Annotated in this window: 58 protein-coding genes and 1 riboswitch (2 of these 59 only partly in view); of the genes, 32 read left to right on the top strand and 26 right to left on the bottom strand. The window is 70.5% G+C overall.

All coding sequences use genetic code 11. The features are described from left to right. The 4 genes from AFR_RS07230 to AFR_RS07215 form a co-directional block, all read left to right on the top strand. Positions 1-136, top strand: partial view of a class I SAM-dependent methyltransferase gene (locus AFR_RS07230; RefSeq protein WP_023359249.1) — the final stretch only. Its footprint begins 494 nt before the window's first position; 136 of the gene's 630 nt are visible here — the last part of the coding sequence; the start codon falls outside the window, past its left edge; the stop codon is at positions 134-136. Between the two features lie 68 nt (positions 137-204). Continuing rightward, positions 205-690: a MarR family winged helix-turn-helix transcriptional regulator gene (locus AFR_RS07225; protein ID WP_023359248.1), complete on the top strand. Its 486-nt coding sequence runs from the start codon at positions 205-207 to the stop codon at positions 688-690. Continuing rightward, positions 687-2,423 carry an MDR family MFS transporter gene (locus tag AFR_RS07220; RefSeq protein WP_023359247.1) on the top strand — a complete coding sequence of 579 codons (1,737 nt, stop codon included), beginning with the start codon at positions 687-689 and terminating at the stop codon, positions 2,421-2,423. Before AFR_RS07225 ends, AFR_RS07220 begins: the two co-directional genes overlap by 4 nt. A gap of 56 nt (positions 2,424-2,479) precedes the next feature. Beyond that, positions 2,480-2,782, top strand: a complete 303-nt coding sequence (locus tag AFR_RS07215; RefSeq protein WP_023359246.1) for an antibiotic biosynthesis monooxygenase family protein — start codon at positions 2,480-2,482, stop codon at positions 2,780-2,782. Positions 2,783-2,785: 3 nt separating this feature from the next. Here AFR_RS07215 and AFR_RS47665 read toward each other — a convergent pair whose 3' ends face one another. Together AFR_RS47665 and AFR_RS07205 are read right to left on the bottom strand one after the other, a co-directional pair. Continuing rightward, positions 2,786-3,823 carry a GAF and ANTAR domain-containing protein gene (locus AFR_RS47665; protein WP_084298340.1) on the bottom strand — a complete coding sequence of 346 codons (1,038 nt, stop codon included), beginning with the start codon at positions 3,821-3,823 and terminating at the stop codon, positions 2,786-2,788. A 47-nt stretch (positions 3,824-3,870) separates the two neighbouring features. After that, positions 3,871-4,074 carry a hypothetical protein gene (locus tag AFR_RS07205; protein ID WP_023359244.1) on the bottom strand — a complete coding sequence of 68 codons (204 nt, stop codon included), beginning with the start codon at positions 4,072-4,074 and terminating at the stop codon, positions 3,871-3,873. 277 nt (positions 4,075-4,351) lie between these two features. Here AFR_RS07205 and AFR_RS07200 point away from each other — a divergent pair, with 277 nt between their 5' ends. Further along, complete coding sequence (locus AFR_RS07200; protein ID WP_023359243.1) at positions 4,352-4,552, top strand: hypothetical protein; 201 nt, start codon at positions 4,352-4,354, stop codon at positions 4,550-4,552. A 26-nt stretch (positions 4,553-4,578) separates the two neighbouring features. Further along, positions 4,579-4,764 carry a hypothetical protein gene (locus AFR_RS07195; RefSeq protein WP_023359242.1) on the top strand — a complete coding sequence of 62 codons (186 nt, stop codon included), beginning with the start codon at positions 4,579-4,581 and terminating at the stop codon, positions 4,762-4,764. 49 nt (positions 4,765-4,813) lie between these two features. On the opposite strand, the gene AFR_RS07190 is transcribed toward AFR_RS07195, so the two are convergent. Next, complete coding sequence (locus AFR_RS07190) at positions 4,814-5,374, bottom strand: DUF1360 domain-containing protein (RefSeq protein WP_023359241.1); 561 nt, start codon at positions 5,372-5,374, stop codon at positions 4,814-4,816. A 20-nt stretch (positions 5,375-5,394) separates the two neighbouring features. After that, positions 5,395-5,652 carry a DUF6158 family protein gene (locus tag AFR_RS07185; RefSeq protein WP_023359240.1) on the bottom strand — a complete coding sequence of 86 codons (258 nt, stop codon included), beginning with the start codon at positions 5,650-5,652 and terminating at the stop codon, positions 5,395-5,397. Between the two features lie 90 nt (positions 5,653-5,742). Here AFR_RS07185 and AFR_RS07180 point away from each other — a divergent pair, with 90 nt between their 5' ends. The 3 genes from AFR_RS07180 (at position 5,743) to AFR_RS07170 (ending at position 7,822) form a co-directional block, all read left to right on the top strand. Then, positions 5,743-6,162 (top strand): hypothetical protein, encoded by a 420-nt coding sequence (locus AFR_RS07180; RefSeq protein WP_023359239.1) that lies wholly within the window; start codon positions 5,743-5,745, stop codon positions 6,160-6,162. A gap of 17 nt (positions 6,163-6,179) precedes the next feature. Next, positions 6,180-6,506 (top strand): DUF3817 domain-containing protein, encoded by a 327-nt coding sequence (locus AFR_RS07175; protein WP_023359238.1) that lies wholly within the window; start codon positions 6,180-6,182, stop codon positions 6,504-6,506. 208 nt (positions 6,507-6,714) lie between these two features. Continuing rightward, a riboswitch (cyclic di-AMP (ydaO/yuaA leader) is annotated at positions 6,715-6,853 on the top strand. A 33-nt stretch (positions 6,854-6,886) separates the two neighbouring features. Then, positions 6,887-7,822, top strand: coding sequence for a C40 family peptidase (locus tag AFR_RS07170; protein ID WP_041840673.1), 936 nt, complete (start codon positions 6,887-6,889; stop codon positions 7,820-7,822). A 73-nt stretch (positions 7,823-7,895) separates the two neighbouring features. Here the strand turns inward: AFR_RS07170 and AFR_RS07165 are convergent, their stop codons facing one another. Continuing rightward, on the bottom strand, positions 7,896-8,897 hold the full coding sequence (locus AFR_RS07165; RefSeq protein ID WP_041840672.1) for a sigma-70 family RNA polymerase sigma factor: 1,002 nt from the start codon (positions 8,895-8,897) through the stop codon (positions 7,896-7,898). Positions 8,898-9,450: 553 nt separating this feature from the next. Between AFR_RS07165 and AFR_RS07160 the strand changes: the two genes are divergently transcribed. Beyond that, positions 9,451-10,134, top strand: coding sequence for an SDR family NAD(P)-dependent oxidoreductase (locus AFR_RS07160; protein WP_041840671.1), 684 nt, complete (start codon positions 9,451-9,453; stop codon positions 10,132-10,134). On the opposite strand, the gene AFR_RS07155 is transcribed toward AFR_RS07160, so the two are convergent. Further along, positions 10,131-10,925 carry a dTMP kinase gene (locus tag AFR_RS07155; RefSeq protein WP_023359234.1) on the bottom strand — a complete coding sequence of 265 codons (795 nt, stop codon included), beginning with the start codon at positions 10,923-10,925 and terminating at the stop codon, positions 10,131-10,133. The genes AFR_RS07160 and AFR_RS07155 overlap by 4 nt on opposite strands. A 165-nt stretch (positions 10,926-11,090) precedes the next feature. On the opposite strand from AFR_RS07155, the gene AFR_RS07150 reads away from it, so the two are divergent. The 7 genes from AFR_RS07150 (at position 11,091) to AFR_RS07125 (ending at position 16,492) form a co-directional block, all read left to right on the top strand. Next, on the top strand, positions 11,091-11,675 hold the full coding sequence (locus AFR_RS07150; protein ID WP_023359233.1) for a nucleotidyltransferase: 585 nt from the start codon (positions 11,091-11,093) through the stop codon (positions 11,673-11,675). Position 11,676: 1 nt separating this feature from the next. Beyond that, positions 11,677-11,931, top strand: a complete 255-nt coding sequence (locus AFR_RS07145) for a hypothetical protein (RefSeq protein ID WP_023359232.1) — start codon at positions 11,677-11,679, stop codon at positions 11,929-11,931. Next, a complete protein-coding gene (locus AFR_RS07140; RefSeq protein ID WP_023359231.1) occupies positions 11,928-12,671 on the top strand; it encodes a metallophosphoesterase family protein in 744 nt (247 codons plus the stop codon). Before AFR_RS07145 ends, AFR_RS07140 begins: the two co-directional genes overlap by 4 nt. A gap of 132 nt (positions 12,672-12,803) precedes the next feature. Then, positions 12,804-12,950, top strand: a complete 147-nt coding sequence (locus AFR_RS47075) for a GPGG-motif small membrane protein (protein WP_023359230.1) — start codon at positions 12,804-12,806, stop codon at positions 12,948-12,950. A 204-nt stretch (positions 12,951-13,154) separates the two neighbouring features. Beyond that, a complete protein-coding gene (locus tag AFR_RS07135) occupies positions 13,155-14,078 on the top strand; it encodes an MHYT domain-containing protein (protein ID WP_023359229.1) in 924 nt (307 codons plus the stop codon). Between the two features lie 43 nt (positions 14,079-14,121). Continuing rightward, positions 14,122-14,841: an HD domain-containing protein gene (locus AFR_RS07130; RefSeq protein WP_041840670.1), complete on the top strand. Its 720-nt coding sequence runs from the start codon at positions 14,122-14,124 to the stop codon at positions 14,839-14,841. Between the two features lie 19 nt (positions 14,842-14,860). Then, a complete protein-coding gene (locus AFR_RS07125; protein ID WP_023359227.1) occupies positions 14,861-16,492 on the top strand; it encodes a glycoside hydrolase family 13 protein in 1,632 nt (543 codons plus the stop codon). Here AFR_RS07125 and AFR_RS07120 read toward each other — a convergent pair. Genes AFR_RS07120 through xylA form a run of 3 tightly spaced genes read right to left on the bottom strand, consistent with a single transcriptional unit; the run spans position 16,470 to position 20,515 of the window. Then, positions 16,470-17,879 (bottom strand): MFS transporter, encoded by a 1,410-nt coding sequence (locus AFR_RS07120; protein ID WP_041840669.1) that lies wholly within the window; start codon positions 17,877-17,879, stop codon positions 16,470-16,472. The two genes, AFR_RS07125 and AFR_RS07120, sit on opposite strands and share 23 nt — an antisense overlap. A 10-nt stretch (positions 17,880-17,889) precedes the next feature. After that, complete coding sequence (gene xylB / locus AFR_RS07115) at positions 17,890-19,305, bottom strand: xylulokinase (protein WP_023359225.1); 1,416 nt, start codon at positions 19,303-19,305, stop codon at positions 17,890-17,892. A 22-nt stretch (positions 19,306-19,327) separates the two neighbouring features. Next, positions 19,328-20,515, bottom strand: a complete 1,188-nt coding sequence (gene xylA / locus AFR_RS07110) for a xylose isomerase (protein WP_023359224.1) — start codon at positions 20,513-20,515, stop codon at positions 19,328-19,330. A gap of 88 nt (positions 20,516-20,603) precedes the next feature. On the opposite strand from xylA, the gene AFR_RS07105 reads away from it, so the two are divergent. Continuing rightward, positions 20,604-21,773, top strand: coding sequence for an ROK family transcriptional regulator (locus tag AFR_RS07105; protein WP_193786372.1), 1,170 nt, complete (start codon positions 20,604-20,606; stop codon positions 21,771-21,773). A 4-nt stretch (positions 21,774-21,777) separates the two neighbouring features. Here AFR_RS07105 and AFR_RS07100 read toward each other — a convergent pair whose 3' ends face one another. Further along, complete coding sequence (locus AFR_RS07100; protein WP_023359222.1) at positions 21,778-22,260, bottom strand: MarR family winged helix-turn-helix transcriptional regulator; 483 nt, start codon at positions 22,258-22,260, stop codon at positions 21,778-21,780. Between the two features lie 51 nt (positions 22,261-22,311). On the opposite strand from AFR_RS07100, the gene AFR_RS07095 reads away from it, so the two are divergent. Beyond that, a complete protein-coding gene (locus AFR_RS07095; protein WP_023359221.1) occupies positions 22,312-23,445 on the top strand; it encodes a PP2C family protein-serine/threonine phosphatase in 1,134 nt (377 codons plus the stop codon). Positions 23,446-23,499: 54 nt separating this feature from the next. Here the strand turns inward: AFR_RS07095 and AFR_RS07090 are convergent, their stop codons facing one another. The 3 genes from AFR_RS07090 to AFR_RS07080 all read right to left on the bottom strand — a co-directional run bounded on the left by AFR_RS07090 (position 23,500) and on the right by AFR_RS07080 (position 27,384). After that, positions 23,500-25,200 carry a VWA domain-containing protein gene (locus AFR_RS07090; protein ID WP_023359220.1) on the bottom strand — a complete coding sequence of 567 codons (1,701 nt, stop codon included), beginning with the start codon at positions 25,198-25,200 and terminating at the stop codon, positions 23,500-23,502. Positions 25,201-25,447: 247 nt separating this feature from the next. Then, positions 25,448-26,506 carry a lactonase family protein gene (locus AFR_RS07085; RefSeq protein ID WP_023359219.1) on the bottom strand — a complete coding sequence of 353 codons (1,059 nt, stop codon included), beginning with the start codon at positions 26,504-26,506 and terminating at the stop codon, positions 25,448-25,450. A gap of 80 nt (positions 26,507-26,586) precedes the next feature. Next, positions 26,587-27,384 (bottom strand): hypothetical protein, encoded by a 798-nt coding sequence (locus AFR_RS07080; protein WP_023359218.1) that lies wholly within the window; start codon positions 27,382-27,384, stop codon positions 26,587-26,589. 88 nt (positions 27,385-27,472) lie between these two features. Between AFR_RS07080 and AFR_RS07075 the strand changes: the two genes are divergently transcribed. Further along, positions 27,473-29,242, top strand: coding sequence for an AfsR/SARP family transcriptional regulator (locus AFR_RS07075; protein WP_084297929.1), 1,770 nt, complete (start codon positions 27,473-27,475; stop codon positions 29,240-29,242). A gap of 3 nt (positions 29,243-29,245) precedes the next feature. Here the strand turns inward: AFR_RS07075 and AFR_RS07070 are convergent, their stop codons facing one another. From AFR_RS07070 to AFR_RS43425, 4 genes are read right to left on the bottom strand one after another with little or no spacing between them, the layout of a single operon-like run. Next, positions 29,246-29,845, bottom strand: coding sequence for a GTP-binding protein (locus AFR_RS07070; protein ID WP_023359216.1), 600 nt, complete (start codon positions 29,843-29,845; stop codon positions 29,246-29,248). Then, positions 29,826-30,212 carry a DUF742 domain-containing protein gene (locus AFR_RS07065; protein ID WP_023359215.1) on the bottom strand — a complete coding sequence of 129 codons (387 nt, stop codon included), beginning with the start codon at positions 30,210-30,212 and terminating at the stop codon, positions 29,826-29,828. Before AFR_RS07065 ends, AFR_RS07070 begins: the two co-directional genes overlap by 20 nt. Beyond that, complete coding sequence (locus AFR_RS07060) at positions 30,202-30,618, bottom strand: roadblock/LC7 domain-containing protein (protein ID WP_023359214.1); 417 nt, start codon at positions 30,616-30,618, stop codon at positions 30,202-30,204. The genes AFR_RS07065 and AFR_RS07060 overlap by 11 nt, the downstream gene beginning before the upstream one ends. Continuing rightward, complete coding sequence (locus AFR_RS43425) at positions 30,619-33,582, bottom strand: sensor histidine kinase (protein WP_023359213.1); 2,964 nt, start codon at positions 33,580-33,582, stop codon at positions 30,619-30,621. It lies immediately after the preceding gene. A 329-nt stretch (positions 33,583-33,911) separates the two neighbouring features. Here AFR_RS43425 and AFR_RS07050 point away from each other — a divergent pair, with 329 nt between their 5' ends. The 4 genes from AFR_RS07050 to AFR_RS07035 all read left to right on the top strand — a co-directional run bounded on the left by AFR_RS07050 (position 33,912) and on the right by AFR_RS07035 (position 37,035). Further along, on the top strand, positions 33,912-34,556 hold the full coding sequence (locus AFR_RS07050) for a hypothetical protein (RefSeq protein WP_023359212.1): 645 nt from the start codon (positions 33,912-33,914) through the stop codon (positions 34,554-34,556). Between the two features lie 11 nt (positions 34,557-34,567). Beyond that, the gene (locus AFR_RS07045; RefSeq protein ID WP_023359211.1) at positions 34,568-35,560 is read left to right on the top strand and encodes a hypothetical protein; all 993 of its coding nucleotides are present in this window, start codon (positions 34,568-34,570) and stop codon (positions 35,558-35,560) included. A gap of 61 nt (positions 35,561-35,621) precedes the next feature. Beyond that, positions 35,622-36,611, top strand: a complete 990-nt coding sequence (locus AFR_RS07040) for a helix-turn-helix transcriptional regulator (RefSeq protein WP_023359210.1) — start codon at positions 35,622-35,624, stop codon at positions 36,609-36,611. Positions 36,612-36,615: 4 nt separating this feature from the next. Continuing rightward, complete coding sequence (locus AFR_RS07035; RefSeq protein ID WP_023359209.1) at positions 36,616-37,035, top strand: nitroreductase family deazaflavin-dependent oxidoreductase; 420 nt, start codon at positions 36,616-36,618, stop codon at positions 37,033-37,035. 6 nt (positions 37,036-37,041) lie between these two features. Here AFR_RS07035 and AFR_RS07030 read toward each other — a convergent pair whose 3' ends face one another. Both AFR_RS07030 and AFR_RS43420 read right to left on the bottom strand, forming a co-directional pair. Continuing rightward, positions 37,042-37,536 carry a hypothetical protein gene (locus tag AFR_RS07030; RefSeq protein ID WP_023359208.1) on the bottom strand — a complete coding sequence of 165 codons (495 nt, stop codon included), beginning with the start codon at positions 37,534-37,536 and terminating at the stop codon, positions 37,042-37,044. A gap of 199 nt (positions 37,537-37,735) precedes the next feature. Beyond that, positions 37,736-40,012: a M48 family metallopeptidase gene (locus tag AFR_RS43420; protein ID WP_084297928.1), complete on the bottom strand. Its 2,277-nt coding sequence runs from the start codon at positions 40,010-40,012 to the stop codon at positions 37,736-37,738. Positions 40,013-40,053: 41 nt separating this feature from the next. Here AFR_RS43420 and AFR_RS47660 point away from each other — a divergent pair, with 41 nt between their 5' ends. Then, positions 40,054-40,266, top strand: a complete 213-nt coding sequence (locus AFR_RS47660; RefSeq protein WP_023359206.1) for a hypothetical protein — start codon at positions 40,054-40,056, stop codon at positions 40,264-40,266. Between the two features lie 128 nt (positions 40,267-40,394). Here the strand turns inward: AFR_RS47660 and AFR_RS07015 are convergent, their stop codons facing one another. Next, a complete protein-coding gene (locus tag AFR_RS07015) occupies positions 40,395-41,891 on the bottom strand; it encodes a beta-N-acetylhexosaminidase (protein ID WP_023359205.1) in 1,497 nt (498 codons plus the stop codon). 111 nt (positions 41,892-42,002) lie between these two features. Here AFR_RS07015 and AFR_RS07010 point away from each other — a divergent pair, with 111 nt between their 5' ends. Then, positions 42,003-42,542 (top strand): GNAT family N-acetyltransferase, encoded by a 540-nt coding sequence (locus AFR_RS07010; protein ID WP_023359204.1) that lies wholly within the window; start codon positions 42,003-42,005, stop codon positions 42,540-42,542. Between the two features lie 168 nt (positions 42,543-42,710). Here the strand turns inward: AFR_RS07010 and AFR_RS07005 are convergent, their stop codons facing one another. From AFR_RS07005 to AFR_RS06995, 3 genes are read right to left on the bottom strand one after another with little or no spacing between them, the layout of a single operon-like run. Then, a complete protein-coding gene (locus AFR_RS07005; protein WP_023359203.1) occupies positions 42,711-43,199 on the bottom strand; it encodes an NUDIX hydrolase in 489 nt (162 codons plus the stop codon). A gap of 53 nt (positions 43,200-43,252) precedes the next feature. After that, positions 43,253-44,095, bottom strand: coding sequence for an LLM class flavin-dependent oxidoreductase (locus tag AFR_RS07000; protein WP_023359202.1), 843 nt, complete (start codon positions 44,093-44,095; stop codon positions 43,253-43,255). Next, positions 44,092-44,835 (bottom strand): ArsR/SmtB family transcription factor, encoded by a 744-nt coding sequence (locus tag AFR_RS06995; RefSeq protein WP_023359201.1) that lies wholly within the window; start codon positions 44,833-44,835, stop codon positions 44,092-44,094. The genes AFR_RS07000 and AFR_RS06995 overlap by 4 nt, the downstream gene beginning before the upstream one ends. 148 nt (positions 44,836-44,983) lie before the next feature. On the opposite strand from AFR_RS06995, the gene AFR_RS06990 reads away from it, so the two are divergent. Next, entirely contained in the window at positions 44,984-45,799 is an 816-nt protein-coding gene (locus AFR_RS06990) for an ATP-binding protein (protein ID WP_023359200.1), read from the top strand. 623 nt (positions 45,800-46,422) lie between these two features. Here AFR_RS06990 and ybiA read toward each other — a convergent pair. From ybiA to AFR_RS06975, 3 genes are all read right to left on the bottom strand, one after another. After that, complete coding sequence (ybiA, locus tag AFR_RS06985; RefSeq protein WP_041841870.1) at positions 46,423-46,968, bottom strand: riboflavin biosynthesis intermediates N-glycosidase; 546 nt, start codon at positions 46,966-46,968, stop codon at positions 46,423-46,425. A gap of 50 nt (positions 46,969-47,018) precedes the next feature. Continuing rightward, complete coding sequence (locus AFR_RS06980; RefSeq protein ID WP_023359198.1) at positions 47,019-48,062, bottom strand: amidohydrolase family protein; 1,044 nt, start codon at positions 48,060-48,062, stop codon at positions 47,019-47,021. Between the two features lie 195 nt (positions 48,063-48,257). After that, positions 48,258-49,214 (bottom strand): helix-turn-helix transcriptional regulator, encoded by a 957-nt coding sequence (locus AFR_RS06975; protein ID WP_023359197.1) that lies wholly within the window; start codon positions 49,212-49,214, stop codon positions 48,258-48,260. Between the two features lie 62 nt (positions 49,215-49,276). On the opposite strand from AFR_RS06975, the gene AFR_RS06970 reads away from it, so the two are divergent. The 5 genes from AFR_RS06970 to AFR_RS06950 all read left to right on the top strand — a co-directional run. Further along, the gene (locus AFR_RS06970; protein WP_023359196.1) at positions 49,277-50,248 is read left to right on the top strand and encodes an ATP-binding cassette domain-containing protein; all 972 of its coding nucleotides are present in this window, start codon (positions 49,277-49,279) and stop codon (positions 50,246-50,248) included. 3 nt (positions 50,249-50,251) lie between these two features. Next, positions 50,252-50,989 carry an ABC transporter permease gene (locus AFR_RS06965; protein ID WP_023359195.1) on the top strand — a complete coding sequence of 246 codons (738 nt, stop codon included), beginning with the start codon at positions 50,252-50,254 and terminating at the stop codon, positions 50,987-50,989. Positions 50,990-51,127: 138 nt separating this feature from the next. Further along, positions 51,128-52,234, top strand: a complete 1,107-nt coding sequence (locus tag AFR_RS06960; RefSeq protein ID WP_041840663.1) for a magnesium and cobalt transport protein CorA — start codon at positions 51,128-51,130, stop codon at positions 52,232-52,234. Then, positions 52,231-52,737 carry a GrpB family protein gene (locus AFR_RS06955; protein ID WP_023359193.1) on the top strand — a complete coding sequence of 169 codons (507 nt, stop codon included), beginning with the start codon at positions 52,231-52,233 and terminating at the stop codon, positions 52,735-52,737. The genes AFR_RS06960 and AFR_RS06955 overlap by 4 nt, the downstream gene beginning before the upstream one ends. Positions 52,738-52,866: 129 nt before the next feature. Then, positions 52,867-55,365, top strand: partial view of a lipopolysaccharide biosynthesis protein gene (locus AFR_RS06950; protein WP_023359192.1) — the 5' portion only. Its footprint extends 87 nt past the window's final position; 2,499 of the gene's 2,586 nt are visible here — the first part of the coding sequence; its start codon is at positions 52,867-52,869; the stop codon falls past the right edge of the window.

Genomic DNA, 55,365 nt, shown 5'->3' with positions numbered 1-55,365 from the left:
CGGCCGCGGCTTCTTCCCCACCAAGCTCTTCACGCAGGTCGCCGAGTACGTCGTACCGGTGCCGCCCGCGCTGGAGGAGACCGGCTCGCTGGTGACCGGCGTCTGGGAGATGCGCACCACAATCACCGCCCGTTAACCCTCAGGAAATGCTTTCACCAAGCAACAAGTTGTACGCTGCACGCATCTTGATGGGAGGTGCAGCGAGTGATCAAACCGGAACCCGGGGATGCCGCCGGACGTCTCGCCGAGGAGATTGTGCGATTCACCCGGCTCGGCGCACGGGCCAAGGGCATGCTCAACGCGGGAGACCTCGGCGCTGAGTTCTCCGCGCTGATGCTGCTCTTCCCGCTGCGGCACCTGGGGCCGATGCGGGTCACCGACCTCGCCGAGCTCAAGGGCACCGACCCGTCCACCATCAGCCGGCAGGCGGCACAGCTGGTCAAGGCCGGCCTCGCCCGCCGGGAGGCCGATCCGGCCGACGGCCGCGCGTCGCGGCTCGCAGTCACCGACGCAGGCCTCGCGGCCTGCGGACAACTGCACGAGGCACGGCACGCGCTGCTCAGCGAGGCGTTGAGTGGCTGGCCGGCGGAGCGCGTGACCGCGTTCGCCGACCTGTTCGAAGAATTCAACAGCTCCGTCGAGGCGCGTCTGCGCAGCGACCCAGCCGTATCAGCACGGGAGAACGCGTGAGCAACCCCAGCACCACCGCACCCGCCGAGGCGGGACCGGCAGGCGGCCCGCCCGCCGGCCGGCCCTCGGTGGAATTCACCCACCGGCAGATCCTGACCATCCTCGCCGGCCTGATGATGGGCATGTTCCTGGCCGCCCTGGACCAGACGATCATGGCCACGGCGACCCGGACGATCGCCGACGACCTCAACGGCTTCGACCTCCAGGCCTGGGCCACCACGGCGTTCCTGATCACCTCGACGATCTCCACGCCGCTCTACGGCAAGTTGTCCGACATCTACGGCCGGCGCGGCTTCTTCCTCTTCGCGATCGTCGCCTTCGTCGTCGGCTCGATCCTCTGCGGCATGTCGCAGAGCATGTACGAGCTGGCCGCGTTCCGGGCGATCCAGGGCATCGGCGCCGGTGGCCTGATGTCGATGGCACTCGCGATCATCGGCGACATCGTGCCGCCCCGTGAGCGCGCGAAGTACCAGGGCTTCTTCCTCGCGGTGTTCGGCACCGCCAGCGTCATCGGCCCGCTGCTCGGTGGCTTCTTCGCCGGTCAGGACTCGATCCTCGGCATCACCGGCTGGCGCTGGATCTTCTACCTCAACGTCCCGATCGGCATCGCCGCGATGATCGTGGTGGCCCGCGTGCTGCACCTGCCGCACACGCGTACCAACCACCGCATCGACTGGCCGGGTGCGGTCGCGCTGATCGTCGGCCTGGTGCCGCTGCTGACCGTGGCCGAGCAGGGCCGTACCTGGGGCTGGGATTCACCGCGGGCCCTGGCCTGTTACGCGATCGGCCTGATCGGCATCGTCGCCTTCATCCTGGCCGAACGCGCCTACAAGGACGAGGCACTGCTGCCGCTGCGGCTCTTCAAGAACCGGACCGTCGCGGTCGGCTCGATCTCCAGCACGATCATCGGTATGGCCATGTTCGGTGGCCTGCTGACCGTGCCGCTGTACCTCCAGATCGTCAAGGGCTCGTCGGCGACCGAGGCCGGCCTGCAGATGATCCCGTTCGTGGTGGGCATCATGGCCGGCTCGATCACGGCCGGTCAGCTGATCGCCCGTACCGGCCGCTACCGGATCTTCCCGATCATCGGCAGCTCGCTGATGCTGATCGCGCTGGGCCTCTTCGCCACGATCGGTGCGGACACCCCGCTCTGGAAGACGATGCTGATCATGGTCGTGATGGGTCTCGGCCTGGGTGGCAACATGCAGCCGATGATCACGGCCGTGCAGAACGCCGTCTCGCCGCGGGAGATCGGCGTGGCCACCAGCTCGGTGACCTTCTTCCGGTCGATGGGTGGCACGCTCGGCACCGCGATCTTCCTGTCGGTGCTGTTCAACGTTGTCGGCGGCAAGATCAATTCGGCCTACGAGAAGGCACAGGGCACCCCGGCGTTCCAGAGCGCCGTCGCGGCCGACCCGAGTCAGCTGCAGACGCTGCAGCGGGCCCAGGGCGGCGACGCGCTGAGCGACACGTCGTTCCTCGGCCGCCTCTCCGACGTGGTCTCGCACCCGTTCAAGGTCGGCTTCTCGGACGGCATCCAGCTGATCTTCCTGCTGGCCGCGGCCGTGATGGTCATCGGCCTGATCGTTGTCCTCTTCCTGCCGGAGGTGCCGCTCCAGCAGCGGTCCGCCCAGCAGCAGCGGGCCGACGACGCTGCGGCCGCCGCCGCGAGCGACGGCGTGCCCGGTGAGGTCGGGGCCGGCCCGGAGGTCGAGACCAAGAGCTCCCGCTAGCGCTTTCGAGCACAGCAGAGGGTACGGGCGCAGCACGCGCTCGTACCCTTTGTCGTATGGCAGTCGTGAAGATCAACGCTATCGAGGTCCCCGAGGGCGCCGGCCCCCAGCTGGAGCAGCGCTTCGCCGCCCGCCAGGGTGCGGTGGAGAACGCGAAGGGGTTCCTGTCCTTCGAGCTGCTCCGCCCGGTCGGCGGCGAGACGCGCTACTTCGTCTACACCCGCTGGGAGACGGAGGAGGACTTCCAGGCCTGGTCGGCCGGTCAGGGCCGGGCAGCTCACGCCGGTGAGCGCAGCCGCCCGGTCGCCTCCGGAGCCAGCCTGCTGGAGTTCGAGGTCGTCCAGCACGTCGAGAAGTAGGGGTCAGCTCTCCGCGTTACGGGCGGCCGCCGCGATAAGCCGTTCGGCGACCGCCCGGCGATCGATGCCGAGGCGCTGCGACGTCTCCCGCAGCACGTCGTAGGCCTCCTGCACACCGCAGCCCCGCTGCGCGATGATCACGCCGGCGGCCCGGTCGACGGTGGCGCCCTCGGCGAGACTTTCCCGCCGGCGAAGCTCACCGAGGAGCACCTCGGCCTGGTTGACCAGCGCCATCGTGGTCAGCAACAGCTCGGGATCGACGCCACCCGGCTCGGCGACGAAGAGGCTCAGGGCGCCCACCGAGGTGCGCTGCACGTCGAGCGGGATCGAGACGATGCCGTGGACGCCCTCCACGCGGGCACACACGGCGAGCTCGGGCCAGCGCGGGTCGTTCTGCAGCTCCTGCGCGGTGACCAGCACACGGTTGCGGGCCGCTTCGAGAGCGGGACCCTGACCGGTGGCGTACTGGAGGTCGTCCAGGGCCTGCGCCCGCGGCCCGGAGGCGGCCACCACCGGCGGACCACCCTCACCGATCAGCGTGACCGAGCAGCGCAGAGCACCGGGCACGGCACTGGCGGCAAAGGCAGCGAGCCGGTCCAGTGCCTGCGGCATGTCGTCGGCACCGAGCAGGCGTACGGACAGCTCGTGGAGCAGGCCGGCCAGCTCCACGGGATGTGGACCGGCGGGCAGCACGGTCGAGGCCGGCACACCACGAACCCGGCCGCCGGTGTCGGTGACCGGGCCGCTGCGACGGACGGGACGGGCAGCACGGTCGTTACCGGTGGCCTTGGCCCGCTCGGCGCCACGCCGGCTCTTCCGGCTCCCGGCCGTCCTGCGGGCCTCGGGAGTGGCCGCCAGGATGGCCAGCTCGCCGGAAGTGATCTCGGCGGACGGCAGGGTCGGCGCGGCCAGCGGACCCCGGCTCCGCCCGAGGCCGGAGACGCGGGCCGGGCCGGCGGTCAACGGGTTGCCCGGGAGGCCGGTGGACGGCGGGAGACGTCGGGAGACGAGCCGCCCGGAGCTCCGCTGCGGGGCTGACATCTGCCCGATATTGCCATGCGCATCGGTGAACACGAAAGTCATGTCCACTACCGGGTGCCTTCGCCGGGCGTGACCGTCTGCCCCGACGTCCGGTGCTCGAGGAACGAGTCCGGCGCCGCTTCCAGGTCTTCCTCCCGCTCGTCGGAGTCCGCGAGGATGGCTGCGGCCTGGGCCCCGGGGTCCGAACTGCCCGGGTTGCGCTCCTCCGGCAGCAGGTCGGCAGCGCGCTGATCGATCCGATCGTCACTCATGGGAGATCGAGTACCCAGCATCTGGAACGGCAAAAGCGCCGCCCCCGGGAATCCCGGTGACGGCGCCAATGCGGATGTCGGTGCGCAGGTCGCCTCTCGGCGAAAGGCTCAACGCGGCTCCAGCCGAACGGTATTCCGCGAAGGCAAAGGGTGAGGCCCGGGGACACTGATCGCACCGACATCCGTTCCAACCGTCGGCCGGGCCCGGGGATTCCGGTAGAGCTTGTGACCCAGACCACACTGTTTGCCACCACCGGGGCCGGGTAGACCGACCCTCGTGAGCGATGACCTGCAGCTACTCGACGCCTATCTCGACGACGCCTTCCTGAGCACGGAACGGCTCAGCAGCGGCGACCTGCAACGCGGTGCCATCGCGGCGGACCTCCCGGCGACCGCAATGACCCGTATCGACGCACTCCCCGAGGGTGAGTACTCCCAGGACGAGGCCTCGGAAGCCCTGCGGGTCCTGGGAGCCTGAGCCTCGGAAACCGATCAAGGAGCGACATGACGCAGCAGAACGAACGCCTGCCCGCCTTCGGTGACGAGGAAGCGGTCCCGGACGGCGACAGCGACTTCGCGAGCGAGCACTCCGACACGGTCGTGGACCCGGAGATCACCGAGGGCAAGGACGACGGTGAGACCGAGAGCCCTCGCGGCTGGACAGGCCTGGACCGCGAAGGCCCGCCCTGACCCGTCCATGACAAAGCCCCCGGCGTTCGCCGGGGGCTTTTCTGTCGTCTCAGGCCTGCGCGAGGGCCGGCTGCTCGTCCTCCTGCGGTTCACCCTCGGCGGCCTCCTTGGCCAGCGAGTAGGCCATCTGGAGGAAGTCCGAGGCGGCCGTGGCGGTGAAGACGGTCGCGGCGAGCCGGGTCAGCCGGGGCGCAAAAACCAGCCCGCTGGTCAGCCCGGTCGCCACCCACACCGCGAGGCAGAACGGGCAGCTGACCAGCTCACCGATCGAGTGCCGCAGTGTGCTGCCCTCGTCGCGGACCTCCTCGTTGACCTCGGCGCTGCCGCCCGGCTCGGCGTACCGGGTGAAGGGCGCGCGCAGCGGGCTGGTGATCGAGTCCTTGGCGATCAGCCGGCTCAGCTTGTGCGTGGCGATCGAGATCAGCACGACGTCGGCCGCGGCGGGACGCTCCGGCACCGGGCGCCCGGACAGCTTCGCCGCGGTGGCCAGCGTCCCGGCCAACACACCGAACGCGCCCATGGTCACCAGATATCCGTCCAGCGGCCGGTGCTCGTGCGGCGCGTACGCCCGCCGCAGCCGGTTCAGCCGACCGCGTACCGAGGGAAACATGCGGGGGGTTCCTCTCCCTGTCAGAAGTCCTGCGTGAGCCGCGACGCGTCGACCTCACGGCCGGGGTGCCGGGCCAGGTACTCGGTCTCCAGCTCCGCCGTGCGCCGCAGGTGGTTGGAGAGTGCCGCATCGGGGCCGTGCCGCAACGTGTCCAGCCGGGTCCGGTGCAAACTGGCCAGCTCGCGCAGCAGGTCGTCGTCGGCCAGCCCCGCAGGATCGATACCGGTCTCGGAGACGACGAGCTCGTCGTCACCCGAGTCGAGCCGGGCGTCGGTCATGGCGGTTCTCCCCCTCGTCGTCGGACGTGTACCTGTGCATGCGTTGCCCGAGCCGTCTGCCGCCAAACCCACGCCGGTACGCTGAGGACCATGAAAGGGCTGTGGACCCCCGCGTGGATCGCGCGCCACGTCCTCGCTCTGGTGCTCGTCGCCGCGTTCCTGGGGCTGGGCTGGTGGCAGTTCAGCCGCGCCACCGACGGCAACACCCTCAGCTGGGGTTACACCTTCGAGTGGCCGGTGTTCGCGGCGTTTGTCGTCTTCATCTGGTTCCGCGAGGTCCAGCAGGAGCGCCGCGCCTCCCGGGCGGTGCCGGAGGAAGAGCCGGGCGAGCCGGAGCAGGCAACGGTGCAGAAAGACGGACCGGTGACCGTACGCCGCCCGGTCCGCGTGCCCGTGGCCGCCGCGGCGCCCGCCGACGACGACCCCGAGCTGGTGGCGTACAACGACTACCTGAGCTGGCTGGCCGCCCATCCCGGCGCCCGGCCCGGCGATTACCCCAGGACCAGTTGAGACAGAGGACGTGGATCGTGCAGGGAGCCCTCACCCGTTACCGGATCATCGCCTGGATCGTCGGCGTGGTCCTCATCGTGCTCGTCGTGATCGGCATGCCCCTGAAATACGTGGGTGACAACGACACGGTCGTGGCCGCGGTGGGTCCCTTCCACGGCTTCCTCTACATGGTCTACCTCGTGGCGACCTTCGACCTGAGCCGGCGCCTGAAGTGGCCGCTCGGGCGGATGCTGCTGGTGATGCTCGCCGGCACCATCCCCTTCTTCTCTTTCTGGGCAGAACGGGTTGTTACTCGCAAATGGGCCGGCACCGAGGTGCAGACGCCGCCCGCCATGGCAGAGTAGGCAAAAGTAACGCTCTGAAAGGGCTTTGTCGCCGCCCGTTATCGGGATCATTCACATATATGTGATCATTGGCGCAAGTCACTCTCCCGGCTCTTGTGTTAATGCCGAGCGCCGATAAGTTAATGCGGTTGGTCCGGTCCGCAGCCACACCCTCGGTGGCACCGGCCAGCGCCGCTGAATCCTCGCCGGCGGAAAAGACGGCCCCGATCCCCCAGGGCCGCCACTTCCGCCATGACGAACCGGGGAACCACCGAAGCAGCACCGGGGTGAATCCGCGTCCGCGCGGTAGGGCATTCTTCCGAGCCCGAATCCGACAGCTAACCCGGTAAGCGGCCACAAGCGGAAGAAAGGCCCGCACGTTGCCACACGCCCGCACGACGATGCGCGCTCTCGTGGTCGCCGCCCTGGCGATCGCGATCAGCGGCACCACCGTGACGGCTGCCCAGGCGGCACCGTCGACGAGTGAACTCACCAAGAAGATCGACAAGGCGTCCGACCAGCTCGAGGACGTCGTCGAGTCGTTCAACAAGATGAAGCTCAGCCTGAAGAAGACCAAGGCCGAGGAGAAGAAGCTCGCCGAGTCGGTCGGTCCGGCCAAGGCAGCCCTCGTGGCCGCCGGTGGACAGATGAAAACACTCGCGTCCTCGGCCTACATGACCGGGAACGTCGGCACCATGAACGTCGTGCTCGAAGGCGCCGACAACCTCATGGACCGGATGAGCATCCTCGAGCAGATCTCGCGCAGCCGCAGCCGTGACATCGCGGAATACACCGCGACGACGCAGAACTACACCGAGCGTCAGGCCGCACTCAAGGCGACGCAGGACAAGCAGGCCGCCGAGGTCAAGGAACTGTCCGATCGCAAGAAGAAGATCGAGGCGGACCTCAAGAAGCTGTACTCGATGCGCACCGCCGCGTACGGCTCACCGACGGAAACCGGCAGCAAGTACACAGGCAGCATCCCGAAGATCGCGGGCTCGGCGGGCAAGGCGGTGACGTTCGCGTACAACGCCATCGGCGTGATGTACGACTACGGCGCCGACGGTCCCAACGGCTACGACTGCTCGGGCCTGACCTCCGCCGCCTGGCGGGCCGCCGGCAAGTCACTGCCGCACAACGCCGCCGCGCAGTACAGCGCGACAACACGGATCAGCCGTTCGCAGCTCCAGGCGGGCGACCTGGTCTTCTACCGCAGCAACGGCCACGTCGCCATCTATGTCGGCGGCGGCCAGATCATCGACGCCTCCCGCGCGGGTCAGCCCGTCAAGAAGCGCACGATCGACATCATGACGCCGAACGGCTACGGCCGGGTCTAGGCGCCACAGCAACGGCAAAAGGCCGGTGTCCCCGCTCGGGGCACCGGCCTTCTGGTGTCGGTAGGTGGTGGAGTTACGCGGCCTGGAGGCCTTCGGCGCGGGCGAGCTCACGCAGCCGGCCCAGCGCCTGGATCTCGAGCTGGCGGATCCGCTCCCGGGAGAGCGAGAAGCGCGACGCCACCTCGGTCAGCGAGTGCTCGCGACCGTCCTCGAGGCCGTACCGGGCGCGCATGATGCCCGCCGACCGGTCGTCGAGGTGGTTCAGCAGGCCCTCGATGCGCTGACGCTCCAGCGCGGTCAGGACGATCTCTTCCGGCGACGGCGCGTCGCTGTCGGCGACCAGGTCGCCGAGGTTCGTGTCGCCGTCGTCGCCCACCGGGGTGTCCAGGGAAACGGTGTCCTGGGCCCAGCGGGTCAGTTCGGTGACGCGCTCGACCGTCACACCCAGGGCAGCGGCGACCTGCGCCGGCTCGGGGTCGGCGCCGAGCTCACGGACGAGCTGGCGGGTGACGTTGCGCATCCGGTTGACGTCCTCGACCAGGTGCACGGGGAGGCGCACGGTGCGCTCCTGCTGGGCGATCGCCCGGCTGATCGCCTGGCGGACCCACCACGTGGCGTAGGTCGAGAACTTGTAGCCACGCTCGTAGTCGAACTTCTCGACGGCGCGCACGAGGCCCGTGTTGCCCTCTTGGATGAGATCGAGCATCGGCATGCCCGACCGCACGTAGCGGCGGGCGATCGAGACGACCAGCCGGAGGTTCGCACGGATGAAGAGATCCTTCGCCCGCTTGCCCTCGGTGACGAGTCGCTCCAACTCCTCCCGGCTGACGCCGCGACGGACCTCGCCGGTGTCGAGCAGGTGCTCGGCGTAGAGCCCGGCCTCGATTGCCTTGGAGAGGTCGACCTCCCTGGCAGCATCCAACAGCGGCGTCCGGGAGATTTCGTGCAGGTAGACTCCGACGAGGTCGCGCTCCTCGGCGACCTGGTCGGTCCGCATCACGGTGTTCTTCTCCACGTTGCCCACGGTCCCCTCATTGCCTTCACTAACCCTGTTACGGGCAATACCTGCGTCCATCAGCCCTCCCCGTAACGTCCGCAGTTCGTGCATTGCGGTGCTGACACCTACATGAACAGATGACAGCCTGCGCTGATTCCGGCTGGTGGGTCGAAAGTGTCACGAATGCCTGAGCGTCACCTGAGAGCCGCGTGCATACTTACTGAGGAAGGCCCTCTTACAGAGGCATTCGGAGCCGCACCCCGCGTTGGATGCGTGCAGTGACGCATACCCTTCGCGAGCTTCATGACACCATCGGCCCCTCATTCGTCACAGCGACGGGCATCACGGAAAGCTCTGCGACGCTCGTCACTACCCAGTACGGCCAGGTAGCCAATTGGGTTCACGTCCAGCATCGACAGGTTGCCGCCGGGCTTGAAACAAACTGCCACGGCAAAAGGTCCCGCCGCTGACCGAAGCGGGAGCCCCTGCCACGATGCGCCACGTCGAGCCCCAGTTCACTCGCCCGCACGGGTGACCCACGCATGGATGACGGCCGTTCGGGCCCGGGCGTTGCAACCGTCCGGCCAGTCCTGCCGATAGTGAGCGAAAACACAGGGCTACCGTGCTCCTCATGGAGCGCAGCGTGCTGGTCACCGGCGGAACGGGCGGCCTCGGCGGGGCCGTCCTCGAGACCCTGCAAGATCAGGGCTGGCGGGTCGTGGCCCCGGTTCGGCCGGGAAAGACCGGACGCCTGCCGGGCGGAATCGTCGAGGTCGAGGCCGACCTGGACGACGCGGCGGACGTGCAGGCGGCGGTGGACGTCGCCGCGGCCGAGACCGGCGCACCGCTGCGAGCGGTGATCAACGTCGCCGGCGGTTACGCAGGCGGCGGACTGGTGCACGAGACACCGATCGAGGACTTCGAGGCGATCCTGCGGGCCAATCTGCGCCCGACCTACCTGGTGACGGCGGCGGCACTCCCCCGGCTGGTGGCCGCCGGTGGCGGTTCCGTGGTCTGCGTCGCGTCGCGTGCGGCGGTGGCACCGTTCTCCGGCGCGGCCGGTTATGCGACCGCCAAGGCAGCCGTCCTGGCCTTCGCCAACGCCGTGGCCGTCGAATACAAGAAGAGCGGCGTGCGCTGCAACACCGTGCTGCCCAGCGTCATCGACACCCCGGCCAACCGGGCGAGCCAGCCGGACGCGGACTTCGCGCGCTGGGTCACCCCCGCCGAGATCGCCCAGGTGATCGCCTTCCTCGCCGGGGACGCGTCGGCGCCGACCAGCGGTGCGAGCATCCCGGTCTACGGCCGGGCCTAGAAACCTTCGGCCAGCTGGTACGTGAGCACCGAGGCCGCCGCCGCGAGTGTTGCCACGGCGACGATGAGGGCACGGGCGTGCGAGACCAGCGCGGCGGTCCGGGGCGCCGGCACCGTCGTGGTGACCGGCGGCGTCCAGGTCCGCATGTGGTGCAGCAACGCCTGCTCGACCTCGGCCGGGGTGCCGTTCGCGTCGATGACGACAAAGTCGCGGTGCTCGGGGAGCGCCTCGTACGCCGCGGTGGCCGCACGCAGGTAGTCCATCTCCTCGTGGTCGTACCCGCGACGCTCGATCCGGTCGTACGCGATCTCCGGGTCGACCGCGAGCAGAAACGTCACGTCGGGTTTCGGGAAGACGCGATAGGCCAGGCGGGCGCGGCGCTCGGCACGGTTGATGCGCTCCGGCCGCGGGTTCTTGGCGTGCGCGCGGATGCTCGCGTACTGGCAGACGGCGTAGCGGTCCATGACCGCGACCTCGCCGGTGACCTTGCGCCGCAGCAGGGTCCGCAGGATGGCGAGCCAGCGCAGCACCGACTCGACGAGGAGCATCGCCTTGCGGCCGAGCAGGTCTTCACCGTCGCGGCGGCCCAGGGTGGTGGCGAGCCGGCCGAACCAGCGACGACCACCGGCGTTGCGGCGGTAGGTCGCCGGGAGACCGCGGGCGGCCAGTCCCTCGGCCAGCAGATGCGCCTGGGTGGTCTTGCCGGAGCCGTCGATGCCGACCAGCGCCACCGTCCGGAGACGGGGAACACCGGACTGTCGCGCGGGGCGGGATTCGAGGTCGGGGACCATACCCACCAACGGTACCTGGGCCAGTCACGGACGGTTCCGGCGTGAACGGGGCTCCCCGCGTACCAAAATGGGGTCAAGCTGGTGATTTTGCCCGGGTGTGAAGGGTTGAGTGCTCGGGTAGTCGTTGAAGTGGCAAACGCACACAACCGACGCAGGGAGACCGCCATGCCGCACCGGGTTGACGAGGGCCTTGTCAACACGCTCAAACGGGTGGCCTCCGTCCTGAAACAGGCTGAGATCCCGTTCGCGCTCGGCGGCAGCTTCGCGGTGTACGCCCACGGCGGCCACTCGAGCGACCACGACGTCGACTTCCTCATCCGGGAGCAGGACAAGGCCCGCGCGCTCGAGGAACTGTCGGCCGTCGGCTTCGAGATGGAGCAGCCGCCCGAGGACTGGCTGGTCAAGGTGTTCGACGAGGGCCGGATGGTGGACCTGATCTACCGGCCGGTCGAGTCGCCGGTCACCGACGCCACCCTTCGCGACACGGTCATGCGGCCGGTCGAGGCGATCAACATGCCGGTGCTGTCGGCGACCCAGCTGATGATCCACAAGCTGCTCAGCTACACCCAGCACTACTGCGACTTCGCCACCGGACTGCCGGTCGCCCGTTCGCTGCGCGAGCAGATCGACTGGGAACGGGTGCGGGCGGAAACCGCAAAATCGCCGTACGCCGAAGCGTTCCTGGTGCTGCTGGACCGTCTGGACGTGGTCCCGTTGCCGGCGGACGCCCAACTGACAGCCGGGGGTTGAGATGGCACCACAGCTCGACGAATACGTGGAGGCGGAGATCCAGCGCCTGCTCACCGAGAACGGCGCGACCGCCGAACAGGGCATCACCCTGCACCGCCGGGAACACCTGCTGGTGCTCGGGGGCGAGGTGGAGAGCGCGCAGCGCCGCGACGAGATCTGCCGGCAGATCACGGCGAACTTCCCGGACGTGGAGATCGCCTGCGACATCGGCATCGTGCGCGCCGCGGCGCCCAGTGAGGTGGAGGAGATTTCATGATCCGGATCGCCGCGGTGGGCGACGTCCACGTGGACAAGGACGTGCTCGGCCGTTACCGGCCCGCACTGGAACAGCTGCCCGGCATCGCCGACGCGCTGCTGATCGCCGGGGACCTGACCCGGCACGGCACGGTCGAGGAGACCAAGTGCATGGCGCAGGAGTTCGGTGACCTCGGTGTGCCCGTCGTGGTGGTGCTGGGCAACCACGATCACCAGAGCGACCAGCAGGACCAGGTCGCGGACGTGCTGCGGGACTCCGGCATGACCGTGCTCGAGGGTGACGGCGTCGTCCTGGAGGTGCGCGGTCACCGGCTGGGCATCGCCGGGGCGAAGGGCTTCGGCGGCGGTTTTGCCGGTGCGTGCGCGAGCTCGTTCGGCGAACGCGAGATGAAGAACTTCGTCGGCACCACCGAGGCGATCGCCGACAAGCTCGGCGACGCCCTGCGCAGCCTGGAGTGCGACGCGCTGGTGGCCCTGACGCACTACTCGCCGGTGCCCGAGACGCTGGTCGGTGAGCCGCTCGAGATCTACCCGTTCCTGGGGTCCTACCTGCTGGGGCAGGCCATCGACTCGGCGCCGACCGCGCTCGCCCTGCACGGGCACGCGCACCACGGCACCGAGCGGGGGCGTACGCCCGGCGGGGTGCCGGTGCGCAACGTGGCGCACCCGGTCATCAAGCAGGCGTACAACGTCTACCAGCTGCTGTCCGAGGACGTCGACGCCGGTCTCGTCACCGTCTGACCCGATTCGGCCGTCCGGCCCTGTCCCGCCCCCGAGGCGGTGGCAGGGCCGCTGTCGTACGTGGACAGAATTTTTGCCGGTGTGCGGCCCATCACAGGTTTTCGATCTGAGGGGGTCGGGTATCAGATCTGCATGGCTCTTCTTCTTTGGATTCTCGCAGTCATCCTCGTGGTCGCCGGCATCCTCGCGCTGTTCCGGCGGCAGATCCTCTGGGGCGTTGTGCTGATCATCGTCGGCCTCCTCGTGGGTCCCGGCGGCGTCAGCATCTTCAACACCTGATCCTCCGGCCCTCCCCCGGCAGTTTCCTGACCGGTCACTACGACCGCACCGGGGCTGCCGTGTGGCTACCTCTCGCAGGTAGCCACACGGTGGCCCCGGTTCCGTTTGGGTGACGGGGCGCACACGACGTGCGATGTCCTCGATCGGACTTATGGCTCAATCCTCAGCGAACTGTTCCCGACATTCGCGAGGGTGTGACGGCAAGTGGCCGAGGTCCATCACTTCACCTACGGAGCCTTCAACCCGATCGCGGCGTTCCTGGTCGCGGCGCTCGGCTCGTTCCTCGGGCTGCTCTCCACCGGACGTGCCCGCAGCGCGCGTTCCCGGGGCCGCCGTAACCGCTGGCTGATCATCGCCGCATTCTCCATCGGTGGCGCCGCCATCTGGCTCATGCACTTCACCGCGATGCTCGGCTTCGACGTGCCGCAGAGTCCGGTGCGCTACAACCCCGTCCTGACGATGGTCAGCCTGGGCCTGGCGGTGGTCGCCGTCGGCGGCGGGCTGATGGTGGTCGGCCACGGCCGGCGCAGCTTCGCCAAGACCGCGATCGCCGGCACCCTGACCGGTCTCGGTGTCCTCGCGATGCACTACACGGGCATGGTCGGTCTGCACGTCTCCGGCCGGATCCACTTCGATCCGGTCCTGGTGGTCGTCTCCGGTGTCATCGCCGTTGTCGCGTCGACAGCCGCGCTGTGGTTCGCCGTCTCCGTCCGGGGCTGGCAACCGATGACCGGCGCCGCCGGTCTGATGGCCCTGGCCGTCTGCGGCATGCACTACACCGGCATGGCCGCCATGACCGTCGAGCTCAGCCCGACCGTCTCCACCCACGTCAGCGGCATCCGGCCGCTGCTGATGATCGTGCCGATCACGCTGATCAGCGCGGCCACGATCCTCGGTGTGGCGCTCAGTGCGCTGCAGGCGATGACCGAGGAGGAGTTCACCGAGGGCGACGGCATGCCGCGCCGCGGGATGCACGCCGAGAACCCCTGGTCGCTCAAGCAGGCGTCGATGTCGGCGATGCGACGGGCGCCCGGCCGCCCGTCACCGGGTGTGCGGCCCTCGCCGCGACCGGTGCCGCCGCGCCGCAAGCCGGTGGCCGACGAGCCGCTGATCGACGTCCCGACCTGACGGAGGGCCCACGGGGGCCTCCGGTCCGGTATATCTGTTCGGCATGGCGCCAAGGATGCTGCTCACGATGCCGTTGCACGCGATCACCGAGGTGTACGGCGAAGCCGGGCTGCGTGACCGGTTCGCCCTCGAGCTGCTGGAACTGCCCGCGGACGACCGGGCGCAGCTCGAGGAGGCGCTGGAGCTGGCGGCCCGTCTGCACGCCGACGACCGCCGGGTCCGCGAGCCGTACCTCAACCATCTGCTGCGGGTGGCGATCCGGATCATGCGCTACTACGGCATCCGGGACGTCGACGTGCTCACCGCGGCGCTGCTGCACGACGCCGTCGAGGACCACCCGGCCGAGCTGGCCGGGTTGCCCGGATCGCTGGGTCACCAGGTGCTGACGGATGCCGCCGTCGCCGAACTGGCCCGGCGGTTCAACCCCCGGATGGCCGAGCTGGTCCGGTCGGTCACCAACCCGGAGTACGACCCCGAACGCGACAAGCACGAGCAGTACAGGGCGCACGTCGCGGACAGTCTCGACCGCGATCCGTGGGCGCGGGTCATCAAGGTGTCGGACTTCACGGACAACGGTGTGGGTGTCATCCACACCACGTACGACAAGGCCCGCAGCTCGGCGATCAAATACCGTCCGCTGGTGCCGAAGCTGCGCGAGCTGGTCGGACGCCCGGACACCCCGCTGTCGCTCGCCGCCAAGGACCACATCCTGGACCAACTCGATTTAGCGGAGGAGCGGTTCGCCGCGATCCTCGACGACTGACGCGGTTAGCCTGGAAGGCATGCCATCCCCCACTGACCTCTGGTGGCGCAGCGCCGTCATCTACCAGATCTATCCGCGCTCCTTCGCCGACAGCAACGGCGACGGGATGGGCGACCTGCCGGGCATCACGGCGCGCCTGAGCGACCTGCGGGACCTCGGCGTCGACGCTGTCTGGCTGTCGCCGTTCTACCCGTCCCCGCAGCACGACGCCGGGTACGACGTGGCCGACTACCGCGCGGTCGACCCGCTCTTCGGTGACCTCGGCGACGCCGACAAGATGATCGCCGAGGCCCGCACCCTCGGGCTCAAGGTCATCGTCGACCTGGTCCCCAACCACACGTCGAACGAGCACGTGTGGTTCCAGGCCGCGCTGGCCGCGGGCCCCGGCAGCCCCGAGCGCGAGCGGTACATCTTCCGCGAGGGCAAGGGCGCCGACGGCAGCGAACCCCCGAACGGCTGGCAGAGCGTCTTCGGCGGACCGGCGTGGGAACGCGTCCCCGACGGCCAGTGGTACCTGCACCTGTTCGACGTCTCCCAGCCGGACCTCAACTGGGGCAACCCGGAGGTCCGCGCCGAGTTCGTGTCGGTGCTGCGTTTCTGGCTCGACCGCGGCGTGGACGGTTTCCGCGTCGACGTCGCGCACGGCCTGATCAAGGACGCGACGCTGGCCGACTGGACGTACGCGGGTGAGATCCTCGGTGGCCTCGCGCCCGAGGGTGCCCCGCCGCCCCCGATGTGGGACCAGGACGGCGTGCACGAGGTCTACCAGCAGTGGCGTTCCGTGCTCGACGAGTACGACGGCGAGCGCATCCTGGTCGCCGAGGCCTGGGTGCAGCCGGCCGAGCGCCTCGCCCGGTACGTCCGCCCGGACGAGATGCACCAGGCGTTCAACTTCGAGTACCTGGACGCGCCCTGGTCCGCCGACCCGCTGCGCAAGGTCATCGACTCCACCATGGCCGCGAACGCGTCGGTCGGCGCACCCACCACCTGGGTGCTCTCCAACCACGACGTCGTGCGGCACGCGACCCGGCTGGGTTATCCGGTCGGTGAGCCCCGCAAGCACGGCATCGGCATCGGCGACCCCCAGCCCGACGTCGGCCTGGGCCTGCGGCGGGCGCGGGCGGCGACGCTGCAGATGCTCGCGCTGCCCGGTTCGGCGTACCTCTACCAGGGCGAGGAGCTGGGGCTGCCCGAGGCCACCGAGATCCCCGACGAGTTCCGGCAGGACCCCGCCTGGGAGCGGTCCGGGCACGCCGAGCGCGGCCGTGACGGCTGCCGGGTGCCGATCCCGTGGGAGGCCGACGCCCCCTCGTACGGCTTCGGGCCGGCCGACGCCAGCTGGCTGCCGCAGCCGGCGGTCTGGGCCGAGTACGCCCTCGACCGCCAGCGTGGTGTCACCGGCTCCACCTACGAGCTCTACCGCTCCGCGCTGCGCCTGCGGGCCGTGCACGCTCTCGGCATCGGCGCGCTGAGCTGGATCGACACCCCGGCGGACGTGCTGGCCTTCCGCAACGGTGACCTGCTCGTGGTGACGAACTACGGTGACGCCCCGGCCGAGCTCCCGCTCAACGCCCGGGTGCAGCTGTCCAGCGAACCGCTGACCGAGGACGGCCGTGTCCCGCAGGACGTCACGGTGTGGGCGCGGGTCTGACCTCGTCCGCTTTTGCGCTGTAGGTGGCCAGGGCCGCATGGGTGTCCGCCATGTCCCTGGCCACCGTCCGGCCGGCCAGCCAGTACATGACACCGGTCGGGATGAAGAACAGCTGGAACGCGGCGAGACCGACCGCGTAGTTCAGCGGTGGCGGGAAGGCGCCGGACAGCCCCCGGAAGGCCACCGCGATGAACGCGTTGCCGCCGGCGCGGCCGAACCCGTTGACCAGGTTGCCGAGGCTGTAGACGGTGCCGCGGTGCTCCGGCGGGTTCACGTCGGCGATCAGAGCGAACCAGTTCGGTGAGTTCGCCGAGGTCAGCGCCAGCGCGAAGATGGCGGTGGCCAGGCTCAGCCCGACGGTCGGCTCGGTCCACACGTTCCGCAGGATCGCCCTGATGACCGCGCCCGTGCTGCCGCCGTCCGGCACGTCGATGCGGAACGGGACGAAGAACAACACCACGTAGAACGGCACCGCGGCGAGGACACCGACCGCGGCGACCAGGGCGCGGCCGCGGGGCGTACGCCGTTGCAGACGGTCGCCGACCAGCCCGCCCAGGATCGACAGCGCCCCGCCGAGCTGGAACAACGTGGCGAAGACGCTGCCCACGATCACCGCGGTGGCCGCGGAGTAGCCCTGATCCTCGGCCCGGGCGCGGAACAGCACCGGCAGCCAGACCAGCGAGCCGAAAGCGATCTGCGCCGTGAAGCCCTGGAGGATCAGCCAGATGTTGGTGCGCCGGGCCAGGATCCGCGGCAGGTCGTCGCGGTGGATCCGCTCGTCGTACTCGACCCCCTCGAGCTCCGGCTGGCTGTCGCCACGCGGCACGTTGTAGGTCAGCACGTAGGCGACGGTCGCGACAACACCGGCGACGGCCACGATCAGGAACGGCCGCCGCCAGTCGGACGACCCGAGCAGACCGCCGACAAGCGTCCCGGCCAGCGTGCCGACACCCTGCGACAGCCCCCAGAAGCTCATCACGAGGCCGCGGCGGCGCGGCGAGATCAGATCGCTGACCACGGCGAAGCTGACACTGGCCACACCGCCCAGGCCGATCGCCGCGAGCACCTGCGACAGCAGAAAGGACGGGTAGCTGCCGGCCAGACCGGACCAGGCCGTCCCGAGAACCCAGATCAGGGTTCCGGCGATCAGCACGGGCTTGCGGTCGGTGCGGTCACCCGCGTACGCCCAGCCGATCGCGGCCACCGCGCTGATCAGGAACATCACCGTGGTGGCCAGCGCGATCCGGCCCTCGCCCACACCGAGGTCCCGGCCGATGCTGCCGTACAGCGGCGGGACGAGGCCGATCGCGACATTGTCCAGCGACGCGAGGACGACGAACACGATCACGCTGTACGCGCGATGCGCCGGTCCTCCCCGCAAGCTCACGCGGACGAGGTTAGCGGGACACCCGGTCGATCACGGCGTCGCGGGCGGCCGCGTACTGCTCACGGATCAACGGGACGCTCGTGTCCTCGTACACCTCGGGGGCCTCGGCCGACCAGGTGGGCGGCGCGTCACCACCCACGGCGACCCAGGCGGCCTGGCGGGCGGCGCCGTCCGCGACGTATTCGCCGGGCGGCGGAACCAGAACCGGCAGACCGAACAGCGCGGGCGCGATCTTGCGGACCGCCTCGCTGCGCGCGCCGCCGCCGACCAGCACGATCCGGTTGGCCGTCGCACCCCGGGCGACCAGAGCGTCGAGCCCGTCGGCGAGCGCGCAGAGCATGCCCTCGACCGCGGCCCGGGCCAGGTGGGCCGGGTCCGAGGTGCGCAGCGTCAGGCCGTGGATGGCACCGGTCGCGTTCGGGCGGTTCGGCGTCCGCTCCCCCTCCAGGTACGGGATGAGCACGAGCCCGTCCGCACCGGCGGGCGCCGAGAGGGCCAGCCGGGACAACTCCTCGTGGTCGACGCCGAGCAGTTTGGTGGCCGCGTCGAGCACCCGGGCGGCGTTGAGGGTGACGACGATCGGCAGGAAGCGGCCGGTCGTGTCGGCGAAGCCCGAGACGGCGCCGCTGGGGTCGTCCGGTGACACGTCGGAGGAGACAAAAACGGTGCCCGAGGTGCCGATGGAGATGACGACGTCGCCCGGCAGGGCACCCGCGCCGAGACCCGCCGCGGCGTTGTCACCGGCGCCGGGGCCGAGCGGTGCGCCGTTGGGCAGGGTGCCCGCGATGCCGGTGGGGCCGAGCACCTCCGGGACGGCGATGCGCCGGCCGAAGCCGAGCTCGAGCAGGTCGTGGCGGTATTCGTTGGTGGCGGCCGACCAGTAGAGGGTGCCGCTGGCGTCGCTGCGGTCGGTGCGGAGGGTGTCCAGACCCCGCGCACCGGACAGCTTCCACGTGAGCCAGTCGTGCGGCAGGCAGACCGCCGCGACCCGGGCGGCGTTCTCCGGCTCGTTGCGGGCCAGCCAGCGCAGCTTGGTCAGCGTGAAGCTGGCGACCGGGACGATCCCGACGGCGTCGACCCAGGCCCGGCGGCCCTTGTCGCCGCCGCCGAGCTCGTCGATCAGGTCGGCGGCCGCACCGGCGCTGCGTGTGTCGTTCCACAGCAGCGCCGGGCGGACCACCTCGCCGTCGGAGTCCAGGACCACCATGCCGTGCTGCTGACCCGCGACCGAGGCGGCGGCGACGTCGTCCAGGCCGCCCGCCTCGTCGATGGCCTGCTGCAACGCGGTCCACCAGGCGTCGGGGTGCACCTCCGTGCCGTCGGGATGGCTCGCCCGCCCCTGCCGGACCAGTTTTCCGGTCTCGGCGTCACGGATGACCACCTTGCAGGACTGAGTGGAGGAATCGATCCCGGCTACCAGTGTCATGGGGTCCATCTTCCGTCAGGAATCAGTTGGCGCGCAGCACATGATCGATGGCGAGCTGGTGCAACTTCACGAAGTGGTACCCCTGCTCGCCGGCCGCGTCGACGTCGTAGTCCTCGAAGGCGCTGCGGTCGTTCAGCAGGTCGGTGTAGGTCTCGCCCTCGTTCAGGGTTGGCTTCGACAGCTCGAGCACCTTGCTCTCGGCCAGCGCCTCCTGGACCGCCGGGTCGGCGCGGAACGCCTGCGCCCGCTCCTTGAGCAGCAGGTACATCCGCATGTTGGCCTTCGCCGACTCCCACACGCCGGTGTAGTCCTCGGTGCGCGAGGGCTTGTAGTCGAAGTGCCGCGGGCCGTCGTAACCGGGGCCGCCGCCGGGGCCGCCGTGCTCGAGCAGGTCCACCAGCGCGAACGCGTTGAGCAGGTCACCGTGGCCGAAGACCAGGTCCTGGTCGAACTTGGGGCCGTGCTGACCGTTGAGGTCGATGTGGAAGAGCTTGCCGTGCCACAGCGCCTGGGCGATGCCCTGCGCGAAGTTGAGGTTCGACATCTGCTCGTGGCCGACCTCGGGGTTGATGCCGAAGAGCTCCGGGCGCTCGAGGTCGTTCACGAAGGCGATCGCGTGACCGGCCGTGGGCAGCAGGATGTCGCCGCGGGGCTCGTTGGGCTTGGGCTCGATGGCGAAGCGCAGACCGTAGCCGTTGTCCTCGGAATACTGCGCGAGCAGGTTGAGACCCTCGGCGTAGCGGTCGAGCGCGGCCTGGACGTCCTTGGCCACGTCGTACTCGGAACCCTCACGGCCGCCCCACAGGACAAACGTCTTCGCGCCCAGGTCGGCGGCGAGGTCCATGTTGCGCAGGACCTTGCGCAGGGCGTAGCGCCGGACGCTGCGGTCGTTGCTGGTGAAACCGCCGTCCTTGAACACCGGATGGGTGAACAGGTTGGTGGTCACCATCGGCACCACCATGCCGGTCTCGTCCAGGGCCTTCTTGAAGTTCGCGATGACGCCGTCACGGGCGGGCGCGTCCGAGCCGAACGGGACGAGGTCGTCGTCGTGGAACGTGATGCCGTACGCACCCAGCTCGGAGAGCTTGTGCACGGCCTCGATCGGGTCGAGCGGGGCCCGGGTCGCGTCACCGAACGGGTCGCGGGCGGTCCAGCCCACGGTCCAGAGGCCGAATGAGAACTTGTCTTCGCGCGTGGGCTGTACCGACACGGTTACCTCCACGTAACAGAGCTGATTTGTTTATTGGTTGAATTATTTGAGTGCCGTGTGGCATTGTCAAGACGTGGCGGGCCGGTTGATGAGTGCGACGGGGTCACCGGTCCGGCAATCGAGCGTGCGGGCCCATAATCTCGCGCTCGTGCTGCAAACCGTGGCGAACAGCGCAGATCCGATATCTCGGGCAGCGGTTGCCGCTGTCACCGGCCTGACCCGTGCCACCGTTTCCGCCCTGGTGGACGATTTGGTCACAGGTGCGCTGCTCACGGAGGTCGAGCCGCCTCCCCGCAGCGGCGCGGGACGTCCCGCGGTCGGCCTCACCCTGGCCGGCGCCGGACCCGCCGGCCTGGGCCTGGAGATCAACGTCGACTACCGGGCCGCCTGCGTGATCGACCTGACCGGTACGGTCCGGCACCGCCTCGTCGAGCCGGGCGACCAGCGCCTCGCGGACCCCGCCACGGCCATCGCCGCGCTGAGCAGCCTGGCCGGGCGGGCCGTGGCGCTCGCCGAGGCCGACGGGCTCACCATCGCCGGAGCCGCCCTGGCCGTGCCCGGTCTGGTCGCGGCGCACGGTGTCGTCCGCGTCGCCCCCAACCTCGGCTGGCAGGACGTCGCGATCGGTGACTTCCTCGGGGACCTGCCGGTCACCGTCGACAACGAGGCCAACCTGGCCGCGCTCAGCGAACTCGGCAGCGGTGACCTGCCCCGCGACTTCGTCTACATCTCCGGCGAGATCGGCATCGGCGCCGGCATCGTGCTCGACGGCGCGCTCTACCGCGGCACCCGCGGCTGGAGCGGCGAGATCGGCCACATCCCGATCAATCCCGACGGCCCGGACTGCCGCTGCGGCGCCCGCGGCTGCCTGGAGCAGTACGCCGGTCAGGAAGCCGTCCTGCGCGCGGCCGGAGTCGCCACGGTCGAGGACCTGATCGTCGTGGCGTCCGCTGGTGAGCCCGCCGCCCTCGCGGCCCTCACCGCGGCCGGAGCGGCCCTGGGCATGGCCGTGGCCACCGTGGTCAACCTGCTCGACGTGAAGACGATCGTGCTGGGCGGCAGTTACGCCTCGCTGCTGCCCTGGCTGCGCGACAGCATCACGGCCGAAGCCGGCCGGCGGGTGCTGACAGCGGCCTGGTCACCGGTGCAGCTGCAGGCAGCGACGCTCGGGCCGGACGCGGCGATGCGGGGTGCCGCCGGCTCGGTCATCAGGACGCTGATCGACGACCCCGCCGCGTGGCTCGCCCGCCGGCCCTGAGCGTTCAGGCAGTGCGCGCGGCGGTGGAACCCGGAGCTTCGGGCTCGGCGACCGCAGCGAACTCGGTCAGCCCCCGCACCAGCGCCGCCCGGCCCGTGGGGGTCATCCGCTCCAGCACCTCCGCGAGGATCTCCCGCCGGGTGGTACGAAGGTGTTCCAGCAACTGGCGGGCCGACGGTGTCAGATAGAGCGCAATCTCGCGCCGGTCGAGGCGCCCCGGCACCCGCTCGACCATGCCCGAAGCGACCAACCGGTCGCACAGCCGGCTCGCCGAGGAGAGAATCATGGAGAGCTGCCCGGCCAGGCCACGAAGATTGATGCCCTCCTGGCGCTCGACGACGAGCAGGGCATTGAGCTGGGGCCAGGACAGCCGGGGCGTCGCCCGCTCGCGTGCTGCATCCCACGCGGCGAGCAGTGCGGGCGCGGCGTCGTCGACTGCCGCGGTGCGCATCGGGTCCGGCCCGTCCGGCCCATGGTGTTCGGCCATGGTGCAGCAGAGACTACCCGTACGACGGAAGGTGTCGAGGGGGTGCAAACCGTGTCCGACCGATTGATCGCCGTCCAGCGGGCGCTGGCCGGGGCGCCCGCCGACCGGATCGTCGAGTGCCTGACGGAGGCGATCGTCCAGGAGTACGCCCTGGCCGGCGCCGAGTTGCTGCTCGTCGATTACCGGCTGGCCGCGCTGCTCCCGCTGCTCGACGGCCCGGCGGTGACCCAGCCCGGTGACCCGGCGTGGCGCTGCTTCGACCACCAGACCGAGATTGCCGCGGGCCATCTCACCTACCTGCCCGTGACCGGGCGTGGCGAGCGGATGGGTGTGCTGCGCCTCTCCCCCACACCCGCCTCGGACGAGGCGCGGGCGGAGCTGGCCGAGATCGCCACCCGGCTGGCCCACGAGTTGCAGGCGGCGTCCGCCGGCACCGACCGGTATGCCGTGGCGGCCCGCACCACCCGCCTGACACTGGCCGCGGAGATGCAGTGGGAGCTGCTGCCGGGCCGCAGCCGGGTCCGGCCGTCGTTCAGCCTGGCCGGCCAGCTCGAGCCCTCGTACGCCGTCCGCGGTGACAGCTTCGACTGGGCGGAGCAGAACGGCTGCCTCTACCTGACGGTGCTGAACGGCCACGGCGAGGGGATGAGTGCCGCGCTGCTCACCTCGCTGGCCACGTTCGCGCTGCGCAACGCCCGCCGGGCCGGGCTGGAGCTGGCCGACCAGGCCGCCCTCGCCGACCAGGCTGTCTTCGCCCAGCACCGCGGCGACACACATGTGGAGACCCTGCTGCTGGAGCTGAACCTCGACACCGGCGAGCTGCTGGCGGTCGACGCCGGGTCACCCCGGATGATGGTGCTGCGCGACGGCGAGGTGCTGGACCGGCCGCTCGAGGCCCAGTTCCCGCTGGGCATGTTCGAGACCTCGGAATACACGCCGCAGTCCTTCACCCTGCAGGCCGGTGACCGCCTTTTCATCGTCAGCGACGGCGTGTTCGACGCCGCGACGGAGACCAGCCGGTACGGCGAGGCGGCCCTGCACCGCTTCATGCGGCGGACCGGCTCCCTGGCACCCCTGCAGGCCGTACGGTCGCTGCTCGGGGACCTGCGGGCCTTCGTACGCGGTGATCTCGAGGACGACGCCGTCGCAGTGTGCCTGGACTGGACCGGCAAGAGCGACAACTGAAACGGCCGCCGGACCCCTGAGGGGATCCGGCGGCCGAGGTGCTCCTGCGGGGTGTCAGCCCTTGGCGCCCGAGCGGGACGAGATCGCCTCGAGGAAGATGTCGGAGATCTTCGCCGGGTCGGGGGCGATGAAGACCCCGCCCGAGCTCGTGGCGTTCGTGATCGTCTCGAGCTCGTTACGGTCGACGCCGGGTCCGATGCCGATGATGACCATGCGGACCGGGCGCTTCGGGTCCTGGACCCGCTTCAGCTCGGCGACGAGCTTGTCCTGGCTGATGCCGTCGGGGTTCTCGTCCTGGCCGTCGGTGAAGAGCAGGACCGAGTTGACCCGGCCCGCCTGCCACGTGTCCTGCACGTTCTTGTACGCCGCCAGCGCGGTGTCGTACAGGCCCGTGGCGCCCTTGGGCTTGGGCACGATCTGGCTGATCGAGTCCTGGAGCTGGGCCCGCGACGAGGTCAGCGGGCTGATCGGCACGATCTGCTTCCACGGCCGCTTGCCCACGAGCTCGGTCGAGAAGATCCAGACGCCGACGGCCCACTTGTCGTCGAACAGCGCCAGACCCTGCGAGGCGGCACCACGCGTCACTGCGGCCCGGGAGGCGCCACCGGCCGTCGGCACCTTGTCGAGCATGGAGCCCGACACGTCGAAGACGGCGAGCGCGCGGCCCGGCAGGGTGATGGCGGCCCAGCTGCCCAGCGCCTGGTTGATGAAACGGGCGTCGAGACCGGCTGCGGCGGCACCCTCGGAGCCACCGCCCGGAGCCTGCGCGGCCGGGGACGCCTGCGGGGCGCCGACCGGACCGGCGAAGCCGGCACCGACCGTGCCGTCCGGGGCACGCAGGCCCACGGCAGCCAACTGGTTCTTGAAGGAGGGCTGCTGGAGCGCCTCGCGCAGACCGGTGGCAGCCGCGGACTTGGTCAGGTCGACCTCGGGCATGACCGCGAACGGGTAGTCCAGCGGCGGCGGCACCGGGTCGAGGTAGAGCGCGGCCAGCTTCACCTGGGGACGCTCCGCGTTGTACGCGATGACGTCCTCCTCCGACAGCGGCGCGGCACTCACGGCGCTGGCCAGGTCGGCCGCGTCGAGCGAGCGCGGGAACTTCTGCAGGAGGTCGTCACGCAGCGAGGAGCTGCCCGCGGCCAGCGCACGAAGCGCGCCCACCTGGGTCGCCTTGGCCTTCGCGTCGGTGCCGACGGAGCTGCCCAGCGCGAGCAGACCGGCCAGGCCGGCCGCGTCGCGGGTCGGGTCGACGATGCCGGTGCGCAGCGAGTTGCCGGTGGTCATCTTCTTGACCAGGTCCGACCAGGCCAGCTTCTTGTCGGGCCAGCCGACCTGCTGCGCGACGGGCTCGGGCATGGCGACGACAACCGGGCTCTGCGCGATCGACTTGCCGTCGGTCGGCACGAAGCCCGAGGCCTCGGAGCGCAGGCGCAGCAGCCAGGAGGACGAGTCCGCGATCCACACGTCCGGCAGCACGGCGGACTTGCCGCCGGAGCCGAGACCGGTGAGGGAGACGCCGTGCTTGGCGGCCACGGCCGCGGCCGTGGTCGAGGGATTGACGCCGGTGACGTTCACGGCGACACACGTTCCGTTGACATTGGCACCGTCGGTGGTCCACTGCTGAGCAGCTTGCTCCACCGCGGGGGCAATCTCGGTGGCGGCGGCAACGGTCAGTTTGATCTGACCCGAGCATCCGCCATCGGCGAGTTGCTGATAGCCGAGCCAGGAACCGGCGAGGACAACCACGATCGCCATCGCAGATGCGACGACGCCGGCTCCTCTGAGATTGAAGTTTCTGCGATGGCGGCCTGACACGCGCTCCATACTGCGCATCAGAAGACCTGAATGCCATATACGTTCGGACGAAAGTTACTCGGATTGGAAATTCTGCATACTTATATCACCGTGCGTATCCGGACGTATCCGAGCGGTGCGCACAGTTCCGGGAAGCTTGCCGGATTTCGGCATTAAGCGGTGACACGCCGTTGCCGTCCGCTATCGGTCAACTGCCGTCTTGACGCCCGTTCCAGCGCAGCAGGCACGTCGGGGTCCCCTCGCTCACCGGTTCGCCCTGTGACGAAGGGATGCCGGTGTCGGGATCGATGCGGAAGACGGTGACGCTCTGTGAGCGCTCATTGGCTACGTAGAGGTGGTCGCCGAGGAGCGTGAGGTGGCGCGGCCAGACGCCGCCGGTGGCCACCTCGGTGAGCAGCGAGGCACCCTCGGGCTCCCACGAGAAGACCGAGACGGTGTCGGGCCCGCGGTTGGCGACGTAGACAAAACGTCCGTCCCGGCCGGTGGTCAGCTCCGAAGGCTGGTTGGGCTTGGTCGCGCTGGTCGGCTCACCGCCGACAGGTCGCAGGTGCCCGTCGGCAGGATCCGGGCGGAACCAGGTGAGGGTGCCGGACAGCTCACCGACGGCCAGCAGCGCGCCGTCGATCGACCGCAGCAGGTGCCGCGGACCCGTGCCGGGCTCGGCGACGGCGGCCGGGCCGGCCAGGATGAGCCGGCCGGAGACCGCGTCGAGGCGGGCGCGCCAGATCCGGTCGGAACCGAGGTCGGAGATCAGGACGTCCGGGCCGTTCGGGTCCGGGAAGACCATGTGGGCGTGCGGGCCCTCCTGGCGATCGGCGACCGGGCCCTGACCCTGCAGCTGGAGCAGATCGCTGCGCTCACCGGGGACACCGTCGGCGTCCAGCGGGAACACCGCGACGCTGCCGCTGCTGTAATTGGCCACGAGCAGATGCCCGGCCCCGGCGGCGACCGCCAGGTGGCAGGGCGCGGCACCACCGGTGGAGCGGACGGCCAGCGGCGTGAGCGAAGCGTCGGTGCCGACCGCGAAAGCGCTCACCGTGCCGGCGTCGAGCTCGTTGACGGCGTAGAGCACCGGCAGGCTCGGGTGCTGGGCCAGGAAGGACGGTGACGGCGTGCGGGCGGCGACACCCAGCCGGGTCAGATCACCGGTCGCGGGGTCGCGCCGCAGCACCGCGACGCCCTCCCCCTCGCCGTCACTCTCGCCCGTGTAACAGCCGACGAAGACGTACTCATCATTGGCGCCCATGCCCCCGATCCAATCACGCGGGTGCGACAGGCGCGCGGACCCCCGTCGAACCCGCGCGACTGCCGCTGCTCCGCGTCCCGTCAGCTGTTCAGCAACTCGTAGGCACCGGCGGTGGCCTTCTGCTGCTGGTCGGCCGCGGGCGGCACCGGGGTCGGTGCCGAGCCGAAGTCGGTGTAGGTGACCTCGTACTTGCCGGCCTTGTGCTTCCCGGCCGCCGGGATCTTGACGACGAGCCTGGTCAGGCGGCCCTTGCTGTCGGTCGCCGCCTCGAACGGCACCTGCTTCGCCTTGTCGCCGAGGGCGGTCAGCCGGTCCGCGGCGACGATCTCGGTCTTGCCCTGCTGCGTGAGATCGGTCGTCCCGGTGAACTTGCCCTCGGTGGTCTGCTCGGCGTCGACCACGGCCCGCAGCACCACACCGGCGTCACCGGGGTCGGTCTCGTCCGCGTACCCGAGCGGGACGTTGTCCTTGTCCTTCACCTTGGCCGGGTCGATCAGCATCCACCGCTTCGGGAGCTTCGGGAGGCCCGTCAGTCCCTCCGTACCGGTAAATTTGATCTTGATCCAGGTCTGCTTCTCCACGACCAGGTAGTCCGAGTGGAGGGTGAAACCGGCGTCGGGCTGCTTGTAGCGGAAACCGATCCGGTAGCTGTGCTTGCCCGCGTCGAACTCACCGGACGCCGGCACCTCGCCGGTGACCGCGAAGCGGAAGCTGCCCGTCGTGAAGTCCGGAAGGGACTTCAGCAGCGCGTCCCGCGGTCCGAGCGGCGTGGGCTTCGCGACCACCTCGTCGGCGGCGGCGCCGCAGCCGCCGGTGACGGCGACACTCACGGTGAACAGTGCTGCGAGGACGGCCGGCCGAACCTGCGAAACATTCATCAGGTCATCGCTTTCTCGTACGCGGCAGCCGGGGTTCGCCGGTCTGCCTGTCGGGTTGACGCAGTGAAGCCTGTGGGACAGTGCTGCCATGCCGCTGCGGCTATGCTGCTGCCGGCTGCCGTTCCGCTGCCGTTTCGCATACGTGCTGCTCAAGGGGGATGTGGCGGTGATAAACGCGCCCGCCGGTCGGCCGCTGAGGTTCGAGATCCTCGGCGAGGTCCGGGCCCTGCGCGGCGACGACCAGGTCGACCTCGGTCCGGCGAAACAACGCGCGGTGCTCGCCGTCCTGCTGCTGGAGGCGGGCAAGCCCGTCCCGACACCGCAGATCGTCGGCGCGGTGTGGGGTGACGGGCCGCCGGAGAACGGCGCCAACGTCGTGCAGAAATACGTCGCAGGTCTGCGCCGGGTCCTCGACCCGGACCGCTCCCCGCGTACGCCGGGAGAGCTGCTCGCCCTCACCAACGGTGGTTACGTGCTGCGCGTGGAGCCCGGCTCGCTGGACGCGGCGAAATTTGCGGCCGGTGTCGCGCGGGCCTCCGCCGAACGCAGATCCGGGCAGCTCGTCGAGGCGGCCGAGACCCTGCGTGAGGCGCTGGCGCTGTGGCAGGGCGGTGAGGCGCTCGCCGGTCTCACCGGCCCCGTCTTCGAGGCGGCCCGCACCAGGCTCGACGACGCGCGCGCCACCGCCTGGGAAAAGTGGGCCGACATCCAGCTCACCCGGGGCAACCACACCGGACTCATGCCCGACCTCGTCCGCCTGGTCGAGCAGTTCCCGCTGCGCGAAGGGCTGCGGGCCCAGCTCATGATCGCGCTGCACCAGGGTGGACGGCAGGCCGAGGCGCTGGCGGCGTTCCGGGACGCCCGCGCCTACTTCCTCGACGAGTTCGGGGTCGAGCCGGGCGAGCGGATGCAGGAGACCCACCGCCGCATCCTGCGGGGCGAGCCGTTCTACGCCGAGCCCGTCGACCCGTGGGCCGACAGCGACGGCGTCCCCGCACCCCGGCACCCACCCGAGTCCGTGTCGCCCCCGCCGCCCGTCACGTCACCCTCGTCCTTCGTGCAGCAGTACGTGCCGCCCGATGTCACCGAGACCGTGCCCAGCTCCGGCGCACCCGGGTACGCCCACCCGCCGAACCCGTGGGGTGCCGCACCTCCCGCACCACCGGCGTACACGTCACCCGGACGGCGGTTCCCGATCGGCGAGGTCATCGTCGCCGCGGTGCTGCCCATCCTGGTGTGCTCGTTCGGCAGCTGGATCTACTTCGTCTACGCCGGCATCCGCCGCCAGGAGAACCGCCAGTTCCTGTTCGCCCTCGGTTACGCCGTCCTCTTCGTGATCTCGATCGTGCTGATCCTGACCAGCGAGGACCGGCCCGACAACGCCGACCCCAGCCCCCAGGAAACCGCGGGCGTCCTGCTGATGTTCGGCATCGCCGTCGTCGCGGCCGTACACGGCGCGGTGCTCGCCTCCCACCCCGGCGACAGCCCGCACCGACGCAGCCTGCGCGAACAGGCCCGGCAGTTCGCGGCCTTCGACCCGGCGCGGGCCCGCTCGCTCGGCATCGGCCGGCCCGACCTGCTCCGCACCTTCGACGACGGCGGCCTCGTCGACGTCAACCACGTCCCCGGTCACGAGCTCGCCCGGCTGCCCGGGCTCGGCTCCGACCAGGCGCACGCCATCGTGATGGACCGGCTCAACCGCGGGCCCTACCGCCACACCGACGACCTGGTCACCCGCGGACTGCTGTCCACGAGGATCCACACCAAGCTGCGCACCCGGCTCATCTGCCTGCCGATGACACCGACCAACACCCCGACGGGCTGGACGACGCCCTACTCCCCACCGCAGTACGGCTGAGAGTCAGCGCGCCCCGGCGGCGAGCAGCTGGCGGCGGGCGACGTATTCGACCAGCTCGATCAGCACGTTGCGGGCGGCCAGGGGCTCCCGCGCGTCGAACTCCACCACCGGCACGTCCGCGTCGAGGTCGAGGGCCCGGCTGATCGCCTCGGCGCCGAAACGGCGCTCGGTGTCGAAACAGTTCACGGCGACCACGAAGGGCGTACCGCGCTGCTCGAAGTAGTCGATCGACGGGAAGCAGTCGGCCAGGCGACGGGTGTCCGCGAGGACCACAGCACCCAGCGCACCCTGCGACAACTCGTCCCAGAGGAACCAGAAACGGTCCTGTCCCGGGGTACCGAAGAGGTAGAGCTGCAGGTCCTCGGTGATCGTGATGCGACCGAAGTCCATCGTCACCGTCGTGGTGCGCTTCGCCTCGACACCGGAGGTGTCGTCGGCGCCCTCGACGCCGGTCAGCACCTCCTCGGTCTGCAACGGCCGGATCTCGCTGACCGAGCCGACCATGGTGGTCTTGCCCGCACCGAACCCGCCGGCGATGAGGATCTTGAGCGCGACCGGGATGCGCGAGCGTGTGCCGTCTCGGTCAGAGCGCACGGAGTCCATTGACAACCGCCTTGAGTACGTCGACGTCGTGCGGCTGAGTTGCCGCAGGGGGCTCGTAGAGCGAAATAAGTCCTGCCGAGCGTAGATCACCCAGCAGAACCCGGACGACCCCGAGGGAGAGGTCCAGTTTGGAGGCTAGTTCGACGATCGACATCGGCTCCCACGCCGCGCCGACGATCGCGTGATGCTCCGGCTGCATCGATGGGGACAGTGGTGCCTCCGGCATCGTCGCCACCACAAAAGCGACAAGGTCGAACTCGCCGCCGGACGGTGCGACCCGGCCTTGCGTCATCGCGTACGGCCGGACCACCGGACCCGCGTCGTGGTCCAGCCAGTCGTGCGGTGCGCGCAGCGGATCAGCGGCCATCGGATCCGGCGGGCCGCTCGGGTGCGTCCATCGTCTGGCCGACCCGGGTGACGAGCATGGCCATCTCGTACGCGATGAGTCCCAGGTCCGCGTCGCTGGCCGCCAGCACCGCCAGACACGCACCCTGACCCGCCGCGGTGACGAAGAGGAACGCGTCCTCCATCTCGACCACCGTCTGGCGGACCGGGCCGGCGCGGAAGTGCCGGCTCGCCCCCTTGGCCAGGCTCTGGAACCCCGCGGCCATCGCCGACAGGTGCTCGGCGTCCTCGCGGCTCAGCGAGGCCGAAGCGCCCATCATGAGCCCGTCGGCCGACAGCACCACCGCCTGCAACGCCGACGGCACCCGGTCGACCAGGTCGTCGAGGAGCCAGGTCAGGTTGGCGCTCTGGTTAGTCGTGTGTGCCACTTATGCGTCCTTCTCCGGCCGGTTCTCAGGGTTCTCGTCGGTCTTGCCTGCGTCGGGTCCCACAGCCGGGAACGTGACGGTAGCCGCCTCGGACCACGCCTGCTCCCGTACCGTCTCGTGTTTGTCAGAAACGGGCACGTCGGCTTTGTCAGGAACGGGCACTTCGGCGGGCCTGGCCGCGCTGAGCCCGGCGGCCTCGCGGCGGCCCCGCGTGGTGCCGCGTTGCAGGGCGCTCATCAGGCTCCGCACCTGCTCCGGGGAGCGGGACGGGCCGGCGTCGGCGCGTTCGGCGACCGGGCCGCGCAGCTGCGGCGCGAGGCTGGCCTGCCGGACGCGGCGCGGCAGCAGCGGCTCGTCCGCATCCGGCTCGTCCTTCGGCCCTGCCTCGGGCCCGTCCTTGGGCTCGGTCCTGAGCCCGTTGTTGAGCCCGGTCCTGGGTCCGTCGTTGAGCCCGGTCCTGGGCCCGTCCTTGGGCCCGTCCTTGGGCAGCGGCACTGTCGGCGCTGAGGTCAGATCGGACATCGGAGTGGTCGGCTCCGGTGAGGTTCGCGGCGCCGGGATCCGCGGTGTGAGCACCGCCGGGCCGTCACCGTGCAGCAACGGCTCGGCCGTCGGACGGCTTCCGTTTCCGTTGCGGCCGGGCGCCGGCAGCTCGGGCGGCGCCGTGAGCCCCGCGGGAGAGGTCAGGTTGGGCGGGAGCAACGCGGGTTCGCCGTTGGCGGCGTCCCGGGCCCGGCGGGGCTTGGTGCGGCGGCGCTGGACCAGGCCATCCTCGGTGAGACCGTCGACGACCGCACTGGCGGTCGGACCACCCGGCCCGGCGACGGGCTCGGGCACGACGTCGTCCCGGGCCGGCTCGACGATCTCCGGTCCGGCCGTTGCCGTGCCGTTGAGGGTGACCGGGTGCCCGCTCGCGGAGATCGAGCGCAGCTCCTCGGTGCCCTGCCACTGCAGAGCCGCGAGCGACCGGCGGGCGGGGTCCTCCGTGCCCGTCCCGACCAGCGGGCGGTCCCACGACTTGTCGGACGGCGACGGGCCGGCCGGCAGCTCGGGCAGGCCGGCACCGGAGACACCCGGGCCGGGCGTGACCAGGTCGCCGGGCACCAGCACCACCGCGGTCACGCCGCCGTAACCACTCGGTCGCAGCGAGACACGGATGGCGTGCCGGTCGGCCAGCTGCGCGACCACGAAGAGTCCGAGCCGGGCGCTGTCCGCGGGATCGAACTCCGGCGGCTCGAGCAGCTTGCGGTTGGCGTCGGCGATCGCCTCGGGGGACATGCCGAGACCGCGGTCCTCGATCTCCAGGGCGTAGCCGTTCGGGAGCACCTGACCGACAACCTGGACGCGGGTGTGCGGCGGGGAGAAGGACGCGGCGTTCTCGAGCAGCTCGGCGACCAGGTGGATGACATCACCCACGGCCCGGCCCAGCACCGCGGCGGACTCGACCGACACGATGTCGACCCGCTTGTAGTCCTCGACCTCGCTGATCGCGCCGCGGACGACGTCGATCACCGGCACGGGGTTGCGCCAGCCGCGGCCCGGTGCGGCACCGGCCAGGATCACCAGGTCCTCGGCGTGCCGGCGCATCCGGGTGGCCAGGTGGTCGACGCGGTACAGGTCCTCGAGCTCGTCGGGCTCGGTCTCGCGGCGTTCCATCTTGTCGAGCAGGGAGAGCTGGCGGTGCAGCAGCGTCTGGCTGCGCCGGGCGATGTTGAGGAAGACCTCGTTGATGCCGCGGCGGACGTTCGCCTCCTCGACCGCCGACTGCACGGCCGTGCGCTGCACCTCGTTGAACGCGCGGCCGAGCTGGCCGATCTCGTCGTGGCCGTACGCCAGCGGCGGGGTCTCGACCTCGACGTCGACCGCCTCACCGCGTTGCAGCCGCCGGACCACGGCGGGCAGGCGCTCACCGGCCATCTCGAGGGCCTCGCCGCGCATCCGGGTCAGGCGGCCGACCATCGAGCGGCCGATGCGCACCGACACCCACACGGAGACGATGAACGCGATCAGGCCCAGCAGCCCGGCGAGGGCCAGGCGGACGAGCACGGCGATCGCGACCGGCATGACGTCCTCGGCCAGCGAGTCGGTCGCGTTGAGCTCGAAGGCGCGCAACTGCTGCGCCGAGGAGTCGTACGCGGGCTGCCACGACGCCGAGGGGACCGGCAGAGCGGAACCCGGGCGGCTGTCGCTGATCAGGGTGTCCTGCAGCTCGCGGAGCCGGTTGAACGCGGCGCCGCTGCTCAGGCGCTGGTAGGCGGTGCGGTCGCGGTCGGGCAGGTCGATGACACCCTGGGAGAACAGGAAGCGGGAGGTGCCGATGGACTGCAGCAGCTCGGCGCGGCCGGCCTCGCTGACCCGCCCGGCGGCGTACGCGCCCGCGAGCAGCGAGTCGGTCCGGCTGAGGTATTCCTGACCGCGGCCGATGGTGGTCAGGGCGCGGATCTCACGGTCGATGCGCTCGTCACCGAACGTGGCCGTCGACGAGAACATCTGGAAGCCGCTGTCCACGATGCTGTTGTAAAGATTTTGCGCGCCGATCGGGTCGACCTCGCGGCGGTCGATGTGCACGCGGTTGGCGGCGAGTCCGTCGAGGTCGGAGAGCACCTGGGCGATCCGCGTCTCGAGGGTGTCGGACGCGGCGTCGCGGGCGTCGTCGCCGGACGCGAGACGACGGAAGTCGGAGGCGGCCCGGTCGGTGGAGGCGCGCTGCGCGGTGAGCGCCGCGGCACTGCCCTTCTCGTCGGAGAGGAACTCGACCGAGAGCCGGCGTTCGCGCTGCACCTCACCCATCAGGACCTCGCCGGGGGTGCCGACGGTGTCCAGCAGCGTCTGCGCCGACAACAGGTTGAGCGCCGGGCCGGCGGTCAGCGCCGTCGCGAAGCCCCAGAGCGCGAGCAGCGCGACCAGGGGCACCGCGACCAGCGCGATGATCTTCGAACGGATCGACCAGTTGCGGGTTCTCATCAGACTCCGCCCGAGGGGGTGCAGGACCTGCGCGGCGCAGGACGAGGAGGCCGCCGGTGAGGGGTGACGGCCGTTTCCGTGCTGCGTGCGCCTCCGGCAGGATACGTAAGGGACGCCATCAGAGCTAGCTCTCACCGTGCCATATACGCGGCGACTGTCCTGTTTGTCCAACGCGGGTTCGGTCAATCTCACGACAAAACAGCTGCTGACCCCGGCACCTCGTCTGGAACAACTCAAGATTGGCGAGACCCTTTTCACGTCGGCGTGTCGATTCGGATTGATGACCCCGGTGAGGTGGGCATATCCAGGGTTGAAGAAGGAGGAATCCGATGTCCCCCACAGTCGTGATCATTCTCATTGTCGTCCTGCTGGTGATCGCCGCCGCTGTTGTCCTGGGCGCCCGGGCCAGCCGCCGCAAGCAGCTGCAGAACAAGTTCGGGCCCGAGTACGACCGGGTCGTCGGCGACGCCGACAGCCGCTCCGAGGGCGAGCGTGAGCTGCGTGAGCGCGAGAAGCGGCACGCCGAGTTCGAGCTCAAGGCCCTGTCGGCCGAGTCCAAGGCGAAGTACTCGGTCGCCTGGGAAGAAGTGCAGATCCAGTTCGTGGACTCCCCCGAGCAGGCTGTCTCGACCGCCGACGAGCTGGTCACCAAGCTCATCGCCGAACGCGGCTACCCGACGGGGGACTACGACGACCAGCTCGCCAACCTCTCCGTCGCGCACGCCCGGACCCTCGAGCACTACCGCGACGCCCACGCGATCAGCGAACGCAGCAAGAGCGGGGAAGCGGAAACCGAGGATCTGCGGCAGGCTCTGGTCCACTACCGTGCGCTCTTCGCCGACCTCCTCGGCGAGAACCCGATCCGCTCCGAAGGCGCAGCCTCTCCCGCGTCCGAGCCCAAGGTTCCGGAACAGAAGATCAACAACCACGACAGCGACGTCGCGAACTCCCGTCCCGACGCCACGAGCCGCTGAGGAGCCCGACCATGCGTTTCTTCTCCAACGACGCGCGCGAGACCACCGACGAGCAGGCGCGCGACGACGACCAGCCCGAAAAGGTCCAGTCCGACCCGGTCGCCGTCCCGAACCAGCGGCCGCCGTCGCCCTGGTCCACGCCGGCCGCCGCCGACTCCCCCTCCACACCGGAGAACGACCGGTGGGACGACGCCGACCGTCAGCCCGACGACAGCGTCGTCACGACCTCCAGCAACACGTACGCCGGCAGCACCGCGGCACCCGACCCCGACGCCCCGGCGGCGACCCCGTGGAACAAGGACGACGCCCGGGCCGACGGCGACGACACGCGGGTCGACGGTGACCACACGCGGGTGGACGGCCACGACCACGGCGGCCCGGCCGACGAGCTCGACCTGCCGCTGGACGACAAGTCCACGACCACCTCCCCGGACGACGACGTGCTCAAGGACAACGGCACGTTCGACGAGCCGACGGCGGTCGACCCGGCCACGGACAAGCCCCTCTCCGCGGACGACACCGACGAAACCGTGGCGTTGAAGGACGAGGGTGACTTCAACGACCCGAAGGCCGTCGACCCGGTGACCGAGACGCCGCTCGACAAGGACGACCGCGACACCGCAGTCGACGAGCACGACACCTCTTCTGTCTCCGAGCCGGCAGTTTCCGAGCCTGCCGTTGTGCCCGTGCCAGTGCCTGTTGCCGCCGCCGCACCGGCGAGCGCTCCGGCGACCGCCCCGGCGGCCAAGAAGGAGACGGTGTTCGACGAGAGCGACGCCCAGTCGTTCCAGGAGCGCTGGCGTGAGGTGCAGCTGCGCTTCGTCGACAGCCCGAAGGACGCCGCCGGCGACGCCGCCAAGCTTGTCGACGAGGCGTTCGACAAGCTCACCGCCGCGCTGAAGTCGCAGCGTGACGGGCTCACCAACGACACCGAGGACACCGAGCAGCTGCGGGTGCAGCTCCGCGGGTACAGGGACATTTTGAACCGGATCCTCGGTCTCTGACCTCGGACGATCCTGACCGGCCGCGTGCTCCCGAGCACGCGGCCGGTGCCATGCTGAGCGGATGCGCGCGTCCCGCCTGGTCTCCCTGCTGCTGTTGCTGCAGACGCGCGGCCGGATGACCGCGCAGGAGCTGGCCGGCGAGCTCGAGGTCTCCGTCCGCACCGTCTACCGCGACGTCGAGTCACTCAGCGGTTCGGGCGTGCCGATCTACGCCGACCGTGGTCCCGCCGGCGGCTACCAACTGCTCGACGGTTACCGCACCCGGCTCACCGGGCTGACCGGCGACGAGGCGGGGACGTTGTTCCTCGCCGGTGTCCCCGGCCCGGCCGCGGAGCTCGGCCTCGGCTCGGTCCTGGCCGCCGCGGAGCTCAAGCTGCGCGCCTCGCTGCCGGGTGAGCTCGCGGACAGAGCCGATCGGGTACGCGACCGCTTCCACCTCGACGCGCCCGGCTGGTTCCGGGCCGACGAACCCACCCCGCACCTCGCCACGGTGGCCGACGCGGTCTGGCGCGAGCGGTTGCTCGAGGTGCGTTACCGCCGCTGGAAGGCCCCGCGCGAGGTGACCCGCACGCTGTCACCCCTGGGCGTCGTCCTGAAAGCGGGCCGCTGGTATCTCGTGGCTCTCTCCCGGGACAAGATCACGGCGTACCGGGTGGTCAACGTCCTCGACGCGGAACTCCTCGACGAACCGGCACAGCGACCGCCCGGCTTCGACCTCGCCGCGTTCTGGCAGACGTGGACGGAACGCTACGAGAGCAGCGTCTACACCGCCCGCGCGACCGTACGCATGACTCCCGAGGCCCTCGACCGGATGGCCTACTTCTTCCCGCCCGAGATGTCCCGGGTGGCCCGCGCCTCGGCCGGACCGGTCGGCGCGGACGGGCGGCTCACCACGACCGTGCCCATCGAATCGGTTCGCCACGGCCACATCGAACTGCTCAAGCTGGGCGCCGACGTCGAAGTGCTCGACCCGCCGGAGCTGCGCGAACGCTTCGCCGAGACCGCCCGCGGTCTGGCTGACTTGTACTCGGCCACCGGGCCGGAAGGATGAGGGTATGACGATGCCCGACGATCTGCTCGCTCACAACCGTCAGCTCATCGACCAGTTCCGGGCCGACGGTGGCGCCTCGATGACCAACCGGCCGCTGCTGCTTCTGACCACAGCCGGCCGACGGACAGGCCAACCCCGGACGAGCCCGATCATGTACGTACGCCACGACGACCGTCTCCTGGTCATCGCCTCCAACAAAGGGGCGGCGACCGACCCCCTGTGGTTCCGGAACCTGATCGCCGACCCGGTGGTGACCGTCGAACTGCCGGGCGAATCGTTCACGGCCACGGCGACACCGCTGACCGGCGACGACTACGACGCCGAGTGGGCCCGGCTGGTCAGCGCCTACCCGTTTTTTGCCGAGTACCAGGCGAAGGCCGGTGACCGCACGATTCCGCTCGTCGAACTCAGCCGCCTGGTCTGACCCGGCTCACACTGCTGACGACTCGCCGGCCTGCGTCGCGGTGTCGGTGTTGTCGTCGCCCGGCTGCACCGGGGGCTCCGGCGGCACGTCGGGGTCTTCGTCCTCGGTGGGCGGGTCGACGGGCGGCGTGGTCGACTCCGTCGGCGGAGTGGTCTCCTCGTCGGCCGGGTCGGTGCTGTCCGGCGGCGTCGACTCGTCGACCGGTGCCGACGGCTCGTCCGATGCGGACGGAGACGGCGAGGTCTTGACGGGCCGGGAGTTCTTCGTCGGCTTCAGCGGCTCGTTGTTCGACTTGGGCTCGGTGCGGATCACCTCGGTGCCGGCCGGTGCGTCACCCGCGCCGGAACCGCCCTCGGGTGCCTGGTTCTGCTGGTTCGAGATCACTGCCGGCGGCCGGTCAGGTGTCAGCGTCACCTGGCCGAACTGAGCGCCGACCCACATCGCCGGTCCGAGGCCAAGCGCAATGATGGCCCCGAAGAGCGCCATCGGTCCCCGATCCATAGCGCCCCTCCCCCCTGGTCAATGGCGATCATCGCCGCTCCGCGTGGCCTTCCTCTACCCAATAAGGCGAACGGTAAGCGAATGGCGCCGAATCTCATTGTGACGCTTGGTGATGAGACGGTGACAGTTGCGTCGGACATGCGACCGTCTCCTCCATCACCACGCAACGGGGGTGCCAACGGTTCAGCGGTGGCAGTAACTATCTGATACGAGACAGGAACGCGACGGCGTCGTCGAGCGCCGCCCAGCCGCCGGGCAATTCGTCGGAGTCCAGGGCGGCCCGAACGCTCATCGTCCCGCCGTTCCGCAGGCTGAGATCCCAGCTCCGGCGCTTGGTCCGCGTCGCACCGGCCACCTCGGCGTACGGCACGAACCGGCTGCCGGGAGCGGCACCGTCCCGTTCGGGCACGTCCGCCGCGGCGAACTGCACCAGCCGCCGCTTCGCCGTCCCGTTCTGCGACCGCGGCAGCCCCGGCACGAGGAACAGTCCGGTGTCGACGATCAGCACATCGGTCCGCGACCCGTCGACCACCAGATTGACCACACCACCGACCACCTCGGGCCGCGTCCGCGCGACGTCGGCGCCGGGCTCGGCCGCAGGATCGATCCCCAGCTCGGCCAGCCGCTCCCGCGCCGTGCCGACCGTCGCCGGATCGCTCGCCAGCGCGGCCAGCCCACCGAGATCAAGATGCGCACCATCGGCAGCCACCAGCTCGGCGGTCCCCGTCCAGCTGTGCCGCCACCGCGCGGCGTCACTGTGCAACGCGGCCAGCGCGAGCAGCAACGTGACCAGCTCAGCGACCCGGCTGGCGGTCTCCTCAGCGGAAAGCCCGGTGAAAACCGACTCCGCGGCCTTGTGCAGCCGCCCGTCCGAAGCGAGATCGAGCACGTCCGCGGCGTTGCCGACAGGCGCCCCCGCGGCCCGGGAGATCGTGACCAGGGCGGCCTCGGCCTCACGCTGCATCTCCACGGTGCGCGCGGCCCCGAAGAACACATCCCAGCTGACGGTGGTGCGTCCCTGCGGCGGGAACGCGACCCCCTGCAGGGCCCGCCCGAGCCCCGGAAGATCAGGAACAAGATCCCCGGCGGGCGCCCCTGGACCGCCGGCCTCGGGCGAGGTCCGCCCACCCAGCTCCGCCCCGCCTGCTGGCGCCTCGCCGCGACCGACCCGCTCGGATGGCTCGTCGCTGCCCGTGGATGCCCTCTGGGCGGGTGCACCGCCGCGACCCCCGGACGCGGCCGCGGTGGACACACCGTCGCGGCCCTCGGAGATCGCCGAGGCGGACGCATCGCCGCGGTCCCCGAAGGCCGTCGCGGTGGGCGCATCGCCATGGTCCGAAGATCCCGAGGCGGTGGGCGCATCGCCATGGTTTCCGAAGGCTGCCGGGCCGGGTGCATCGCTGGGCTGCGGGGATCCCGAGGCGGTGGACGAGTCACTGCGGCCCGTGGATGTCGCATCGGTGAGGGTTGTTGATGCCGAGGCGTTCGGCGCATCGTCACGGCCGCCGGGGTTTGTCGAGGTGGGGGCGTCAGCGAGGCTTGCCGGGCGGCCGGTCGGTGCCGCCGCACTCACCAGGTCCGGCTCGGGGTTGCCGGCGCCGTGGGTCGACCGGTCGTCTTCGCCGCGCGCGCTTGCAGCACTCGATCCGTCCGCGGCCCGTGTCGGGTCGACCGATTTGTTGGTGACGTCGGGCCTGTCTGCGATCTCCGAGCCCGAATCGGTGGGCCTGGCCGGCTCGCCGGGGGCGGGTGCAGTGCCCGTCGGGGCGGGGCGGGGCGCGGGCGTGGCTGGGGGCGTACTCAGAGAGAGGGCGGCGAGGCGGTCGGTGACCGGGGGGTGGGTGTCCCAGCTGGACGGGGTGCCGGGGTCGCGGGCGCGCAGGACCGCGACGTCGTCCGCGCGGGCGGCGAGGACGCGGAGGAAGCCGCCGAAGATGTCGTCCGGGACGTGGCCGGCCTGCCAGCCGGGGCCGAGGTATTCGGCGTGGAAGATGCGTTGCACGGCGTCGAGCGCCGGCAGGTCGCGCAGGACAGCTGCCGCGGCCGAGCGACCGGCGTATTCGGCCGCGATCTGGTCGGCGGTCAACTCCTGGGCGCGGCTGAACGGGGCGTCGACCCGGCGGTAGAACTTTGCGTAGGCGCGGAGCAGCGGGCCCGCGGGGTTGCGGCGGGGAATGCGGGGCACGGTGCGGGCGACAGCCACCCGGCCGCGGTAGGCCAGCGGTGCGAGGCGGCCCAGCCGCGGTGAGTAGTGGCCCAGCTCGTGGGCGGCGACCGCTCGCAGGTGGGCCTCGTCCCAGGCCTGGAGCAACGGCAGGCCGAGGTAGAGGTCGCGGCGGCCGCCGATCAGGCCGAGCAGGCGGGTGCGCTCGATGATCTTTGCGGCGGCGTCGGCGACCACGGTGACGCGGTCGGGCGCGCGGGTGCCGGCGGCCTGCGCGGCGCCGTCGAGCAGGGCCCACAACTGTGGGGGCATCCTCGCGGGTCACGGGCAGGCCGACCGGCTCGGGGCGCCGGGTGTGCAGGGCACGCCAGGTCGCGTACGCCATCACGCCGACCGTGGCGATGCACACCGGCACGCCGAGCCGCAGCGCCGTGCGGCCCGGCAGTGTCGAGAGCAGCAGCAGGACGGGCACCACCACGAGCGCGAGCTGCACAGCCGCGACGATCAGGAACCCGGCCAGCGCCGCGACCGATGCCAGCACTCTCTTCTGCACGCGGAAAGCCTAGGGGTGTCCTGTGACAACCCGGCGTCCGCCGCACCGGCCCGTCGTGCCGGTCGACGACGGGAGTGCGGCGTTGACGTGCGCAAACCCGTACCGGAGGGGTCGCGGAGAATTAAGGAAGATTTCGGGACCTCACCACGGGATCTCGGGCGAGGCGTGGAACGCGACGCCCTGCCGGCGCCAGCGGGGACCGAACGCCGCCAGGCGGGTGCGGAACGACTCCCAGTCGTGGGTGACGCGCGGTGACCAGCCGATCTCGGCGATCGCCGGCAGGCGGGGGTAGGTCATCGTCTCGACGTCGGTAAGGCTGCGCAGCGTCTCCGACCAGAGCGGCGCCTCGACGCCGAGCAGGTGCTCCTCGCCGACACCGGGGAGGCGGTCGGCCGGGTCCCAGCCGTACGCGCGCTCGACGTCGATCGTGCCGGCCCAGTCCAGGCCGAGCGGGCTCTCCGCCGTGTACTTCATGTCGAGGTAGGTCCGGTCGGCCGGCGACATGATCACCTTGCTGCCGTTGGCCGCCGCGCGAGCCGTGCCCTCGTCGGTTGCCTCGATGCGCCAGTACTGCGGGATCGCCGTCTCGGGGAGCTCGACGCCGGCCATCTCGTGCCAGCCGACAACACGCTTCTCGTACTTCGCGACCAGGGGCAGCACCCGCTGGATGAAGGTGCGGTAGTCCTCGGCCGTCGTGGCCTGCGCCTCGTCGCCGCCGATGTGCAGGTAGGGCCCCGGTGTCAGCGCCGCCACCTCGCGGATGACGTCGTCGAGGAACGCGTACGTCTCCTCCTTGCCGGCGACGAACGAGCTGTAGCCGACCTCCGAGTCCGTCCGCTGCGGGACGGCCACACCGTCCGCGGTCAGTTCCGGGTACGCGTGCTGGGCGGCGTTGACGTGCCCCGGCATGTCGATCTCGGGCACGATCGTGACGAAGCGCTCCTCCGCGTACGCGACGAGCTCCGTGTAGTCGGCCTTGGTGAGGAAGCCCGGGCCGGTGCCGTCGACGCCCGTACCGGCACCGCCGCTGATCTCGGTGAGCAGGGGCCAGCCATCGATCTCGAGGCGCCAGCCCTGGTCGTCGGTCAGGTGCAGGTGCAGGTGATTGATCTTGAACTGGACCAGCGAGTCGACATAGGACTTGATCTCGTCGACGCCGAAGAAGTGACGGGCGATGTCGAGCATCGCGCCGCGGTAGGCGAACCGCGGCCGGTCGGTGATCCGGCCACCGGGCAGCGTCCAGGCGCCCGCCTGCGGTGTTCCGGCCTCGATCTCCGCGGGCAGCAGCTGGCGGATCGTCTGCACCGCGGCGAACAGGCCGGCCGGTGCGGCCGCGCGAGCCGTCACGCCGTCGGCAGCGATCTCGAGCTCGTAGCCCTCGTCACCGAGCGTGTCGTCGCCGTCGAGGAGGAGGGCGATGGTGCCGTCCCCGGCGCCGACCGGCAGGGCAAAACCCGTGGCGGGACGCAACACCGCTGCGAGGTGCTCGCCCACCCGGTGCGCCTCGGGTGAACCCGGTGCGGTGCGGATCGCCGTACCCTCGTCGATCGTGAAGGTCACGGCCTGGTCGGGCCGCACCTCGGCCGGCGCGGGAATCACGTCGCCGAGCCCCCTGCGCTCGAATACCGGTTCGCTCACCGCTACGCCCTCCCCGTTCCGGACCGCCGATCGGTCGGCACGACTCTAAACCCTGTTTCCAATTTCCGAACGCCCTGATGAAGCGCGTCACGTCGCCGTTATCGTGGCGACATGGCGATCATCACCCGGCAGGCAGTGCCGGCGGACGCGTCCGAGCTGCACGAACTCGCGGCGAAGACCTTCGGGCTGGCCACGCCGCCCGGCACGTTGCAGAGCGACATCGACGCGTTCATCGGCGAGCACCTGTCGCTCGCCGCCTTCGACAAGTATCTGTCCGACCCCGGCCGGATCGTGCTCCTGGCCGAGGACGAGGGCCGGGCGATCGGTTACTCCATGCTGATCAGCGGGCCGATCGCCGACCCGGAGGTCGCCGCGGTGGTGGCCGCCGCGGGGCCGGGGACGTCGATCGAGCTCAGCAAGTTCTACGTGGCCGCGGACAACCACGGCTCCGGGGTCGCGGGCACGCTGATGACCGCGACGCTGGAGGCCGCCCGGGCCACCGGGGCCCAGGTCTGCTGGCTCGGCGTGAACCAGCTGAACGAGCGGGCGGCGAAGTTCTACTCCCGGAACGGCTTCGAGATCGCCGGCACGAAGCGCTTCCGCGTCGGCGAGATCTGGCACGACGACCACGTCCGCGTCCGCCCCCTCTGACCCCGCCCCCTCTGACCCCGCCCTCGAAACAGCACGGCGCCCCCGGAACAGCGCGGCGCCACGAAACAGCGCGGCGCCACGAAACAGCGCGGCCCCGCGAAACAGCGCGGCCCCGCGAAACAGCGCGGCCCCGCGAAACAGCGCGGCCCCGCGAAACAGCGCGGCCTTTCAGAGGCGGCGCGTTGCCGGCGCGCTGAACCAGGCGCCCGTGCCGGGCACGAGCGCCCACTCGATGCGCTGGCGGACCAGTTCCGAGATCGGTGGCAGGTCCTCCAGCGCGAACCAGCCGACGGCGAGCGACTCGTCGTCGTTGACCCGGGCCTCACCGCCGACCGCGCGGCAGCGGAAGGTGATGTCGACAAATTCCGTCTGGTCGCCGTTCGGGTAGGTGTTCGGCGGCTGGGTGAGCACGCTCGTGACCCGCTCGGGCACGACGTGGACGGCCGTCTCCTCCCACACCTCACGGACGATCGTCTCGGCCGGCTGCTCGCCCGGGTCCATGACTCCCGCGATCAGTGCCCAGCGGCCGTTGTCGGAACGCTGACCGAGCAGGAGCCGGCCGGCGTCGTCGAAGACGACCGCGGTCACCCCGGGCAGCAGCAGCGGGCGATGCCCGACAACGTCGCGGAGGCTCTTGATATACGGCGAAATGGGCATGCCGGACAAGATAGTGCCGTCGGAGTAGCACCGCCGCCCGCGCCGCGCGGAGGTCAGCCGACGAGGGGCCGGACCTCCTCCGCGACAAAGCGGATGAACCCCTCCGGGTCGGGGTCGTCGTTGGTCGGCTGAAGGATCACCGTCGCCGCGCCCGCCTCGGCCAGACGCTCGACCGCCGCCGCCACCGTCTTGGCGTCACCGGCCGCACCCGGCCAGTCGACACCCTCCCGCTCCTGCTGGCGGGCGATCCGCTCCTCGGCCGTCGCACCGGTCGCGGCCGGCATGAAAACGACCAGCTCGTGGTCCTCCGCCGCGCCGATGTGCTCGCGGGCGGCCCGCACACCGTCCGGCGAGGTGCCGCCCGTGAGAATCGTGCCGCCCGCCAGCTCACCCGAGAGCTGCAGCGTCTTGGGTCCGGTCGCGCCGATGAGCACCCGCGGGGCCGGATCGGGCGCCCAGTCCAGGGCGACCGCGTCAAGCTTCACGTAACGACCCTGCGTGGTCACGGTCTCGCCGCGCAGCAGGCTGTGCACCGCCGTGGTGTATTCGCGCAGCAGTGTCATCGGCGAGGCGGCCTTGGCCCCCACCTGCCCCATCCAGTCCTGGACGCCGTGGCCGAAGCCGATGATCGCCCGATCACCGAACATCCGGCGCATCGTGGCGATCTCCATCGCCATCAACGCGGCGTTGCGGAACGGCACCGGCATGATGCCGATGCCGACCTTGAGCCGCTCGGTCCAGGCGAGGGCGGCCGTGGCCGCGGCGATGCCGCTGTTGAGAAAGCAGTCCTCCCACAGCCAGAGCTGCTCGAGACCGGCCTCGTCGGCGAGGCGGGCGAGGTCACGCAGCCGCTCGGGTGGGTTGGAGGGCAGGAAGATGGCGCCTAGGTTCGTCACCGGTCCATAGTCCATGGTGCCTGTGACAAAATTTTGCCCGTCTCGAGCAGAGTCTTGAGATTGGCGAGCACCGCGGGCCACCCCTGGGCCACGTCGGCCCGGTCCTGCTCGGTGGCCAGATTTTCGTGGGTCACGGTCAGCCGCACGATCTCGTGGAACGGCTCGATGTCGAAGGTGACCCGCGACCCGTCGTCGCCGTCCCAGGTGGTGACCAGGCGCCGCGGTGGCGTGCTCTCGACCACCGTGCCGGTCACGTCCGCGATGCCCGAACCGTCCGTGCGCACGTGCTGCCAGGTCGAACCCACCTGCCAGTCCGACACGTTGGCGTGACCCCAGTACCGCGCGGTCAGGTCGGCGTCGGTCAGGGCCTCCCACACGCGTTCGGGGGTGCTCTCGATGTAGGTCACGTAGACGTAGTCCGGCCGGTCGCTCATGGTTGCCTCCGCTTGTCGTCTGACGGCTTGCAGCGTCCGCAGCCGCGGCCGCTCGAACTTGTCGATCCAGCGCTCCTGCAGCTCGTGCAGGGGGACGGGGTTGAGGTAGTGGAGCTTCTCCCGCCCCCGGCGAACGGTCGCCACCAGATTGGCCGCCTCGAGCAGAGCCAGATGCTGGGTCGCCGACTGCCGGGTCATGGCCAGCCCCTCGCACAGCTCCGCGAGCGTCTGCCCGTTGCGCTCGTGCAGCAGGTCGAGCAGGTGCCGCCGGGTCGGATCGGACAGAGCCTTGAACACCAGATCCACACGGCAAGTTAGGCAGGCAATTACCTGCATGTCAAGCTCGGTCGAAAGGCCTACCCCGGTGGGGTGAGCACCGTTGACCTGTCACCCCGGTCGGTCGAGACTTCCTGGGTACCCGGGCAGAGGCCGCCGACCGAGGAAAGGCCGCACCATGGAGGAACACCCTCCGTACCTGTTCACCTCGGCACACGACGCGCCTCTCACGGTCACCGCCGACGTCGACGGCGCGGTCATCGACATAGTCGTCCGCGGCACCTGGCACTCCGGTCGCAGCACCGCGGCCACCCTGGCGATCAGCAAATGCCTCGCCGAGAGCCCGGCGGCGATCATCATCGACGCGACCGGCCTCGACGACCCCGAAGCCGCGAGCGTGCCGACGTGGCTCTCCGCGACCCAGGCCGCCGCAGCCGCGGACCCTCCCACCCGGCTGGCTCTCTGCCTGCCTGCGGAGTCCTCGCTCGCCGCCCGTTTCCGCAGCGTCGGCCTGAACCGCTACCTGCCGATCTTCGACGAGCCGGCCCTGGCCCGCGAGGCACTGGCCGGCAACCGTCCCCTGACCGACGTCGTCCGCATGCGCCTCCCACCGACCTCCGTGTCACCGAGCGTGGCCCGCAACCTCGTCGGCGGCGCGTGCCAGGCCTGGAACCTGCACGCGGTCCTTCACCCCGGTCGTGCCGTGATGTCGGAACTGGTCGCGAATGCGGTCGAGCACGCCCGTACCGAAATGGAAGTGTCGATCTCACGCCGCGGCACGGCGCTGCACCTGGCCGTTCGCGACCGGGACCACACCCTGCCCCGGATGATCGGCCTCAGCCCGGCCGAACCCGGCCTCCCCCTCAACGAACGCGGCCACGGCCTCCGCGTCGTCCACGCCGACTCCCTCGCCTGGGGCGCCATCCCGACCGTCGGCGGCAAAATGGTCTGGGCCACCGTCCGCGATCGCGGCGGCGCCCGGCGCCGCTGGTAACAGGGCCTCTCCCCGGACCGCAGCCAAACGGCAGCCGGCTCTGCGATGGCTCTGCCGTCCCGGCCGGCAGGCCCCCGACCAGGCCACCGCCGAACAACTACAGGCCAGGCCGCGGCGTCCGCCGCTGCCGATGACACCGACCATTCCGGCAAGGCGACGGACCACAACCGGTCCGGCCGCACCTCCCACCGCGGCCATCCCGACACCGCAACAAACCACAACCGGCCCGGCCGAGGCGCTCACCACCCCCACCAACACCCGCTACGCCGGGCGCGAAGGCGCTCGGCGCGGCGTCCCACGGGCGCAGCGTTCGGCGCGGTGTCTCACGCGCGCAGCGTTCGGCGCGGTGTCTCACGCGCGCAGCGTTCGGCGCGGCGTCCCACGGGCGCAGCGTTCGGCGCGGCGTCCCACGGGCGCAGCGTTCGGCGCGGCATCCCACGGGCGCAGCGTTCGGCGCGGCATCCCACGGGCGCAGCGTTCGGCGCGGCATCCCACGGGCGCAGCGTTCGGCGCGGCATCCCACAGGTGCGGCGTTCGGCGCGGCATCCCACAGGTGCGGCGTTCGGCGGGTCGGTGGACCGAGGACCAAAAGTGGGAAGCGGGCGGCCGGACAGGCCGATGGGTCAGGTGAGTTGGGTGCGGGCCTCCATGAGCGCGAAGCCGAGCAGGTTGAGGCCGCGCCACTGTGCCGGGTCGTGGACGCGGTCGTCGGTGGCGGAGAGGCCGATGCCCCAGATGCGGTCGGTCGGGCTCGCCTCGACGAGGATGCGCTTGCTCGTGCCCAGCAGGAAGTCACGCAGCTCGGGGCGCTGGCCGAACTTGGCCACGCTCGCGTCGACGACGATGGACCAGCGGTGGTCGACCAAGGTCTGCTCGTCGAAGCCGCGGACGCGGCGGCCGAGCATCTTGGCCTGGCGGGGATGGCTGGCGGCGACGATGCGGCCTGCGGACTCCTCGTCGCCGAACAGCAGGGCCTTGCGCCACATCATGTAGTGCTCGGCGCTCGCGAAGCGGACACCGTCCACAGTGAACACGGACGGCCACCACTGGCTCAGGCACCCCGTCCCGATGCTGCCGTCGCGCTGCGGGCGGTGACCCCAGAAGAACACGTATTTCATCGGGCGGCCCGCACCGGCCAGCCTGATGACCTCGTCGAGGGTCCCCGGCATCTCGTTCACGCGGAAAGTATCCCGTGCCCCTCCGACATTTTTCGCGCGATTTACCGGACGCGGCGGCCGCGCAGAACGACGGCCAGGGGGTGTTCGAGCTGGTCGAGGTCGGCCCGGGGGTCTTCGGCGTAGATCACCGCATCGGCGGGGGCGCCGGGCTGCAGGCCGGGCATCCCCAGGTAGGAGCGGGCGGTCCAGGAGGCCGCGGCGAGCGCGTCGTGGGCCGGCACCCCGGCTGCGGCGAGTGCGCGGATCTCGTCGGCGATGCGGCCGTGGGGCTGGGAGTCCGTGCCGGCCAGGAGGGTCACCCCGGCCTCGGCCGCGGAGGCGATCAGCGCCGGGTGGCCGGCCACCCCGTTCAGATACCAGGTACGGAACTCGCTGTCCGGTCGTGCGGTGACCACCTTGACCCCGTTGAGGAGTACGGACAACGTCGGCGTCAGTGCGGTGCCCTGGGCGGCCATGCGGGTGAGGAGGCCGGGGTCGAGGTACGTGCCGTGTTCGAGGGAGTCGACGCCGGCCTCGACTGCGGCCGTACTGCCGGCCTGGTGCTGGGAGTGCACGGCCACGCGGCCGCCGACGGCATGGACCTGCGCGACGATCTCGCGGAGGACTTCGACCGGGAGGTGATGGCCGTCGGCGGTCCAGTCGGCGATGAGTTTGGCCCAGCCGCTGCGGGCGGCCTGGGCCGCGGCGAGGCCGGGCAGTTCGGCGTGGGTGGCACGGCGGCCCCAGCCGTCGAAGAACTGGCCGTGCTGGGCGATCCAGGGACCGGCGTGGACGGCGCGGGGGACGTCAGGGTCGGTGCCGAACCAGTCCGGTGGGTCGCCGGGCAGCCCGGGTGAGCGGATCAGTGTCACTCCACTGTCGACATGGCGGTGGAGCTGGTCGCGGAGGATCTTCTCGTCCAGGGGTGCACCGCGGTCCTCGGCCCCGGGGTGCGTGTGGGCGTCGACGAGGCCGGGGAGGAGCCAGCCTTCGGGCAGGAGTTCGGCCCCGGCCACGGGGTCGGTGGTCCAGCGGTCGCCGTCGGCGTAGAGGTCGACGAGGTCGCCGTCCGGCAGGGCGCGGCCGCGGATCCGGAGGACTGTCACCCCGGCAGCTTAAGGCCCTCGCGAGGCGAAAGCCGGGCCGTGAGAAGGACAGCTAAGCGAAAGCTGGGCCATGAGAAGCGCGGCGAGGCGAAAACTGGGCCGTCAGGATCGCAGCGCCAAAAAGTGTCGGAGGGGGTCGCTAGGTTCATCGTGCGGATCGGCGCCACGGGGGCGCCGATCCGTCCAAACAGCGAGTCAGCTGTTCACGCCGCGCAGCAAGGTTTCGCCTGCTTCGCGGATGTGGACGGTCAGCTCCGGAGGTGACTCCACAGTGAAGTCAGCACGCAGGGCGCCCAGCACCATGACCGGCCAGTTCAGGTCGTCGACGTTCATCCGCATGCGGCAGGTCGTCGGTGACAGCTCTTCGACCGCCGCCCACTGGCCGACGACCTGCCGCACGCTGTCGGCAGGTTTTCCGATGAGGACGGACACTTCGTGACGGGCGGGGACCGCGACGAGGCGGGAGCGCATCCAGGTCACCGGGTCACCGCCGGGGATCTCGCGCGGGCGGAAACGCGCGCCGGTGAGTGTGGGCGCGGTGAGGCGGTCGACGCGGAAGCTGCGCCAGTCGCCGCGGTCGAGGTCCCAGGCCACGAGATACCAGCGGCGGCCGAGCGACACCAGGCGGTGCGGCTCGACGTGGCGTGACGAGCCTTCGCCCTCGCGGGGGGTGTAGGCGAAGCGCAGCCTTTCCTCGCCGCGACAAGCCATCGCAAGGGTTGTCAGTGTGGTCGCGTCCAGGGTCGGTCCGCCTCCGAAGACACCCGGTGCGGTTGCGGCCTGGAGGGCGTCGATGCGTTTGCGGAGCCGGGGCGGGAGCAGCTGGATGACTTTGGCGAGTGCACGGACGGAGGTCTCCTCGAAGCCCGCGACCGCGCCGGCCGCGGCTGTGCGCAGGCCGACGGCGATCGCGACCGCTTCTTCGTCGTCGAGCAGGAGCGGAGGCACCGCAGCGCCGGCCTGGAGCTGATAGCCGCCGGCGACACCACGGGCCGCGTCGACGGGATAACCGAGCTCGCGGAGGCGGTCGACGTCGCGGCGCAGCGTTCGCGGGCTGACCTCGAGCCGGTCGGCCAGCTCGACGCCTGGCCAGTAGCGATGCGTCTGCAGGAGGGAGAGCAACCGCAGCATCCGCGCACTCGTGTTCGCCATGGATCGAGGTTCCCTCGGATTGCGGTCAGAAAGTGGCCGCTTCGAACTCTAGCGTCGGTCCCATGATTGAGACGCACGAGCTCACCAGGCATTTCAAGGACGTCCACGCCGTGCAGGGCATCAACCTGACCGTCGCTCCCGGCGAGCTGGTCGCCCTGCTCGGGCCGAACGGCGCCGGCAAGTCCACGACCCTGCGCATGCTCACCACGCTGATCCCGCCGACCTCGGGCACCGCAGAGGTGGCCGGCTTCGACGTGGTGCGGCAGCAACGGGAGGTGCGGCAGCGGATCGGCTACATCGGACAGGGCAACGGCGCCGCACACAGCCAGCGGGGGCGCGACGAGCTGATCAGCCAGGGTCGCGCGTACGGGTTGAAGGTGGCCGCGGCCCGGGAGCGGGCCGGCGAGCTGATCGACTCGCTCGGGCTGGGCGAGGTCGCCGACCGCACGGTGTCGACCCTCTCCGGCGGGCAACGCCGCCGCCTCGACATCGCGATGGGCCTGATCCACGCCCCGGAGCTGCTCTTCCTCGACGAGCCGTCCACCGGCCTCGACCCGCAGAACCGCGCCAACCTGCAGGAGCACATCATGCAGCTGCGCAAGCAGCACGAGACGACGATCGTGCTGACCACGCACTACCTGGACGAGGCCGACTCGATGGCCGAGCGGATCATCGTGATCGACCATGGCCGGATCATCGCCGACGACACCCCCGCGCGGCTCAAGACCGAGCACGTCGGTGACCGGATCATCCTGGGCTTCGACCACGAGACCGACGCGGCGGCGGCCTCGGCGCGACTCCCCCACCAGATCCACCGGTCGGGGACACAGCTGACGATCACCGTCCCCGACGCGCCCCGCCTCGTACCGGATCTGCTCGAGGATTTGCGCTCGGCGGGTCTCCCGGTGGCCGAGGTGGAGGTCCGAAGGCCGACCCTCGACGACGTCTTCCTGAAGCTGACCGGTCGCAGCCTGCGCGAGGGCGGCGCGACCGCCGAGACCACCGACCGCGACACGACGCTCGTGGAGGCCTGAGCCATGACCAACCTCGTCACCGACACCGGCGTCGTTTTCAGCCGCGAGCTGCGGCCGATGCTGCGCAACCCGTTCACCATCGTCTTCTCCATGGTCCAGCCGCTGGTCTTCCTGGGTCTCTTCGCGCCGCTGCTGCCCGACGATCTGGCGCTGCAGTGGTTCGTGCCGGGCATCGTGGTGATGTCGTGCCTGTTCGGCACGTCGATGACCGGCTCCAACCTGCTCTTCGAGATCCAGACCGGCTCGCACGAACGGATGCTGGTCACTCCCCTGCGCCGGCCCGCCCTGCTGATCGGGCGTGCGCTCAAGGAGATCGTGCCGGTGGTCGCGCAGGCCGCGGTGATCGTGGCGATCTGCCTGCCGTTCGGTTTTGAGCTCCACCTCGGCGGTGCGCTGCTCGGCATCGTGATCCTGTCGGTCTTCTGCCTGGGGCTCGGCGCCCTGTCGTACACCCTGGCGCTGGCCGCGAAGAACCAGGAGTGGTTGTTCTGGACGGTGCAGCAGACGCTGCTCTTCCCGCTGCTGCTGCTCGCCGGCATGCTCCTGCCGATCGACGCCGGACCCGGCTGGCTGCAGGCACTGTCGAAGTGGAACCCGCTCACCTACGTGGTCGACTCCGAACGCGCCCTCTTCAACGGCGACATCTGGGCCTCGACCACGGTCACCGGCGCCGCCGCGGCAATCGGCGTGGGCACCCTGGGCCTGCTGGTCGGCACCCGCGCAATGAAGCGCTCGGACTGAGCGCACAAAACCTTGTCAAGGGACTAGTTGGCAGGTCTGACATCCTTTTGTCACGTGGTCCGGCGGTGCGGCGCGCGGGGTGTGGAGCCGCTACCGTCGGGTCCGCACGGGTGGGCGAGTGACGGGGGACGGCGGGCGATGTTCGGGTTGCGGCGACGGGCGAGACAACCGTTGTTGCCGCGTACGCTCGGCAAGATCATCAATGGTCTGACCCGGACCGAACGACCTGCTCCGCGGGGGCCGCACCGCAATCCTGATGCCGTTGTCGACTGCGCCGTCTACCAGGCCGGGGAGCGGCGGCCGGGGCACGAGCATTACGCCGACGCCGCGCGGCTGGCGAGAAGGCAGCGGGACGCGTACGTGTGGCTGGGTCTGCACGAGCCGGACGAGGCGATGATGAGTGTCGTCGCGCGGGTCTTCGGGTTGCACGAGCTCACCGCCGAGCAGGCCGTCGCCGCCGGGCACCGGCCGGCCGCGGAGACGATCGGTGACGTGACGCGGCTGGTGCTGCGGACCGCCGCCTACGTCGAGCACGAGGAACTCACCGACACCTCGGAGGTTGTCGACACCGGTGACGTGACCGTGCTGGTCGGGACGTGGTTCGTCATCACGATCCGGCACGGGGCGGCCGGGGCGCTCAGGCCCGTCCGCGAGGAGCTCGAGGAACGCCCGGCGCTGCTCGCCGAGGGGCCGTGGGCTGTCGCGTACGCCGTGAGCAGCCGCATGGTCGACCTCTATCTGGACGTCGCCGGGCACGTCGAGCACGACCTGGAGGCGCTGGAGGAGGTTGCCTTCGCCGCGCATCAGCGACCGGACATCGCGCACATCTATCAGCTCAAGCGCGAGATGGTCGAGTTCAAGCGGGCCGTGCTGCCGCTGCAGGAGCCGTTGCAGCGCTTGCTGGACAGCGGTGTGGTGCCGGCGACGCTGCAGCCGTACCTGGTGGATGTGCGGGGGCGGCTCGCCCGGGCCGTGGACCGGGTGGCCGGTTTTGACGATCTGCTGAACTCCGTGCTGCAGGCGCGGCTGGCGCAGGTCTCGGTGGACCAGAACAACGACATGCGCAAGATCGCGTCGTGGGCGGCCATCGCCGCCGTGCAGACCGCGATCGCGGGGATCTACGGCATGAACTTCGAGTACATGCCCGAGCTCAGGTGGAAATACGGCTACTTCGGCGTGCTGCTGCTGATGGCGGTCGCCGCCGTGATCTTGCATCGTCGCTTGAAGAAGGTGGGTTGGCTGTGACGATCGCGGAGCCCGACGAGCGCTGGGCCGCGCTCGGCCGGCAGGCCTGTGTCGTGCTGGCGCCGCTCTTCGCCGAGATCGAACATGTGGGCAGCACCGCCGTGCCCGGGTTGCCGGCCAAGCCGGTCATCGATCTGATGGCGAGCCTCGAGGATCTCGACGACGTGAACGACGACGCGCTGGAGACTCTCGGCTATCGGATGGTCCGCACCGACATGCCGGAGCGGCTGTTCTACCGGCGCGAGGACTACGACAGCACGGCGTACCACCTGCACGTGGTCACCGCCGAGAGCTGGCCGACCCGCAACGAGCGGCTGCTGCGCGATCATCTGCTCGACCACCCCGCCGACCGCGACCGTTATGCCGCTCTGAAGCGCGAGCTGATGGACGCGCACGGCCCGGGTGACGCTTATACGCGGGGTAAGACTGCCCTGATCCAGGAGCTGACCGACGCGGCCCGCGCCGAGCGGGGCCTACCCTCCGTACCGGTCTGGGAAGAGTAGGCCAGATAGGCACTGTGACCAGGGACAACTTCTGAAGTCACAGGCGTCACAAAGATCCACCGAACGGGCATTTCAGAGTGCACCACTCTGCCATGGCAGCCGAACACTGTCAGTAACTACCGTTCAAGGGTGGACAGCACCGTAACCGAGGCCGTACCGCAGAGCCTGGATTCTGGACCCGAAGGCCCCGGCCGTGGGGGCCTGATCTCCGTCCTGCGCGGCCACCTGGACCTGTTCCTCAACGCCGGGTCGCTGATGGCGACGACCGCGATCACCTCGCTGTTCGGGTTCGCCTACTGGTGGCTCGCGGCACGGTCCGCATCGGCCGAGGCCGTCGGTCAGGCATCCGCGGCGGTGTCGGCGATGACGCTGATCGGCACGATCGGGATGTTCGGCATGGGCACCATGCTGATCTCCGACCTGTCGGCGATGCGCAGCCGCAGATGGCAGCTGATCTCCACCTGCCTGCTGGTCGCGGGCAGCGCGTCGACGGTCGGCGGCCTGATCTACGTCACGCTCGCGCACCTGGCCGTCCCCGGACTGCAGAACGCGCTCGGCAGCACGCCCGCCACGGTGCTGCTGGTGTTCGGCATCGCGCTCAACGCCATGACCCTGGTCCTCGACGAGGCCCTGGTCGGCCTGCTCCAGGGCCCGATGCAGCTGATGCGCAACGCCTGGTTCTCGGTGATCAAGCTGGCCCTGCTCGGCCTCCTCGCCGTGCTGCCCCTCACCCTGACCGGCGGCCAGCTGCTGCTGACCTGGATCGCCGGCATGGTGGCCTCAGTCGCGATCCTCGGTCGCGCCCTGCGGCGCAAGGGCATGATCGATTCGGTACGCCCACAGCCGTCCCTGCTGCGCGGCCGGGGCCGGGCCACCTTCGATCACAACCTGCTGAACCTGGCCACTTACCTGCCACGGGCGGCACTGCCCCTGGTTGTCACCGCGGTGCTGTCGGCCGAGGCGAACGCGTCCTTCTACACGGCGTTCATGGTGCTGTCGTTCCTGGCCATGGTCCCGGGCAACGTGGCGCTGACCCTCTTTGCGGTGGCCAGCGGCGACAAGGCCGCCCTGCGGTCCAAGGTGCGGGTGGGCCTGCTCATCTGTCTCGGCGTCGGCTTCCCCGCGTCACTCGTGGTCGTCTTCGCCGCCAAGCCGATCATGGGTCTCTTCGGCGCGAGTTACGCCGAGAGCGCCGGCACCGCGCTGATGATCCTCGGGCTGACCTACCTGCCGTTCGTCTTCCACCACTTCTTCCTGGCGATCTCCCGGGTGCAGGGCCGCGTCCGCGGCGCCGGCATCTTCTCGGTCTTCGCCGGTGTCGCGGAGCTCGTCGCCGCCTGGTACGGCGGCAGCCGCGGCAGCCTCACCGAACTCGTGACCTGGGTGGCTCTCGTGATGGCCGTCGAGACCGTGCTGGTCGCACCGACCGTGCTGCGGGTGGTCTTCGCCCGCACACCCCTGGAGGAGAACGTCATGTCGACCACCAGCCTGACCCTGCACGAGCGTGCCTGGCTGCCGCTGGAGTACATCCGGACCGTCGGCCCGCTGACCGGTGTCACCGCCGAACGGCTGCGGGCCGCGCTGATCGGGCTGCACGCCGCCGACCCGACCCACCGGGCCGTGTCACGGCTCGACCGGGCCGGCGCCCGCTGGGAGCACCTGAGCGCGGAGGCGTTCGCCGGTTACGTCCGCGAGGCGGTCACGGACCTGGGTGACGGGCCGGTCGACTTCGACGCGATGACCCGGCGGCTGCAGGCCGAGCCGCGGGCCCATCACCCCGTACGCATCCTGGCCGGCGGTGGTTACGTCGCGATGAAGGTGGCCCACGCGTACGGCGACGCCGGGCCGGTCAACACGCTGTTGCGGGAGCTCGTCCGGGCCGCCGGCGAAGAGCGCGCTGCGGTCATCGGGCCGTCGGTGCGGCACCGCTGGGCACTGCCCAAGGCGTGGTGGAAGCAGTTCGGCACCAAGCCGGGCCGCTGGAAGGAAGGTCTGAGCTTCGCCCGCCCGCCGCACACCGAAGACGTGCCGACACGGCCGTGGACGGCGGACCTGACCGTGGTGACCGCGCGCTCCGCCGACGTGCTGGGCAAGATGCGGGTGTGGCGCGACCAGTACTCGCCGGGTGTCACCACGTCGGCGATCACGTTCGCGGCCTTCACCGCGGCGCTCCGGGAGCTGGGCCTGAACCCGGACCTGTCCGGTGGCACGTTCCTGGCCGACGCGCGCCGTTACGTGGACAAGGGCGTCAGCATCGACAGCAACTTCTGCATGGGTCCGTACCTGAGCCCGCCGAGCCTGACCGACCCGCAGGCGATCCACACGACGCTGAAGGCGGAGCTGGCCACGGGCCGGATCCTGACCATGATGCTGCTGCGCGAGGGCAAGCTCGCCCTGACGGGCACGCCGGGGATGCCCGACCCGTACCCGGGTGAGGCGCCGATCGACCCGCGTCCGCGCCTGACCTTCAGCAACCAGGGCCGGCACGACGTGCTCGCCGACCTGCCGTGGGCGGCCGACGTGCCGGACCGCATCAACCAGAGCGTGCCGACACTCAACGGCCCCGAGGGCATCACACTGACCACGTCGGAGATGGGCGGGGTCCTGCACCTGGAGGCGACATTCCAC

Origin of the sequence: Amorphoplanes friuliensis DSM 7358, assembly GCF_000494755.1 — a bacterium.
Taxonomy (GTDB): domain Bacteria; phylum Actinomycetota; class Actinomycetes; order Mycobacteriales; family Micromonosporaceae; genus Actinoplanes; species Actinoplanes friuliensis.
This window is presented reverse-complemented; position numbering and strand designations above follow the sequence as displayed.

Coding starts and splice junctions, on each gene's coding strand:
- AFR_RS07215 (WP_023359246.1), top strand. CDS start 2,480: ATGGCAGTCGTGAAGATCAACGCTATCGAGGTCCCCGAGGGCGCCGGC.
- AFR_RS47665 (WP_084298340.1), bottom strand. CDS start 3,823: ATGTCAGCCCCGCAGCGGAGCTCCGGGCGGCTCGTCTCCCGACGTCTC.
- AFR_RS07205 (WP_023359244.1), bottom strand. CDS start 4,074: ATGAGTGACGATCGGATCGATCAGCGCGCTGCCGACCTGCTGCCGGAG.
- AFR_RS07195 (WP_023359242.1), top strand. CDS start 4,579: ATGACGCAGCAGAACGAACGCCTGCCCGCCTTCGGTGACGAGGAAGCG.
- AFR_RS07190 (WP_023359241.1), bottom strand. CDS start 5,374: ATGTTTCCCTCGGTACGCGGTCGGCTGAACCGGCTGCGGCGGGCGTAC.
- AFR_RS07185 (WP_023359240.1), bottom strand. CDS start 5,652: ATGACCGACGCCCGGCTCGACTCGGGTGACGACGAGCTCGTCGTCTCC.
- AFR_RS07180 (WP_023359239.1), top strand. CDS start 5,743: ATGAAAGGGCTGTGGACCCCCGCGTGGATCGCGCGCCACGTCCTCGCT.
- AFR_RS07170 (WP_041840673.1), top strand. CDS start 6,887: ATGCGCGCTCTCGTGGTCGCCGCCCTGGCGATCGCGATCAGCGGCACC.
- AFR_RS07165 (WP_041840672.1), bottom strand. CDS start 8,897: ATGGACGCAGGTATTGCCCGTAACAGGGTTAGTGAAGGCAATGAGGGG.
- AFR_RS07160 (WP_041840671.1), top strand. CDS start 9,451: ATGGAGCGCAGCGTGCTGGTCACCGGCGGAACGGGCGGCCTCGGCGGG.
- AFR_RS07155 (WP_023359234.1), bottom strand. CDS start 10,925: ATGGTCCCCGACCTCGAATCCCGCCCCGCGCGACAGTCCGGTGTTCCC.
- AFR_RS07150 (WP_023359233.1), top strand. CDS start 11,091: ATGCCGCACCGGGTTGACGAGGGCCTTGTCAACACGCTCAAACGGGTG.
- AFR_RS07145 (WP_023359232.1), top strand. CDS start 11,677: ATGGCACCACAGCTCGACGAATACGTGGAGGCGGAGATCCAGCGCCTG.
- AFR_RS07140 (WP_023359231.1), top strand. CDS start 11,928: ATGATCCGGATCGCCGCGGTGGGCGACGTCCACGTGGACAAGGACGTG.
- AFR_RS47075 (WP_023359230.1), top strand. CDS start 12,804: ATGGCTCTTCTTCTTTGGATTCTCGCAGTCATCCTCGTGGTCGCCGGC.
- AFR_RS07130 (WP_041840670.1), top strand. CDS start 14,122: ATGGCGCCAAGGATGCTGCTCACGATGCCGTTGCACGCGATCACCGAG.
- AFR_RS07125 (WP_023359227.1), top strand. CDS start 14,861: ATGCCATCCCCCACTGACCTCTGGTGGCGCAGCGCCGTCATCTACCAG.
- xylB (WP_023359225.1), bottom strand. CDS start 19,305: ATGACACTGGTAGCCGGGATCGATTCCTCCACTCAGTCCTGCAAGGTG.
- AFR_RS07105 (WP_193786372.1), top strand. CDS start 20,604: ATGAGTGCGACGGGGTCACCGGTCCGGCAATCGAGCGTGCGGGCCCAT.
- AFR_RS07100 (WP_023359222.1), bottom strand. CDS start 22,260: ATGGCCGAACACCATGGGCCGGACGGGCCGGACCCGATGCGCACCGCG.
- AFR_RS07090 (WP_023359220.1), bottom strand. CDS start 25,200: ATGGCGATCGTGGTTGTCCTCGCCGGTTCCTGGCTCGGCTATCAGCAA.
- AFR_RS07085 (WP_023359219.1), bottom strand. CDS start 26,506: ATGGGCGCCAATGATGAGTACGTCTTCGTCGGCTGTTACACGGGCGAG.
- AFR_RS07080 (WP_023359218.1), bottom strand. CDS start 27,384: ATGAATGTTTCGCAGGTTCGGCCGGCCGTCCTCGCAGCACTGTTCACC.
- AFR_RS07075 (WP_084297929.1), top strand. CDS start 27,473: ATGCCGCTGCGGCTATGCTGCTGCCGGCTGCCGTTCCGCTGCCGTTTC.
- AFR_RS07070 (WP_023359216.1), bottom strand. CDS start 29,845: ATGGACTCCGTGCGCTCTGACCGAGACGGCACACGCTCGCGCATCCCG.
- AFR_RS07065 (WP_023359215.1), bottom strand. CDS start 30,212: ATGGCCGCTGATCCGCTGCGCGCACCGCACGACTGGCTGGACCACGAC.
- AFR_RS43425 (WP_023359213.1), bottom strand. CDS start 33,582: ATGAGAACCCGCAACTGGTCGATCCGTTCGAAGATCATCGCGCTGGTC.
- AFR_RS07050 (WP_023359212.1), top strand. CDS start 33,912: ATGTCCCCCACAGTCGTGATCATTCTCATTGTCGTCCTGCTGGTGATC.
- AFR_RS07045 (WP_023359211.1), top strand. CDS start 34,568: ATGCGTTTCTTCTCCAACGACGCGCGCGAGACCACCGACGAGCAGGCG.
- AFR_RS07040 (WP_023359210.1), top strand. CDS start 35,622: ATGCGCGCGTCCCGCCTGGTCTCCCTGCTGCTGTTGCTGCAGACGCGC.
- AFR_RS07035 (WP_023359209.1), top strand. CDS start 36,616: ATGACGATGCCCGACGATCTGCTCGCTCACAACCGTCAGCTCATCGAC.
- AFR_RS07030 (WP_023359208.1), bottom strand. CDS start 37,536: ATGGATCGGGGACCGATGGCGCTCTTCGGGGCCATCATTGCGCTTGGC.
- AFR_RS43420 (WP_084297928.1), bottom strand. CDS start 40,012: ATGCCCCCACAGTTGTGGGCCCTGCTCGACGGCGCCGCGCAGGCCGCC.
- AFR_RS07010 (WP_023359204.1), top strand. CDS start 42,003: ATGGCGATCATCACCCGGCAGGCAGTGCCGGCGGACGCGTCCGAGCTG.
- AFR_RS07005 (WP_023359203.1), bottom strand. CDS start 43,199: ATGCCCATTTCGCCGTATATCAAGAGCCTCCGCGACGTTGTCGGGCAT.
- AFR_RS06990 (WP_023359200.1), top strand. CDS start 44,984: ATGGAGGAACACCCTCCGTACCTGTTCACCTCGGCACACGACGCGCCT.
- ybiA (WP_041841870.1), bottom strand. CDS start 46,968: ATGCCGGGGACCCTCGACGAGGTCATCAGGCTGGCCGGTGCGGGCCGC.
- AFR_RS06975 (WP_023359197.1), bottom strand. CDS start 49,214: ATGGCGAACACGAGTGCGCGGATGCTGCGGTTGCTCTCCCTCCTGCAG.
- AFR_RS06970 (WP_023359196.1), top strand. CDS start 49,277: ATGATTGAGACGCACGAGCTCACCAGGCATTTCAAGGACGTCCACGCC.
- AFR_RS06965 (WP_023359195.1), top strand. CDS start 50,252: ATGACCAACCTCGTCACCGACACCGGCGTCGTTTTCAGCCGCGAGCTG.
- AFR_RS06960 (WP_041840663.1), top strand. CDS start 51,128: ATGTTCGGGTTGCGGCGACGGGCGAGACAACCGTTGTTGCCGCGTACG.